This is a genomic window from Luteitalea sp., from assembly GCF_022842525.1.
Classification (GTDB): Bacteria; Acidobacteriota; Vicinamibacteria; order Vicinamibacterales; family Vicinamibacteraceae; genus Luteitalea.
On the sequence record NZ_JALHPM010000011.1, the window covers coordinates 1 to 57,543 of the forward strand.

General features: G+C 68.5%; 50 protein-coding genes and 2 tRNA genes (1 of these 52 only partly in view). 34 read left to right on the top strand and 18 right to left on the bottom strand.

From position 1 onward, the window contains the following. Positions 1-292 precede the first annotated feature (292 nt). The 4 genes from Q0C41_RS03970 to Q0C41_RS03985 all read left to right on the top strand — a co-directional run bounded on the left by Q0C41_RS03970 (position 293) and on the right by Q0C41_RS03985 (position 3,963). Positions 293-1,777, top strand: coding sequence for an aminopeptidase P N-terminal domain-containing protein (locus Q0C41_RS03970; protein WP_291981160.1), 1,485 nt, complete (start codon positions 293-295; stop codon positions 1,775-1,777). 17 nt (positions 1,778-1,794) lie between these two features. Further along, on the top strand, positions 1,795-2,184 hold the full coding sequence (locus tag Q0C41_RS03975) for a hypothetical protein (protein WP_291981161.1): 390 nt from the start codon (positions 1,795-1,797) through the stop codon (positions 2,182-2,184). 224 nt (positions 2,185-2,408) lie between these two features. Next, entirely contained in the window at positions 2,409-2,735 is a 327-nt protein-coding gene (locus tag Q0C41_RS03980) for a hypothetical protein (RefSeq protein ID WP_291981162.1), read from the top strand. Between the two features lie 145 nt (positions 2,736-2,880). Beyond that, positions 2,881-3,963: a sensor domain-containing diguanylate cyclase gene (locus Q0C41_RS03985; RefSeq protein WP_291981163.1), complete on the top strand. Its 1,083-nt coding sequence runs from the start codon at positions 2,881-2,883 to the stop codon at positions 3,961-3,963. Here the strand turns inward: Q0C41_RS03985 and Q0C41_RS03990 are convergent. Continuing rightward, positions 3,939-4,304, bottom strand: coding sequence for a hypothetical protein (locus Q0C41_RS03990; protein ID WP_291981164.1), 366 nt, complete (start codon positions 4,302-4,304; stop codon positions 3,939-3,941). The genes Q0C41_RS03985 and Q0C41_RS03990 overlap by 25 nt on opposite strands. A gap of 201 nt (positions 4,305-4,505) precedes the next feature. Between Q0C41_RS03990 and Q0C41_RS03995 the strand changes: the two genes are divergently transcribed. From Q0C41_RS03995 to Q0C41_RS04005, 3 genes are read left to right on the top strand one after another with little or no spacing between them, the layout of a single operon-like run. Then, complete coding sequence (locus Q0C41_RS03995) at positions 4,506-4,706, top strand: hypothetical protein (RefSeq protein WP_291981165.1); 201 nt, start codon at positions 4,506-4,508, stop codon at positions 4,704-4,706. Beyond that, positions 4,699-5,847 (top strand): DNA methyltransferase, encoded by a 1,149-nt coding sequence (locus Q0C41_RS04000; protein WP_291981166.1) that lies wholly within the window; start codon positions 4,699-4,701, stop codon positions 5,845-5,847. The genes Q0C41_RS03995 and Q0C41_RS04000 overlap by 8 nt, the downstream gene beginning before the upstream one ends. Further along, entirely contained in the window at positions 5,844-7,457 is a 1,614-nt protein-coding gene (locus Q0C41_RS04005; RefSeq protein WP_291981167.1) for a hypothetical protein, read from the top strand. Before Q0C41_RS04000 ends, Q0C41_RS04005 begins: the two co-directional genes overlap by 4 nt. A gap of 23 nt (positions 7,458-7,480) precedes the next feature. Here Q0C41_RS04005 and Q0C41_RS04010 read toward each other — a convergent pair whose 3' ends face one another. Beyond that, on the bottom strand, positions 7,481-8,662 hold the full coding sequence (locus tag Q0C41_RS04010; protein ID WP_291981168.1) for a phospholipase D-like domain-containing protein: 1,182 nt from the start codon (positions 8,660-8,662) through the stop codon (positions 7,481-7,483). Positions 8,663-8,992: 330 nt separating this feature from the next. Between Q0C41_RS04010 and Q0C41_RS04015 the strand changes: the two genes are divergently transcribed. From Q0C41_RS04015 to Q0C41_RS04030, 4 genes are all read left to right on the top strand, one after another. Further along, complete coding sequence (locus Q0C41_RS04015) at positions 8,993-9,862, top strand: hypothetical protein (protein ID WP_291981169.1); 870 nt, start codon at positions 8,993-8,995, stop codon at positions 9,860-9,862. Positions 9,863-9,963: 101 nt separating this feature from the next. Beyond that, entirely contained in the window at positions 9,964-11,016 is a 1,053-nt protein-coding gene (locus tag Q0C41_RS04020; RefSeq protein WP_291981170.1) for a hypothetical protein, read from the top strand. A gap of 899 nt (positions 11,017-11,915) precedes the next feature. Beyond that, entirely contained in the window at positions 11,916-12,080 is a 165-nt protein-coding gene (locus Q0C41_RS04025; RefSeq protein WP_291981171.1) for a hypothetical protein, read from the top strand. A gap of 59 nt (positions 12,081-12,139) precedes the next feature. Next, on the top strand, positions 12,140-13,666 hold the full coding sequence (locus Q0C41_RS04030) for a recombinase family protein (RefSeq protein WP_291981173.1): 1,527 nt from the start codon (positions 12,140-12,142) through the stop codon (positions 13,664-13,666). A 278-nt stretch (positions 13,667-13,944) separates the two neighbouring features. On the opposite strand, the gene Q0C41_RS04035 is transcribed toward Q0C41_RS04030, so the two are convergent. Next, positions 13,945-14,856 (bottom strand): AraC family transcriptional regulator, encoded by a 912-nt coding sequence (locus Q0C41_RS04035; protein ID WP_291981174.1) that lies wholly within the window; start codon positions 14,854-14,856, stop codon positions 13,945-13,947. A gap of 311 nt (positions 14,857-15,167) precedes the next feature. Here Q0C41_RS04035 and Q0C41_RS04040 point away from each other — a divergent pair, with 311 nt between their 5' ends. Both Q0C41_RS04040 and Q0C41_RS04045 read left to right on the top strand, forming a co-directional pair. Next, a complete protein-coding gene (locus Q0C41_RS04040) occupies positions 15,168-16,361 on the top strand; it encodes a carboxymuconolactone decarboxylase family protein (RefSeq protein ID WP_291981176.1) in 1,194 nt (397 codons plus the stop codon). Between the two features lie 58 nt (positions 16,362-16,419). Further along, entirely contained in the window at positions 16,420-17,466 is a 1,047-nt protein-coding gene (locus tag Q0C41_RS04045) for an alpha/beta fold hydrolase (RefSeq protein ID WP_367079116.1), read from the top strand. Between the two features lie 12 nt (positions 17,467-17,478). Here the strand turns inward: Q0C41_RS04045 and Q0C41_RS04050 are convergent, their stop codons facing one another. Further along, positions 17,479-18,480, bottom strand: a complete 1,002-nt coding sequence (locus Q0C41_RS04050) for an aldo/keto reductase (RefSeq protein WP_291981181.1) — start codon at positions 18,478-18,480, stop codon at positions 17,479-17,481. A 32-nt stretch (positions 18,481-18,512) separates the two neighbouring features. Further along, a complete protein-coding gene (locus tag Q0C41_RS04055) occupies positions 18,513-18,974 on the bottom strand; it encodes a nuclear transport factor 2 family protein (protein WP_291981183.1) in 462 nt (153 codons plus the stop codon). Between the two features lie 256 nt (positions 18,975-19,230). Here Q0C41_RS04055 and Q0C41_RS04060 point away from each other — a divergent pair, with 256 nt between their 5' ends. From Q0C41_RS04060 to Q0C41_RS04070, 3 genes are read left to right on the top strand one after another with little or no spacing between them, the layout of a single operon-like run. Then, positions 19,231-20,889 carry a carboxylesterase family protein gene (locus Q0C41_RS04060; RefSeq protein WP_291981185.1) on the top strand — a complete coding sequence of 553 codons (1,659 nt, stop codon included), beginning with the start codon at positions 19,231-19,233 and terminating at the stop codon, positions 20,887-20,889. A gap of 41 nt (positions 20,890-20,930) precedes the next feature. Next, positions 20,931-22,085, top strand: coding sequence for an aldo/keto reductase (locus Q0C41_RS04065; protein WP_291981187.1), 1,155 nt, complete (start codon positions 20,931-20,933; stop codon positions 22,083-22,085). A gap of 4 nt (positions 22,086-22,089) precedes the next feature. After that, a complete protein-coding gene (locus Q0C41_RS04070) occupies positions 22,090-22,743 on the top strand; it encodes a flavodoxin (RefSeq protein WP_291981189.1) in 654 nt (217 codons plus the stop codon). Positions 22,744-22,761: 18 nt separating this feature from the next. Here the strand turns inward: Q0C41_RS04070 and Q0C41_RS04075 are convergent, their stop codons facing one another. Together Q0C41_RS04075 and Q0C41_RS04080 are read right to left on the bottom strand one after the other, a co-directional pair. Continuing rightward, complete coding sequence (locus tag Q0C41_RS04075; RefSeq protein WP_291981191.1) at positions 22,762-23,679, bottom strand: hypothetical protein; 918 nt, start codon at positions 23,677-23,679, stop codon at positions 22,762-22,764. 32 nt (positions 23,680-23,711) lie between these two features. Then, a complete protein-coding gene (locus tag Q0C41_RS04080; RefSeq protein WP_291981193.1) occupies positions 23,712-24,872 on the bottom strand; it encodes a PQQ-dependent sugar dehydrogenase in 1,161 nt (386 codons plus the stop codon). Between Q0C41_RS04080 and Q0C41_RS04085 the strand changes: the two genes are divergently transcribed. After that, positions 24,871-27,027: a PQQ-dependent sugar dehydrogenase gene (locus Q0C41_RS04085; protein ID WP_291981195.1), complete on the top strand. Its 2,157-nt coding sequence runs from the start codon at positions 24,871-24,873 to the stop codon at positions 27,025-27,027. The genes Q0C41_RS04080 and Q0C41_RS04085 overlap by 2 nt on opposite strands. A gap of 95 nt (positions 27,028-27,122) precedes the next feature. Here Q0C41_RS04085 and Q0C41_RS04090 read toward each other — a convergent pair whose 3' ends face one another. The 3 genes from Q0C41_RS04090 to Q0C41_RS04100 form a co-directional block, all read right to left on the bottom strand. Then, a complete protein-coding gene (locus tag Q0C41_RS04090; RefSeq protein WP_291981197.1) occupies positions 27,123-27,476 on the bottom strand; it encodes a type II toxin-antitoxin system HicB family antitoxin in 354 nt (117 codons plus the stop codon). Continuing rightward, positions 27,473-27,658, bottom strand: coding sequence for a type II toxin-antitoxin system HicA family toxin (locus Q0C41_RS04095; RefSeq protein ID WP_291981199.1), 186 nt, complete (start codon positions 27,656-27,658; stop codon positions 27,473-27,475). The genes Q0C41_RS04090 and Q0C41_RS04095 overlap by 4 nt, the downstream gene beginning before the upstream one ends. 288 nt (positions 27,659-27,946) lie before the next feature. Beyond that, positions 27,947-28,022, bottom strand: a tRNA-Lys gene (locus Q0C41_RS04100). 307 nt (positions 28,023-28,329) lie between these two features. On the opposite strand from Q0C41_RS04100, the gene Q0C41_RS04105 reads away from it, so the two are divergent. From Q0C41_RS04105 to Q0C41_RS31345, 3 genes are all read left to right on the top strand, one after another. Continuing rightward, entirely contained in the window at positions 28,330-28,803 is a 474-nt protein-coding gene (locus Q0C41_RS04105; protein ID WP_291981201.1) for a YtxH domain-containing protein, read from the top strand. Positions 28,804-28,879: 76 nt separating this feature from the next. Next, positions 28,880-30,271 (top strand): serine hydrolase, encoded by a 1,392-nt coding sequence (locus Q0C41_RS04110; RefSeq protein ID WP_291981202.1) that lies wholly within the window; start codon positions 28,880-28,882, stop codon positions 30,269-30,271. Between the two features lie 39 nt (positions 30,272-30,310). Beyond that, entirely contained in the window at positions 30,311-30,706 is a 396-nt protein-coding gene (locus Q0C41_RS31345; RefSeq protein WP_367079114.1) for a response regulator, read from the top strand. On the opposite strand, the gene Q0C41_RS04120 is transcribed toward Q0C41_RS31345, so the two are convergent. Then, positions 30,678-30,926, bottom strand: a complete 249-nt coding sequence (locus tag Q0C41_RS04120) for a hypothetical protein (RefSeq protein ID WP_291981205.1) — start codon at positions 30,924-30,926, stop codon at positions 30,678-30,680. The two genes, Q0C41_RS31345 and Q0C41_RS04120, sit on opposite strands and share 29 nt — an antisense overlap. Before the next feature lies 1 nt (position 30,927). On the opposite strand from Q0C41_RS04120, the gene Q0C41_RS04125 reads away from it, so the two are divergent. Further along, a complete protein-coding gene (locus tag Q0C41_RS04125; RefSeq protein ID WP_291981207.1) occupies positions 30,928-31,272 on the top strand; it encodes a sensor histidine kinase in 345 nt (114 codons plus the stop codon). A 48-nt stretch (positions 31,273-31,320) separates the two neighbouring features. Here Q0C41_RS04125 and Q0C41_RS04130 read toward each other — a convergent pair whose 3' ends face one another. After that, a complete protein-coding gene (locus Q0C41_RS04130) occupies positions 31,321-31,560 on the bottom strand; it encodes a hypothetical protein (protein WP_291981210.1) in 240 nt (79 codons plus the stop codon). A 113-nt stretch (positions 31,561-31,673) separates the two neighbouring features. Here Q0C41_RS04130 and Q0C41_RS04135 point away from each other — a divergent pair, with 113 nt between their 5' ends. From Q0C41_RS04135 to Q0C41_RS04185, 11 genes are all read left to right on the top strand, one after another. Next, complete coding sequence (locus Q0C41_RS04135; RefSeq protein WP_291981212.1) at positions 31,674-33,473, top strand: NAD(P)H-dependent oxidoreductase subunit E; 1,800 nt, start codon at positions 31,674-31,676, stop codon at positions 33,471-33,473. Position 33,474: 1 nt separating this feature from the next. Beyond that, the gene (locus Q0C41_RS04140) at positions 33,475-34,188 is read left to right on the top strand and encodes a 2Fe-2S iron-sulfur cluster-binding protein (RefSeq protein WP_291981214.1); all 714 of its coding nucleotides are present in this window, start codon (positions 33,475-33,477) and stop codon (positions 34,186-34,188) included. A 110-nt stretch (positions 34,189-34,298) separates the two neighbouring features. Further along, positions 34,299-34,829, top strand: a complete 531-nt coding sequence (locus Q0C41_RS04145; RefSeq protein ID WP_367079117.1) for an NADP oxidoreductase — start codon at positions 34,299-34,301, stop codon at positions 34,827-34,829. A gap of 14 nt (positions 34,830-34,843) precedes the next feature. Further along, entirely contained in the window at positions 34,844-36,301 is a 1,458-nt protein-coding gene (locus Q0C41_RS04150; protein WP_291981217.1) for a Ni/Fe hydrogenase subunit alpha, read from the top strand. Next, positions 36,298-36,792 (top strand): hydrogenase maturation protease, encoded by a 495-nt coding sequence (locus Q0C41_RS04155; protein WP_291981219.1) that lies wholly within the window; start codon positions 36,298-36,300, stop codon positions 36,790-36,792. The genes Q0C41_RS04150 and Q0C41_RS04155 overlap by 4 nt, the downstream gene beginning before the upstream one ends. Then, a complete protein-coding gene (locus Q0C41_RS04160; protein WP_291981220.1) occupies positions 36,773-37,462 on the top strand; it encodes a DUF429 domain-containing protein in 690 nt (229 codons plus the stop codon). Before Q0C41_RS04155 ends, Q0C41_RS04160 begins: the two co-directional genes overlap by 20 nt. 69 nt (positions 37,463-37,531) lie before the next feature. Beyond that, a complete protein-coding gene (locus tag Q0C41_RS04165; protein ID WP_291981221.1) occupies positions 37,532-38,869 on the top strand; it encodes an HD domain-containing phosphohydrolase in 1,338 nt (445 codons plus the stop codon). A gap of 20 nt (positions 38,870-38,889) precedes the next feature. After that, a complete protein-coding gene (locus Q0C41_RS04170) occupies positions 38,890-40,812 on the top strand; it encodes a pyrroloquinoline quinone-dependent dehydrogenase (protein WP_291981222.1) in 1,923 nt (640 codons plus the stop codon). A gap of 437 nt (positions 40,813-41,249) precedes the next feature. Further along, entirely contained in the window at positions 41,250-44,558 is a 3,309-nt protein-coding gene (locus tag Q0C41_RS04175) for a S41 family peptidase (RefSeq protein ID WP_291981224.1), read from the top strand. 189 nt (positions 44,559-44,747) lie between these two features. Then, positions 44,748-45,053 (top strand): hypothetical protein, encoded by a 306-nt coding sequence (locus Q0C41_RS04180; RefSeq protein ID WP_291981226.1) that lies wholly within the window; start codon positions 44,748-44,750, stop codon positions 45,051-45,053. A gap of 43 nt (positions 45,054-45,096) precedes the next feature. Continuing rightward, positions 45,097-45,173 (top strand) — tRNA-Arg (locus Q0C41_RS04185). 143 nt (positions 45,174-45,316) lie between these two features. Here the strand turns inward: Q0C41_RS04185 and Q0C41_RS04190 are convergent. Continuing rightward, entirely contained in the window at positions 45,317-47,737 is a 2,421-nt protein-coding gene (locus tag Q0C41_RS04190) for an ABC transporter permease (protein ID WP_291981228.1), read from the bottom strand. A 392-nt stretch (positions 47,738-48,129) separates the two neighbouring features. Here Q0C41_RS04190 and Q0C41_RS04195 point away from each other — a divergent pair, with 392 nt between their 5' ends. After that, positions 48,130-50,898, top strand: a complete 2,769-nt coding sequence (locus tag Q0C41_RS04195) for an HAD-IC family P-type ATPase (RefSeq protein ID WP_367079118.1) — start codon at positions 48,130-48,132, stop codon at positions 50,896-50,898. A gap of 7 nt (positions 50,899-50,905) precedes the next feature. Here the strand turns inward: Q0C41_RS04195 and Q0C41_RS04200 are convergent, their stop codons facing one another. The 5 genes from Q0C41_RS04200 to Q0C41_RS04220 all read right to left on the bottom strand — a co-directional run bounded on the left by Q0C41_RS04200 (position 50,906) and on the right by Q0C41_RS04220 (position 57,126). Further along, complete coding sequence (locus tag Q0C41_RS04200; protein WP_291981233.1) at positions 50,906-51,151, bottom strand: hypothetical protein; 246 nt, start codon at positions 51,149-51,151, stop codon at positions 50,906-50,908. Between the two features lie 32 nt (positions 51,152-51,183). Further along, on the bottom strand, positions 51,184-51,495 hold the full coding sequence (locus Q0C41_RS04205) for a DUF6335 family protein (RefSeq protein WP_291981234.1): 312 nt from the start codon (positions 51,493-51,495) through the stop codon (positions 51,184-51,186). A 549-nt stretch (positions 51,496-52,044) separates the two neighbouring features. Then, entirely contained in the window at positions 52,045-53,973 is a 1,929-nt protein-coding gene (locus Q0C41_RS04210; RefSeq protein WP_291981235.1) for a hypothetical protein, read from the bottom strand. Between the two features lie 127 nt (positions 53,974-54,100). Next, positions 54,101-55,642, bottom strand: coding sequence for an alpha/beta hydrolase (locus Q0C41_RS04215; protein WP_291981236.1), 1,542 nt, complete (start codon positions 55,640-55,642; stop codon positions 54,101-54,103). A gap of 14 nt (positions 55,643-55,656) precedes the next feature. Next, positions 55,657-57,126: a sulfatase gene (locus tag Q0C41_RS04220; RefSeq protein ID WP_291981237.1), complete on the bottom strand. Its 1,470-nt coding sequence runs from the start codon at positions 57,124-57,126 to the stop codon at positions 55,657-55,659. 98 nt (positions 57,127-57,224) lie between these two features. On the opposite strand from Q0C41_RS04220, the gene Q0C41_RS04225 reads away from it, so the two are divergent. Continuing rightward, on the top strand, positions 57,225-57,543 hold the 5' portion of the coding sequence (locus Q0C41_RS04225) for a PSD1 and planctomycete cytochrome C domain-containing protein (RefSeq protein ID WP_291981238.1). 2,099 nt of this gene lie beyond the right edge of the window; only the first 319 of its 2,418 coding nucleotides appear in the window; the start codon lies at positions 57,225-57,227; its stop codon lies off the right edge, out of view.

Consider the following 57,543-nt stretch of genomic DNA (forward strand, 5'->3'; position numbering starts at 1 on the left):
ACGTTGTACGCCTGCCAGAAGTTGCTGGACTCGATGGCGAGTCCGGCGATGGCGATGCGCGGTTTCTCCGCGGCACTGCAGGAGGCGAGGGCGAGGGTTCCGAGCAGCAGCAGCGTTCTGGTCACGGCCCATTCTTTCACCGTTCGCCGTGCCGTGTCGTGGTGCCGCGCCGTTCGGCCTGTCCCGCAACCGGCGGTGTGCTATGGTGCGCGGCATCCGCCGACCGCTCGCCACGACCATCGCGCGGAGCAGGACGCGAGCCGTCTTCCGATCCCGACACGGAGCCATCTGCATGACCTGGGTGATGACGCGAGTGACCACACTGGTGACCGGCGCGGTGCTGGCGAGCGCGGCGCTGGTCAGCGCGGGGCCGCTGCAGGACGACCTCGCCGCCCGGCGCGCCCGCCTGCTGGAACAACTCGGGCCGGACACCGTGGCCATCGTGTGGAGCGCCCCCACCAGGGTGTACTCGCTGGATGTGGACTACGAGTTCCGCCAGGACAGCCACCTGCTCTACCTCACCGGCATCGCGCAGGAGGACACGACCCTCGTCCTCATCCCTGGCGCCAAAACCATGCGCGAGGTGCTGTTCGTGCGCCAGCCCGACCCGCGGCGCGAGCACCGCAACGGCCACATCCTCACCAGGGAGGAAGTGACGGCTCGAAGCGGCGTGGCCACGGTCTACTTCGTCGACGAGTTCGAACCGTTCGTGACCGCGTTGTTCAACCGGCAGGTCTATCGTGCGCGGCGTAACGAACGGTCGCCCGAGTTCGACGCCCTCTTCGAGGCGGTCGCTGGCGGACGTGCCCGGCTCGCGCTGCCGTTCGGCCCTCGCCCGGCGCCGTCGGCGCCGCTGACCGCGCCGTACGAGTTCGCCGTCCGGGCGCGGGATCGGTTTCTGGGCGTCTCGTTCGTCGACACGTTTCCGCTCATCGCCGCGCTGCGGCAGGTGAAGTCGCCTTACGAGCAGACGATCATGACCAGGAGCGGCAGCATCTCGAGCAGTGCGCACAAGGCCGGGATGCGCGCCGCCGGGCCCGGGCGCTTCGAGTACGAGGTGGAGGCTGCCATCGAACAGGTGTATCTGGCGAGCGGAGCGATGACCCCCGGGTATCCCTCCATTGTCGGCAGCGGCCCGAATGCGACGATCCTGCACTACGGTGCGTCGAGCCGGCAGATGCAGGCCGGAGAGTTGCTGCTGGTCGACGCGGCGGCCAGTTACGACGGCTACACGATCGACATCACGCGGAGCTATCCGGTGAGCGGCACGTTCAGCGAGCCGCAGAAGGCGATCTATCGACTCGTCCTCGAGGCCCAGGAGGCGGGCATGCGTGCGGCACGCGTCGGCAACCGGACCGTCGATGTGGAGAGGGCCGCCGAGGCGGTGGTCAAGGCCGGACTGCTCGAACTGGGCTTGATCACCGATGCCTCGGGTGATCAGTTCCGCACGTGGTACACGCACGGGATCTGCCACTGGATCGGCATGGACGTGCACGACGTGGGCGACTACCAGCGGCCGCTGGCGCCCGGCATGACCTTCGTCGTCGAGCCCGGCCTCTACATTCGACCGCAGGCGCTCGACGAGCTCGCGGACACGCCCGAGAACCGCGCCTTCAAGGCCGCGGTGTTGCCGGCCGTGCAGAAGTACGCGCTGATCGGCATCCGCGTCGAGGATTCGTTCCTGCTGACCGAGACCGGTCTCATCAGCCTGTCGGCCTCGGTGCCCCGCACCATCGCCGAGGTCGAGGCGTTCATGAAGGGGCGGTCGGGCCAGTAGGGACGGTGCGCAGAGCCATGCCCGATTCCCTGCTGACGGCACCGTACGTCCGTGCGCTTCTCGCCATCCCGTTCGTGCTGATGGGGTTGTCGCACATCGTGCAGCCGGCGATGTGGCGCGAGTACTTCGGCCGCCTGCACGCCGAGGGCGCCCCGGCCCTCGTGACGCGGACGTTCATGCTGGAGCTGTGGCCGGCGCTGCTGATCGTCGTGTTCCACCGGGTCTGGACGTTTCCCGCGGTCGTTCTCACGCTGTTCGGCCATCTGCTGCTGCTGAAGATCGTCGTCTCGCTGCTGGCACCGACGCTCGGTCTGCGATCGCTGGCCCAGGCCCGGCGCGGAGACATCGGCTTTCAGGTGGGCGGCGTGGTGCTCATCGCGCTCGGCGTCCTCTGCGTGATGGTCTGAGGACCAGCCGCTCCGGGGAGCAGCCTTCTCGGGGAGGGCCTCGTCTACAGCGGCGAAGACATTGTGGAGACGGTTGCACTGCACGGGCCGCTTCCTGGTCGCGCTGTACTTATGCGTGCACGGAGGCTCACGTCGCCGCTACTGTTACAGAGCCTCTACCTGAAGGCGCATCGCGCCGAGTCCTGCCGCCTGCTGCAGGACGGCGAACGCGGGGCCTGGCGCGAATGGCTCGTCTCTTCCTCCGCGGCGTCGAGGAGACGGCGATGCAGGCATTCACGACGGCGACCCGTATGGTGCAGCTCTTCGACGAAGATCGCGCCAGAAGTGCCGCGGAGAGTGAACGCGCGGGATCGGCGCTGCGTGTGCATGCCTGGCTCCAGCGGCACCCGTTCAGCACGAGCGCGCAGCTCGTCGCGGCGACGGGACCAGCACGCGCCGGCGGCGCCCTCGGCGAAGTAGCGCGCTGGCGTGGCGTTCGGGTGAGTACCCGCCGCGTACTCCTGAGCATTCGTACGGCCGTCGCCGTCGGGGTCGAGAGACGCGTCGGCTGAGTTCGACTCTGGAGACCAGCCCTGGACTTCACGCTCGGGTCACCCGGTGGATCGGACGCGCTCGGGGCTCCCGGACTGAGCGCGCGTTCGGCGCCGTGCCCCAAGACGGCTAAAGCTCGTCTGTACCCTGCCGATTCCCTCGGTCATGAAGGCCCCAGTGCCAGCCGCGGAGCAGGCGCGTCTCGACGCCTTGCGCCGCTACGACGTCCTCGACACCGACGCCGAGCAGGCCTACGACGACATCACGCAGATTGCGTCGTACATCGCCCAGACGCCCATCGCGCTCATCAGTCTGGTGGACGGCGAGCGGCAGTGGTTCAAGTCGAGAGTCGGCTTGCCGGTGAGCGAAACGTCGCGCGACTACGCGTTCTGCGCCCACGCGCTGCTCGATGCCGATCAGCCGCTCATCGTGCCGGATGCCTTGAAGGATGAACGCTTCGCCGACAATCCGCTCGTCACTGGCTACCCTGACATCCGGTTCTACGCCGGGGCCCCGCTCGTCACGCCCGACCATCACGCCCTCGGCACGCTGTGTGTGATAGACCGCACACCCCGCCAGATGACGTCCGAACAGATGCGTACCTTGACAGCGTTGTCGCGCCAGGTGGTGGCGCAGCTCGAACTACGGCGCCGGTCTGCAGAGCTCAGACGCCTGTCGGCCGAGCGCGAGGTGTATCTCTCGCAGCTCGAGGACTACCAGCAGAAACTGGAAACAGCCCACGCGCGGCTCCACGACATCAGCCTCACGGACGCGCTCACGGGCGTGGGCAATCGCGTTGCCTTCGACGAGCGCCTTCGCGATGAGCTCTACCGTGCCACCCGCGACGACACGCCCTTGTCGCTGCTGATGGTGGACGTCGATGGCTTCAAGGCCTTCAACGATACCTTCGGGCACCAAGCCGGCGATGTCGCGCTTCAGACCGTCGCCACGGCTCTTCGGTGTGTGCGGCCCAGCGATTTTCTGGCGCGCTACGGCGGCGAGGAGTTCGCGGTGATTCTGCCCGCGACCTCGCGCGAAGGCGCGGGCATACTCGCAGAGCGGATCCGCAAGGCCGTGGCCGGCACGACGTGTCCGCACCGTGCGGTCACCGTCAGCATCGGGTCCAGCACGCTGACGCCTGGGAGCGCCGACGGGGCGTTGCTCGTGGCGGCCGCGGACCGGGCGCTCTACGCCGCGAAGCAATCCGGACGCAATCGGGTTGCTCACGCCGCCTGCTTCGCCGCGTAGCCATCTGGCTGATTCGACCCCGCCGTCCGTTCGACAGGACCGTCGAGTTCGTCTCTAGATGATTGAAGCGAAGGGAGTTGTGGTGGTGAGCCTAAATTTCGCCAGTTGGAATCAGGCGGACGCCTTGTTGCGGCAGCTGGACGGACTACGTACAGCGGCTTGAGCTGGACATCGAGCGCCACCGCATCCACGGATCCGACATCTCCAGCGGTCTTGTCGAGCCGCACGTTTGACAGAAATCCGTCGACTATTTCAGTCGCAACCGGCTGCGCGGATTCGGGCGGCCCTTCGCCTTCGCCATTGAAATCCGAATGGATCGGGCGTAGGCTCTCCAGCAGCACCGCTCCACGTAAGCGCGCTCGGTTCTTCCGAGCGAGACTGGGCATCCTCCTCTCGTCCCACCACGCCTCAGTCAGGCTCTCCGACTAGCACCCGGTGCCTGCCGCCCTCCAGTGCATCTCTGTGCAGGTGGAGGCTCTGCCGTAGGCTTGACGGAGGGATCATGTCATGTTACATAAGGCACATAACATAGGTGATGCCGAATGCCCCAAGGAGCCAGTGGTCGAATCGTCCTCGAGGTCGATCCCGAAACCAAGCGCGAGCTGTACTCCTCCCTTGCCCGAGAGGGGCTCACCCTCAAGGCATGGTTTCTTGAAGCCGCTCGGCTCTACATCGAGCGCAGTACCCAGCCTCAGCTCAAGTTCTCCAGCGACGTCGAGCGAGCCGGTGTTCCGCATGACTAGCGTCGTTTCTGCCGAGCCGCCAGTTGCGGTGGCCGAGAAGATTTCCTCCGTCGATTGGCATTTCGCTGACGCGAAGACGCAGGTGGGGGTGCACTCGATTCATCCCTACCCGGCGAAGTTCATTCCTCAGTTACCGCGCCAGTTGCTGCGTCTGCTTGCACCTCGCCGAGAGGCAGTGGTCTTTGACCCCTTCTGCGGGTCCGGGACGACGTTGGTAGAAGCGCAGGCCGCCGGCCTCGCGTCGGTAGGTGTTGACCTGAATCCCATCGCGACGCTCATTGCGCGTGCAAAGACGAAGGGAGCTGGGCCTGCGGTTCACCCGGCCGCTAAAGCCGTCATTGCTGAGGCGCAAGCGATGGGCGGCACAGTTCCGGACATCCCCAGAGTCGATCATTGGTTTTCAAAGGACGTCCAGGCAGCCCTTGCAGGAATCGTTGCTGCGATCGCACGGGTGGCAGAACCGGCCGTTAAGGACGACCTCCGCGTTGCTCTCTCAAGCATCATCGTCCGCGTCTCTTACCAGGATGGCGACACTCGATACGCCGCCGTTCAGAAGAACGTGGACGGCGCATTGGTGTTTGAGTTGTTCGAGCGGGCGGCGCTTGAACTCGACCGAGCGCGGGGATCACACTTCGGTACGTTGTTTCGAGGTGAACACGCACCGTCGAAGGTCTTGACCGGCGATATCCTGACCGTTTCGCCCGACGCGATTGGGCCAGTGGACCTCGTCATCACGTCGCCGCCATATCCGAACGCGTACGAGTACTGGCTCTACCACAAGTACAGGATGTACTGGCTTGGACTCGATCCCATTGCCGTACGAGAGGCGGAGATCGGAGCACGTCCGCACTTCTTCAAGAAGAATGCGCACACTGCCGAGGACTTTGAGCGGCAGATGAAGGTCGTGTTTCGACTGCTGCATCAAGTGCTTGCGGCAACTGGTTACGCCTGCTTCGTCGTGGGGGATTCACGGATCCATGGTCGGATCGTCGACAACGTGACTCTGCTGAAACGAGCAGCCTCGGAGGAAGGTTTCCGGCTAGAGGCAGTCACGGAACGCGGGGTGCCGAGCACACGAAAAGCATTCAATCCGGCGAATTCGAGGGCCACGTCCGAATTCATCACGGTGTTTTCGCGATGAATGATCTGGTCCTTGACTGGCCCTCGTACCGCTCGTTGCCCTACGAACGTAGACTGGCAATCCGTGAATTGGAAAGCCTGCTCGGGGCGACGCCTGTCGTCGCTCCTGATCAGGTCCGGATCTCAAACGCTGCACCGGATGAGGAACTGCTTAGTCGCCTGACCTATTTTCACCTGGTGCGATTCAATGGCTCTGGAAGGCTGGTGCCCACCCAAGCCAAGCTGGAGGCCAGCGCCTCAGCGACATCAGCCAATCTGTTCCGAGAGCTTTCTGATGGCGTGGTGCTTCGGCGTCAGAGTACGCGCTACTCAGCGCACGGGCTCCATGAATACAAAGGCAAGTTCAATCCCCAAATCGTAAGGTCCGTCGTCAATGTGCTCGGAGTAGGCCTCCAAGGAGAAAAGCCGCGGGTCCTTGATCCGTTCTGCGGCAGCGGGACCTCTCTCGTGGAGTCGGCTCACATGGGTTGGGATGCCTTGGGGATTGACGCTAACCCCTTGGCCGTTCTGATCTCAACGGCGAAGCTGGACTGCCTGAGAGTGCCCGTGACCACTCTGCAGTCGACCGCCCGGCGTGTCACAGACCGTCTCTTGCAGGCGATCGGTCGGTACGACTGCAAGGACGAGTTCAGCCGGACCGAGCTGAAAGACCTCGCGAAGGCCGCCCCGATAGCGCTGCCAAACGAACAGTACTTGGAGAAATGGTTCTCAGCGTCCGTGCTGGCTCAGCTCAGGCTCGTATGGTTCGAGATCTCGTCGATTGAGAACACCGGAGCTCGTCGAATCGCTTCCGTAGTTCTGAGCGACATCCTGCGGGACGTCTCCCTCCAGGATCCCGGAGACCTTCGGATCCGTCGGAGAGCGGACGCCAAGGCGAACTATCCAGCGGTTCGAATGTTCGCGGAACTGCTGCCGCAGCGGCTAGAGTCGGTTGCGCGAGCCCGTACTGTCCTCGGCAAGGTCCGCGGTCGGCAGCGGTCTGTATTGGGTGATTCGCGCGTCTCGATTCCCACGGTCAGGGGCGAGGCTTCCGCCCCGTTCGATGTAGTGGTCACCAGCCCGCCCTACGCCACAGCTTTGCCCTACATCGACACGCAGCGCTTGAGCTTGGCTTTCCTTGGGCTACTGCCACCCTCTCAGCTGCGTGACGCTGAAGCGCGACTCATCGGCAACCGTGAAATAACTGCGAAAGAACGCGACACGGAAGAGCGTCGTCTGCGCGAAGCGGTGCGCACGTTTCCGAAGGACGTGGCCAAGCTGCTTCTGACAACTAGTGACCGAGCCGCGGGTGAGGGCAACGGCTTCCGTAGGCGAAATGTTCCGGCCCTGCTCCTTCGATACTTCGACGACATGAGGCGCGTCTTTAGAAACGTTCGCTCGCATGTCGCGCCAGGCGGAGCTTTCGCCATGGTTGTAGGCCCCAACCGGACGACGCTTAGCGGCGAAGAGATCAATATCGATACGCCCCGCCTGCTTGCAAGCGTCGCGGCCGAAGCGGGCTGGGATGTCGATGAACTCGTCGCACTGGACGCCTACCAGCGCTTCTCTGTACATCAGGAGAACTCGATCAAGGAGGAGATGCTGGTGGTTCTCAGGGCGAAAGGCGACTGAGAGTCGCGCAATCGCGCGCGTAGCTAGAACAAGCCGAACTGTTTCACTCCGGCTCGCCCACGAGCCTGCACCGTTCGGTTACATCGCGCAAGCAGTGGTGCGTGCTCAGGGTCTCCGGCTCTCACGATCCACACCTCATAGGCGGGATCTGACCCGTCGGGCAGGCGCTCAACCAGAAGTATGTCGCCCCCCGCGCCGGTCTGATCAATCGTGTCGTGGCCGACGTTGATGCGCCAGTCGGCGTGGCCCGCCTCTGTTCCGGGGGGACGCTGCCAAATTCGGTAGTGGGCTGGACGTGCTCCGCCAGTTCTTTCGTTCAGGAGCACGTCGAAGTAGGCGTCCGGATAGCGGCGCCCCTGCATCTGTACCGTAGGAAAGAAGGCGACGCATTCCTCCGGTAGGCTGACCTCTGGCGTTCCAGGAACACCGCGTCTATGCGAAACATCGAAGTCGGAGAGCGTCATCCCGAAGAACCGCGACTGTATTGCACTTGCGGTCGCTGGGGTCGCCGCCGGGGGAGCCGCCGCGGCCCTGGGGCGCCGCACAGTGCCCAAGTCCGGATGCGGAGGCGGCGCAGCAGGCACCTGAATGCGTTGATTGGCGCCACCTTGGCGCGCTACACCGGGCTTGAGCTTGATCCGTTGCGGTACAGGCGTGACAGTCTCGTCGATCAGGCTTCCCGTCGTCACCAGCCGCTGGAGATCGGTCAACTGTAGGCGGCTGGAGTGTCCCTGCATGCCGCGAAGATTGAGAAGAACCTGACTCAGCTCTGCGATTGCGGCAACGTCGTCCGGTGCTCCGATCGAGACGCTGATGCTGTTTGCCTCGAAGTTCCGATACAGCCCGTCCGCCGTCAAGTTCGAACTGCCGACCGAGATCCAGGTTTGGCCCGGACTTCGGAGAATGTATGCCTTCGGGTGAAACAGGACGCTACCACCCGTCTCGAAGCCAAAGACCTCCACCCCGGCCTGGATCAGCTGTTCGACCGCTTGTGCGGACGTAATCCCGTTCGAAAGCCCCACGTGCGCCGTAGCGGCGGCTCCCCGAGCGCTCAGCGCCCTCAGGGCGCCGTAGATCCGGCTCGTGCCACTGCTGGTAGCGAAGGCAACGGCCATCTCCAGCTCGGTGTAGACCGGGGAGCCAATCTCCGTCGTCAACGCATGGCCGAGCGTGACGAGTTCTCCGTTCGGCCCAAAGGGCTGCAATAGGTATCGGGTTCGCAACTGGGATCACCGCCGAGCGCGCTGATCCTAGCACTGCAGCCACGCCCGCACGTACCTTGGGTTGCCAGACCGGCCGGAGCGAGCTATAAGTAGCCGAGGCAAGTCTGCTCGGGCGCCGCCCACCGCGCGCCCACCGGACAGTGAGGCCGGATAGCCATTACGGCACCGCCCCCTGTCGAAGACGGCCCTACGCCCTGACCGCCGCGCGGCATAACGCCCCCGACGCTCAGCGCCTTCCTGAATCGCCCCGCGCGTCAACCGCCCGGGTGCCTTCACGAACAACCCAACGCAACGCCATGTCGGAGGACAGCCATGTTCGATCCGCGAGATGACGCGCGCGACCGTGAGGGCGGCGATGGCCGTGCGCGAGTGTACGAGGACCGTGACCGGGACGACCTTGACCCACGCGATGCCCTGATGCGCGACCTCGACCTGCCGCGGGGCGACGAGCGCGAGCTGGTCCTGAACCGCGACCGCAGGTACGACCTGAACGGCGAGGACAGCCGCACCCTGGCCGCTGTTGGCGTCTTTCGTGTCGTGCGGGAGCACGACCTCGACACCGACCCCGAAACCGTGGAACACCTCCGCGGCGAGCGCCTCGTCGAAACTGTAGACCTCGGCGATGGCGAGCGTGGCCTGACGCTGACGCGCGAGGGTCGAGACCTACTCGATGCCCACTCGCTCAACCGGGACGGCGAACCGTCACAAGCGTTCTACGCGGGCGTCAGCCGGGAACGCGAACTGAATCACGACTCGCACCTGTACTCGACCTACCGGCAGGAGGAAGCGCGCCTCCGCGACGAGCACGGCGGGCTCGAGGTGCGGCGCGTGGTGCTGGAGCAGGACCTGAAGCGCGAGTACCAGGAGTTCCTGCAGGAACACAATCGCGGACGCGCCGACAGCGACGGCCGCCCCGACCGGGACGAGCACGAGATTCGGGCGTGGGCGCGCGACCACGACCTGCCGTACTTCGACGGGCAGGTGCACTTCCCGGACTACCGCATCGAATACGAGGTCGACGGGCGCGAACTGCACCAGGACGTCGAGCTGTTCACACCGCACTACCGCGGGGCACACGCCTCCGGCCACAGCAAGGCCGGATTCCAGATCTACGTCGTTGGGTCCCGTGGTGGCGGTGGCCGGTCGGTGCCTCGGCCGCGGGGTGCGGAGGAGTTCCTGTGACGCTCCAATATCCGGCCAATGGCACCCTGGACAGCGTCACTGAGGAGCGGGTGAAGGCACTCGCGAGCTTTGCCTTCACCGAGCGGCAGTGCCAGTTCCTGGTGGCCGTCATGGTCCACGCCGGCTGCTTCCTGGAACGGCAGTACTGCGCGTTCACCGGCACCGTGCGCGGCCAGAACAGCCGCGACTTCGTCGGCCGGCTCGTGTTGCGCGGGTTCGCTCGTGCCATCGAGCCCGGACCGGTGCGCCGCGGGCGGCTCTACCACGTTCACCACCGGCCGCTCTACGAGGCCATTGGCCAGGCCGACAACCGGAATCGACGGCTGCTGACCGTCGGCCGGATGGTCGAGCGCGTGATGATTCTGGACGCGGTGCTCGGTGACCGCCACTGCTGGTGGCTCAGCGCCGAGCCGGACAAGCGGCGGCTCTTCGCGCTCATGCGCGACAACTACCTGCGCCCCGAGGACTACCCGCACATCGCGTTCGGCATCGGACGCCAGCGCGTCATCCGGTGCTTCCCGGACAAGCTGCCGATCGGGGTCGAGAAGGGTCGCTCCGACCATCTGGTCTTCCCGTATCTCGTGAACCGCAGCATCCCGATCGACTTTCGCCAGTTCCTGATTCGCCACGCGGGGCTGCTGCGGTTCGTGCGCACATGGACGCTCCGGCTGCTCGTCCCGCGTCGCTTCCGGAAGGCTGTGTCCCTTTACAAGGCGGCCGTCCGGGAGGAGCTCTGGACCCCGATGGATCCGAGTGTGACGAAGGCGCTGGAGGCGTACTTTCCCGAATGCCAATCTACAGGCGCGCACGTCGGTGACCCGGCCGATCCTTACATTCGGCGCGAGTTCCGGCGGCAGGGGAACGCGAGGGTGCAGGCCCTGTATCGGGCGTGGCGGCGACAGGGTGATCGGGTGCTCTGGGACGCGAACTCGTCGGCTCTGGCGGATGACCGCGCGCGAGGTTGTTCGACGGTGGAAGTGGAGTTGCTGAACCGCCAGTACCTGCAACTGTCGGGGACGATGGACCGTGACGCCTGGGCCAAGAGGGGAGCCAAGCGAAAACCGCGTCAGGTTGGCCCCCCTGTTTCGGAGCCCTCACCGAGTGGTCTCTCCCCCTTGGTCGGTCATGAGCCTGAAGCCCACGCAAACGCTTGATGTCGCGAGAGTTGGCGCGGATATCGAGGCGAGGCGGCGCTGTCTGCCGCCTCGTGAATCCCTGCTGCTGCCGTGGTCGCAACAGAGACGATGGCGTGAACGACCCCACCACTGTGCCCAGCGGCTGACCCCAGGGCGTCGGGAGGGGGTCGTTCACGCCATCGGGTGCCGGTGTCCCGCGCCGCTTCAAGTGCGTGCGGATCGTGTAGGAGAATGGCGCCGCCTGAGTGCCCAGCGTGAGACCCAGGTGTTGCCGCACAATGGCGTCGCGACTGGGAACGTCATCGCGTCTGTCGACCATCGCGCCACTGATGCTGGCGCCGTGCTCGCCGTCGTCAATGCTCTCCGCTTCGCGTCGACCCGGCCGGCGGCCGGGCCAAGGGCATTGACGACGCCTGCGCGCGGCACGGGTGGCCGTTACGCGATGGTCGCCGAGTTGACGAAGTCTCTGAAGGGGATTGACGTGACGCACCGACAGGCGTAAGTTGACTTCCTCTCGCCAGTGCCTCAGGCACTCCTCCGGTTCGCCACCACGGCATCCGGAGCGCGCAGTCGGCCGATGCTCAAAGGGCACGGTTCGAGCGCAACCTTCGAACGATACAGCCGAAGCCAGAGCCTCGCGCTGCGCCGTGTCTTCAGGAACACGGGCAGCAGCGAGAACGCGTTCGCCAGAGCCACCGTGTGGTTCTGGGAACCGCCGAACGCGTGAGAGACGGTCACATCGAGCAAGTGACCGTCGCCGTGCGGACTCACCGTCCCGCGGATGATGCCGGCGCAACGCCGCATCCGCGCTCCTGAACCACGGCGCGTCGACCGCCACATCGACGCGCCGGAGCGCGCCACCCACTCAACACGAACGCTCGTGCATCTGGGGGACCGCGATGGATGTGTCTGAATGTGTGGACGCTGCGCCCGAAACGATCTCAATCCAGCGATGCCGTGACCTGCTTGGCGACGAGGCTGACGCGTTGTCGGACGACGACGTGCGCGCGATCGTGCGGCACGCGGACGCGATGGCGCGCATCCTGCTCGTTCTGGCGGCGCCGGACGGCGGCATTCACTGACGCCGATGCCGGGACAACACCGCTTGCCGGCACACAGCGACAGGGCTAAGCTGGCGGACATGGTCGGCGCGGTCATCTACGTACGCGTCAGTACGAAGGAGCAGACGGAGAACCTGAGTCTCCCGACGCAGCTTCGCGCCTGCGAGGACTATTGCCGCCGGCAGGGCTACGAGGTGCTCGAACGCTTCCACGAGGAAGGCGAGAGCGCCAAGACTACCGACCGCAGCCAGCTCCAGGCGCTGCTGAAGTTCTGCCGCACCCACAAGGGCAAGGTCCACTTCCTCGTCGTGTACAACCTCACGCGCTTCGCGCGCGAGAAGTACGATCACTTTGCGCTCCGCGCACACCTGCAATCGCTCGGCATCTCGCTGCGATCGGTGACCGAGCCGATCGACGACACGTCCACCGGCAAGCTGATGGAAGGTGTGCTGGCGGCGTTCGCGCAGTTCGACAACGACGTGCGCTCGGAACGGACGCGCGCCGGCATGCGTGCGGCGCTCGAACTTGGCCGCTGGACGTTCCCGGCGCCACTCGGATACCTGAACGCACCGAAGTGGTCGAGCACGAGCCTGGTTCACGACCCAGAGCGCGGTCCGCTGGTGCGACGGGCGTTCGAGGAACTGGCGACCGGGCGCTACACCAAGCAGGAAGTGATCGCGCGCGCGACGGAGGCAGGGCTTCGTAGCAGGAAGGGGCTTCGGATTTCGCCCCAGAGTTTCGGCCAGATGATGCGGAACCCGATCTACGTCGGGAAGGTCGAGAGCCCAGACTGCGGCGTGTCTACTCGCGGCGACTTCGAGCCGCTTGTAGACGAGGCTACGTTCTACCGCGCGCAAGCCGTACTCGATGGCCGGGTGGTCGTGGCCGGCCCGCGCCAGCGCAGCCACCCCGACTTCCCGCTACGCGGCTTCGTGCGGTGCGACACCTGTGGGCGACCGCTGACCGGCAGCTGGTCCAAGGGCAGGAACGGCTACTACGCCTACTACCACTGCCAGCGTCAGTGCCGGGCGGTCAACGTCACCAAGGCCGCGCTCGAAGGCGCGTTCGCGGACGAACTCGCGCTCTTGCAGCCGTCTGCCGGCTACATGCGCCTGGTCAAGGACCGGATTCTCTTCGTGTGGGAGCAGCGACGGGCCGAGGCGAAAACCCGCACGGTCGACCAGGACCGGCGGGTGAAAGCGATCCAGCAGAAACTCGATCGGCTCGACGATGCGTTCCTGTTCGCGCAGTCGATCGACCGCACCAGCTACGAGCGGCAGCGCGACCGCCTGCGCGAGGAGCTGACGCTGGCCCAGATCGACCACCACGCCGACGCCACCGACGAACTCGACGTACAGGGCATCCTGGAGTTCGCAGAGCGCATTCTGCCGCGCGCGTCAGACCTGTGGGTGCAGGCGTCGCTCGACTACAAGCAGCGGCTGCAGGCGCTGTTCTTTCCGGAGGGGATCGCGTACGACGGAAATCGATTCAATCGAACCGCCGTAACTGCGCCGCTTTTCAACTACTTGGCGCCATCTGCGAGTGCAGATGAAAGAGTGGTGAGCCGGGAAGGAATCGAACCGGATCCGGCCACTTCGCGCAACTGATTGACGGTGTGGGGGTTCTGGCGTTAACCCCTTGATGGTGAGCCAGTTGGCGATGCGACCCGAGTCGACAGACGTGGACCCGGATCACCCGAAATCGTCCCGAGTTGTGGAGACATTGTGGAGACGGATGACCGCTCGCCGTCGGTAAAAGCGTTTGCCTGGCTCGCTCGCTAATTAAAGGATCGTCGCTTGCTTCATTAGTGGCGGCTCCCGCAGTGGTCTGGCAGGACTCATCAGAAGCCCAGTAACGAGCCGTGCGTCGAGGCTCGCCTTTCGAGCTACGAGGGCTTGCGCACCGGGGGCGCGACCGTCGCCGACTCGGCACGAAGGAGCGCCACATCACGCATGGGCGCCTGCCCGAAGAAGCGGGCGTACTCGCGGCTGAACTGCGACGCGCTCAGGTAGCCGACCATGCGAGCCGCATCGGCGGCCTCGCGGTCGTGAAACAGCATCAGGCGGCGCGCCTCATGCAGGCGCATCACCTTCTGATACTGCACGGGACTCATCGACGTCACGGTCTTGAAGTGCTGGTGGAACGACGACACGCTCATGTGGACCAGGCGGGCGAGCTCGTCGACGCTCGTCGGCTGCGCATAGTGCTCACGCAGCCAGTTGATCGCGGTGGCGATGCGGTGCAGCCGCGACTCGGCATTGCCGATCTGCGCCACCCGGCCGCCGACCGGACTGCGCAGCAGCCGAATCAGGATCTCGTCGATGATCAGTGGCGCGTACAGGTCGGTGTCCGACTCCTGGCCCATCGCGAGGAGCAGGCGGGTGACGGCGTCGACCATCGCCTCTGACGTGTGCCCGACGTACATTCCGCGCGTCGACGCGGGAATCGGCGATCGATCGGGGGGCACCCGCGTGGCGAGTTCCGCCACCCGCCGCGGATCGAACTCCAGCTTGAAACCGAGGTACGGAGCTTTCGGACTTGCCGTGGTGACCTGCGCCGTCACGGGCAGGTCGACCGAGAACACCAGCATGCGCGCCGCGTCGTAGGCGAACATCTCGTTGCCCAGCATCATCAGCTTGCCGCCCTGGGCCACCAGGCACAGCGCGGGCCGCTGCGTGACATGGACGGGCGCATGGCTCGGACGCGACCAGCGCAGCGCGAACACGCCGGGGCGACGCAGCTCGAACCGTCCGTCATGAGGGGCGTAGCGCTCCAGGACCTGGGCAAGCCTCCGCACCGACGCACTCTCAGGGGTGACCAGGCGCTCGTCGGCCGGGCGCTCTGGCGCCTCGGCGGCAGCGGCCGTCGACGGTACGACACGGACAGACTTCGTGACGGCAAGCTGAGCGTCTGGCATCGCCATGACCTCCGGGATGCTGCCATCCTACCGTGCCCCGCCCGGTCCGCTTGTCTGATCCTCCAATGTCAGGCCCACCCCAGCGTTTGGAAACACGCCGACGTGCAGGATCAGGCAAGGCGGCACAGAGCCCGGCTGCTACCGTGGCACCCAAAGGAACATCGATGGAGACACACACATCTTGCGGGGCCGTGAGCCCGTTCCGTGTGGCCGCGTTGGCGGCGACGTTGGCGCTGGCCGGGTCGGCCTCCGCGCAGCCACTCGAGATCTCCCGGGCAGAGAGCCGCGTCTCGAGCCCCGCCCCGGCCCAGACCTTCACCGGGGTGGCACGCATCGACCGCCTGTTCGAGCAGCTGCACGGCACGGACGCGAGCGGCGGTCTGGTCGCGTTCGAGCCGGGGGCGCGTACGGCCTGGCACGTGCATCCGGGTGGGCAGACGCTCGTCATCACGGCAGGGACCGGCCATGTGCAGCGCTGGGGTGAGGCCGTCCAGGAGGTGCGCGTCGGCGATGTCGTCCGGATTCCGCCAGGGCAGAAGCACTGGCACGGCGCCGCACCCCGGAGTGCCATGACGCATCTGGCGATCACGGAGCCGCGCGACGGCTCGGTCGTGCAATGGCTGGAGCAGGTGAGCGAGGAACAGTATCACTCGACGCCATCGCCGCAGGTCGCCACGCCGGCCGCGAGTCAGCCGCCGCCTGCGGCCAGGCGTCCGTCAGGCGAGCTTCAGCAGCGGCTCGCCCCAGGGCTCGCGAGCCTCACCGACGATGTGCTCTATGGCGATGTCTGGCAGCGAACGGCGCTGTCGCCGCGAGACCGCAGCCTGGTCACCATCGCCTCCCTCATCGCCACGGGCCGCACCGCGCAGCTGGCCGGTCACCTGACGCGCGGCCTCGAGAACGGACTCCTGCCGCGAGAGACGTCCGGCACGCTGGCGCACCTGGCCATCTACAGCGGATGGCCGAACGCGGTCTCGGCGCTGGCGGTGTACGAGCAGGTGTACGCCGCACGCAAGGTGGATGTCAGCGGCCTGGTCGCAGCGCCTTCAGCCCAACCGGCCTCGCGCGATGCCGCACGGGCGCCTGCCGTCGACGCCGCGGTCGCGGCTGCCGCGCCCAAGTTCGCGCAGCTGACCAACGACGTGGTGCTCGGTGATCTCTGGCAGCGCACCGATCTCGCGCCGCGGGACCGGAGCCTCGTAACGATCGCGGCGCTCGCCTCACAGGGCGATCACGAGCAACTCGCGCCGTATGTCCGACGCGCGCTCGACCGCGGTCTCACGCGCGACCAGATCGCCGAAGCGTTGACACACCTGGCGTTCTACGCCGGATGGGGCAAGGCCGGACAGGCGCTCACCATCCTGTCGAAGACGGCAGACCGGTAGCACCGCACCTCGAGGAGTTCCGATGAGGACCCAGGCATCACGCGCGTTGCGCACGACGATGGTCCTGCTGACGGTGGCGGCCGCCGCCGGCTGCGCGCCGCGCAGCGGCGGGCTCGTCATTCAGGAGCAGGGCAGCTTCGCCGCCGGAGGGACGGTCGTTACCAGTCCGGGGACGTTCGACGCCACGGCGCAGCCGGCCTCGCCGGCGGGGCAGACGCTGCATGGCGATCATGCCTACGTCTTCTACCAGGTACCGACGCAGGCCCGTCGTCTGCCACTGGTGATGTGGCACGGCATCGGTCAGTTCTCCAAGACGTGGGAGACGACGCCGGATGGGCGGGAGGGCTACCAGAACATCTTCCTGCGACGCCGATTCGGTGTGTACGTGGTCGACCAGCCGCGACGGGGACGTGCGGCACGCAGCACCGTGGATGGCACCATCGCCGCCACGCCCGACGAGCAGGGATGGTTTGCGACCTTCAGGCTCGGCGTCTGGCCCGACTTCTTCCCCGGGGTCCAGTTCTCCAAGGATCCGGAAGCCCTGAACCAGTACTTCCGTCAGATGGTGCCCAACGTCGGCCCCATCGACATCGAGGTGAACGCCAACGCCATCGCCACCCTGTTCACGAAGATCGGACCGGCCATCCTGGTGACGCACTCCCACAGCGGGGGCATGGGCTGGCGGACCGCCATCAAGAGACCGAACGTGCGGGCCATCGTCTCGTACGAGCCGGGCAGCAACTTCGTCTTTCCGGAAGGCGCCGTCCCTCCGCCCATCCCGAGTTCAGGAGGCACGCTGACCGCGGTGGCGATCCCGGAGGCCGAGTTCCTGGCACTGACGAAGATCCCCATCGTGATCTACTACGGGGACTTCATTCCAGAGACGCCCATCGCGAACGGCGGACAGGACGGCTGGCGGGCCCGGCTTCAGATGGCGCGGCTCTGGCGAGATGCCGTCAACGCGCGAGGCGGCGATGTGACCGTGGTTCACTTGCCCGAGATCGGGATCCGCGGCAACACGCACTTCCCGTTCTCCGACCTCAACAACGTGCAGGTCGCCGACGCGATGTCCGCATGGCTGAAGAGCAAGGGGCTCGACCGATGAACGCGCACGCGCTCATCGGTACGACAACGTGAGCACCGCTTCCGGGAGGCGTGCCCCGTGGACGCTGATGCGCGAGGCGGCCTCGGTCATGTCGTCCAGCTCTGTCGCCGTCAGCTCGAGGTTCGCGGCACCGATGTTCTCTTCGAGACGATGCAGTTTGGTGGTGCCTGGAATCGGCACGATGAATGGCTTCTGCGCCAGCAGCCAGCCCAGCGCAACCTGTGCCGGCGTCGCGCCCTTGCCGGCCGCGACGCGCTTCACCAGGTCCACCATCGCGGTATTGGCCGCGCGGGCGTCGGCGGTGAAGCGCGGCGCCGCCGCGCGGAAGTCGCTGGCGTCGAAGGTCGAGGTCGCGTCGATCGTGCCGGTGAGGAAGCCCGCGCCGAGAGGACTCCACGGCACGAAGCCGATGCCGAGCGCTTCACAGGTGTCGAGCACGCCGTTGTCCTCGACGTCGCGCGTCCAGAGGCTGTACTCGCTCTGAACCGCGGTCACCGGCTGCACCGCATGCGCGCGGCGGATCGTCTCCGGGGCGGCCTCCGAGAGTCCGAAGCGCCGGACCTTACCTGCCTCGATCAGGGTCTTCACCGTGCCGGCGACGTCCTCGATGGGCACGTCGGGGTCGACGCGGTGCTGGTAGAGCAGGTCGAGCGTCTCGACGTTCAGCCGGGTCAGCATGGCATCGACGACCTCGCGGATGTGTGAGGGCCGACTGTTCAGGCCGCCGCGGCGCGCGCCGCTCTGCGGGTCGATGTCGAAGCCGAACTTCGTGGCAATCGACACCTGCTGCCGGATCGGGGCGAGCGCCTCACCGACGACGAGTTCGTTGGTGAAGGGGCCATACGTTTCCGCGGTGTCGAAGTGCGTCACGCCACGATCGAACGCCGCGCGAATGAGCTGGACGGCTGCGCGCCGGTCGGTGGCTGGGCCATAGATGTTCTCCAGGCCCATGCAGCCATAGCCGATGGCGGAGACGACGAGCCCGTTGCGGCTCCCCAGGGTCCTGGTCTTCATGGCGACTCACTCCTGCAAGACGCGTGTCGAACCTATTTCCTGATCTGGTGGGTGTCGCGCACGCTGCTGAAGGTCAGGTCGAGCAGCTGCCACGCGGTGCCCTGCCTCTGGAAGACCTCGGTCACGGTGAACTCGGTCACGACGTCGGCACCCCTGACCACCGCCTGGAGCGTGATGCGACTCCAGACCACCGCCGTGCTGTCGAACACCTCGACCGCGACATCGTGCACGTCAGCCTTCTTGTACCAGATGCTGCCGCTGCGGATGATCTCGAGCTCCTCGTCCTTCTTCCAGGTGCCGCTCATGTGCACGAACTTGGCGCGGTCGTGGAACAGCGGTGCGAGCTTGTCGACGGCCTTGTCGGCCATCCATTGCCACTTGTCCTTCGACAGCTGAGTGACTTCCTGTTCGGCCGTCGCTGTCTGGGCGCCGGCGCCAGAGGCTCCGCAGAGGACGAGGGCGAGTGCGAGCACGGGTAGCGTCCGGATGATCATCGATATCTCCCGAAGAGGATGGTCAGACCGCGATGCGTTTCTGAGCAGGTGAGCGGCACCCGTGGGCCTGGCATCTCTGCCGGCGCACGGCGAGCGCCGCACGAGCGGTGGGGCCGCCTCACGGTCAGCGTACGGATCATCGGGCGTCGGTCCTTGCCTGATCCTCTGAACTCGGCGCGCCACGGGCGGTGACCCTCGTGCGATCGAGCAAGGCACGCCCAGGCGCAGGGAGTACGCTTCGCCGATGGGAGCACTCATGCCTACTGAACATGACGCCATCAGCACGACGAGGTGGCGGCGAGTGCGGACGCTCCTGTGCGCGCTCACGATGGTGACGAGCGCAGCCCTCTTCGGCACGGACGTACGCGCGCAGGCACCAGCGACGGTGAAGGTCGATGGTGGCGACGTGCAGGGTGTGGTCGCCGACGGGGTCGAGTCGTTCAAGGGCATCCCGTTCGCTGCTCCGCCGATGGGCGAGTTTCGGTGGCGACCGCCGCAGCCGGTGGTCCCGTGGACGGGCGTGCGTCAGGCCGCGGAGTTCGGCGCCGACTGCATGCAGGGACGCTTCGGCCCGCCTCCCGCGCCGGCGCCGCGGGTGCCGTCGGAAGACTGCCTCTTCTTGAACGTCTGGCGCCCCGCTGGTGGCACTGCTCGCCGCTTGCCCGTGATGGTGTGGATCTACGGCGGCGGTTTCGTCGGCGGCTCCGGCGCGTCGTCGTTCACCTCGGGCACGCACTTCGCCAAGCAGGGCGTCGTCCTGGTCAGCCTCAACTACCGCGTCGGCCGCTTCGGCTTTTTCGCGTTCCCGGCGCTGAGCCGTGAACGCCCCGGCGAGCCGAAGGGCAACTACGCGTACATGGACCAGATCGCGGCCCTGCAGTGGGTGAAGCGGAACATCGCGGCCTTCGGGGGCGACCCGGGGAACGTCACGATCTTCGGCTTCTCCGCCGGTGGCGTCTCCGTCCACAGCCTGCTGGCCTCGCCGATGGCGCGCGGCCTGTTTCACAAGGCGATCGCCGAGTCTGGCGGGTCGCGCGACAGCGTGCTGACGGCGCGGCCACTGCGCGAAGACAACGTCGATCCGAACTATCCGCTGTCGGCCGAGACGATCGGCGCCACCTTCGCCAAGTCGATGGGGATTGAGGGCACCGATCCGGCCGCGCTGGCCAGTCTGCGCGCCCTCAGCGCCGAGCAGGTGCTGCGAGGCGCACAGGCGCCAGCGGGACCTCCCATGCCGCAGGTCGAGACGACGCCGGTGCTCGACGGCAGGTTGATCACCGAGACGGCCGAGACTGCTTACAAGGCGCGACGGCAGCCGCGCGTGCCGCTCCTGCTCGGCAGCAACAGCGCCGACACGGCAGGCAATCGCATCAAGGCGACGACCAAGGAGCAGTTCTTCGCCCGATTCGGCCAGTGGAGTGCGCAGGCCAAGGCGGCCTACGACCCCGATGGCACCGCGGACCTGGCGGCGATGGTCGCGCGCGCCAACGACGACTTCGGCCAGGCCGAGCCGGCGCGCTTTGCCGCCAATGCCTTCGCGGCCAATGGATCGCCGGTCTATCTCTATCGATTCGGGTACGTCCAGGCAGCCATGCGCGAGCAGATGCGCAACGGCGCGCCGCACGGGGGAGAGATCGGCTACGTGTTCGGCACGATCGCGGCGCGTCCAGGCACGACGCTGACGGCCGAGGACCTGGCCGTCTCCCGCATGGCGCAAGCGTACTGGGTCAACTTCGCCCGGACAGGCGATCCGAACGGCAGCGGCCTGCCCGCGTGGCCGCGCCACGACCCGAAGACGGATGTGATCTTCGACTTCCGGCCCGACGGCACGGCAGGCGCTGGCCCGGATTCGCGGAAGGCGCGCCTCGACGTGACGCAGTTGGCGACCGACTCAGGCAAGCGCGCCGACCCGTAGGTATCCGTGCACTCCAGCTGCCCTACGAAAAGGAGTCGACAATGACGCACGACCACACCTCACGAACGGGACGTCGCCGCTTCCTCGGCGTGGCTGGGAGTGTCGCGGCGCTATCAGTGGCCGCCGGTGTCGACACACCGGCCGGTGCGCAGCCGGTGACCGCTGCGCGCAACGGGTCGCACGTGTCCGGACGACGCAAGCTCGGGCGCCTCGAGGTGTCCAGCATCGGCCTCGGCGTGCAGAACGTCACGCGCAGGTACGACACGACCGTGCCGCACCGCGCCGAGATGATCGCCATCATCCGTGCCGCGTTCGATCGCGGGGTCACGTTCTTCGACACGGCGGAAGCGTACGGACCACACGGCGCCGAGCGCATCCTCGGCGAGGCCATTGCGCCCTTCCGCGACAAGGTCGTGATCACGTCGAAGTTCGGGTGGAACATCGATCAGGAGACCGGGCAACGCCGCCCGGGCCTCAACAGTCAGCCCGACCACGTCAAACGGGTCGTGAACGGCATGCTGACGCGGCTGCGCACCGACCGCATCGATCTGCTCTATCAGCACCGTGTGGATCCGGCCGTCCCAATCGAAGACGTTGCTGGTGCCATCACGGATCTGATGGCGGCCGGCAAGGTGCGGCATTGGGGCCTCTCGGAAATGGGCCTGAACACGCTGCGCCGCGCCCATGCGGTGCTGCCGGTGACCGCGGTCCAGAGCGAGTACTCGATGCTGTGGCGCGGTCCCGAAGCGTCGGTCCTCCCCACCTGCGAGGAACTCGGTATCGGCTTCGTGCCGTGGAGCCCGCTCGGTGTCCAGTTCCTCACCGGCGCGATCGACGCCAACACGCGGTTCGCGCCAGGCGACATCCGCGGGATGGAGTCGCGCTTCTCGCCGGAGCACCTGCCACACAACCTTGCGCTTGTCGAGGTGGTCAAGCGCTGGGCCGAGCAGAAGAAGGCCGCACCCGCTCAGATCGCGCTGGCCTGGCTGCTGGCGCAGAAGCCCTGGATCGTGCCGATCCCGGGAACGACGCAGATGGCGCACTTGATTCAGAACAGCGGGGCCGATGCCGTGCGGTTCACGTCGTCCGAACTCGCCGAGCTGAATGCCGCGGTGGCGGCGGTCGAGATCCGGGGCGCGCGGCTGCCCGAGCAGGTGCTCGCGTTCTCCGGGGTCGAGGCGCCGGCGAAGAAGTGATCCGATGATCGCGCACGCCAGGGCCGTCCTCATATGGAGCCTGCTCATCGCGGCAGGCCTGTGTGGGGCCTCCGGCCTGGCCAGCGCGCAGCGCCCCACGACGGGTCCGTCGACGCTGCCGCCGAGCGAGCGGATTCTCGTTGTCTATCTCTCGCGGACCAACAACACCAGGGCGGTTGCCGAGTTCATCCGCGAGAGGACCGGCGGCACGCTGGTGGCGCTCGAGCTGGTGACGCCGTATCCGAGCGACTACAGGGCCCACGTGCGTCAGGTGGTGCGCGAGAACGAGACGGGCTACTTGCCGCCGCTCGCGACGACGATCGACCGCCTGGACCGGTACGACGTCATCTTCATTGGCTTTCCCACGTGGGGCATGCAACTCCCGCCGCCGATCAAGAGCTTCCTGCGCCAGTACGACCTGCAGGGCAAGACGGTGGTCCCCTTCAACACCAACGCCGGCTATGGCGTGGGGAGCAGCTTCGAGACCGTCAAGGCGCTCTGTCCCCGGAGCCGGGTACTCGAAGGCTACACCACGCGCGGTGGCGTGGAACGGGACGGTGTGAACCTCGCCATCACGGGCGCTCGGGCGCAGGCCGTCAAGCAGGACGTCGAGGCCTGGCTCCAGTCGCTCGACCTGCCGGTGGTCCCGCGGCGCTGAGGAACCACCGCGAGGGGATCACCGTCTGTCAGCGCGCGCGTAGGGCACGACGACCGCCTTGGCGCGTTCAACAAGGACGAACGCGCGGTCGCCGACCAGCGTGACGCCGGCCGCCGCGGTGAGACCTTCTCGAAGCACACGAACCTCCGCACGGCTCCCCGTCACGGTGATCTCCGTGAGCCGCCCCTGGCCCTCTGCCTGCAGGAGCGTCTGCGCACCCACGGCCCTCAGCCCGTCGGGCCGCGTGAACGTGAGCGACGTCTCGATCGGCGTGAGTGCGCCGGCGCTGCCGTCGCCGTTCACCGGAATGCGGAAGAGTCGTCCACTGAAGAACGTGTTGACGTAGACGGCGCCGTCGGCCAGCAGGGCGACTCCGTCGACGGCCGCCAGCTGCGCGTCCTCGATCCACACGTCGAGCGCGGTTGCACCCGGGCGCAGGCGATGAATGCGATTGGCGAAGGACTCGGTGGCGTAGACCGTCCCGTCGGTGGCGACGGCGATGTCGTTGCAGACGCCGCCGTTAGAGGGGAAGTTGTACGTCCCCTTCGGTGCGCCGCTCTGCAAGTCCAAGGCGCGGAGCGCCGTCTGGCCCACGACCGGCGCGCCGCCACGCCCGCCGGTGTTGTTCTGGCACACCCACAACGTGTTCCGGGCATCGTCAGCCAGCACGCCGAGTACGTTGGTGAGCCCGGCGGTGGATGCCTGAATCCACGGTTCGGCCTGCGCCGCGCCTGGCGCGGCACGGTAGATGGTGCCCTTGGCCGTGCTTCCGAAATACACGGTGCCATCGCGGCCCGACGTGAGGTTCTCGGCCTGCACGCCGGTGTCGTTGATGGTCACCTCGACGCGCTCCTGCGCTGCCAGGGAAGACGCCAGAAGCGCGGTCGAGACGACGCCGGTGAGAACACGAAGGATGAAGACGTGAGACATGTGCATGGTCGACTCGTGGAGCAAAGGATGTGCGTCGGCTACGACTTGTAGCTGATTCGGATCAGGCGATTGGCGTGGTCGTCGCTGACGAGCAAGGACCCATCGGGCAGCTGCAGCACGTCGGCCGGTCGACCCGTCGCCGCCTTGCCCGCGCCCCAGCCGCCCGGAGCGGTGCCTTCCTTCATGCCCGGCAGGAAGCCCTCGATGAGCGGTTCGTAACTCGTCACACGGCGGCCGTCGGTACGCGCCACCATCACGCGGTACCCGCTCGGCGTGCCGCGGTTCCACGAGCCGTGCTCGGCGATGATCGCGGCGTTCCGATAGCTGCTGGGGAACATCGTCCCGGTGTAGAACGTCAGCCCGATGGCGGCAACGTGCGCGCCGAGCTTTTGGGCCGGGGGCTCCGTCGTCGAGCACGCCCGCCTGGTGCCGAACTCCGGGTCGGTGACGTCGCCCTGATGACAGTACGGGAAGCCGAAGTGCAGTCCTGCCTTGGCGGCCACGTTCAACTCGTCGGCCGGTACGTCGTCGCCGAGCATGTCGCGGCCGTTGTCGGTGAACCAGAACTCGCCGGTCACGGGATGCCAGTCGAAGCCGACGCTGTTGCGCACGCCCTCGGCGAACGTCTCCATGGCCGTTCCGTCCGGCTTCATGCGCACGATGGCCGCGACCATGGTCGGTGCCTCGCAGACGTTGCAGGGCGCACCTACCGACATGTACAGCAGGTCGTCAGGGCCGAACGCGATGAACTTCCACGTGTGGCCAGCCTTCGGGTTGGGCAGGTCCTGCCGCACCGTCACCGGCGTCGGCGGCGCGTCGAGGTGTTTCTCGATGTCGTCGAATCGCAGGAGGCGACTCGCCGTCGCGACGTAGAGCGCGCCCTGCCGCATCGCCAGACCGTTCGGCTGGTCGAGGCCGCTCGCGATGACGGTCACCTGCTCGGCCGTGTGATCGCCATTGCGGTCGACCACGGCGTAGACCTTGCCACCCGTCCGGGACCCGACGAAGACCGTCCCTTGTGGCCCCAGCACCATCGTCCGGGCGTTCTCCACCTTCTCTGCGAAAACCGCGGCCTGAAAGCCGGTCGGCATCACCAACGACGCCACTTGGGAAGGCGCCTGCCTGGCCGATCCGATCAGGCCGCACCCGAGCAGGGCGGTGGTAATGGCGAGAACGCTGCGATGAGCATTGGGGTGCATGCCTCGCATCGTAGCGACCGCGACGCCGCATCCCTTGCCTCTTCCTCCACGTTGTCAGGTACCGCATCGCGTGTCTTCGGAGCATCGAGCAATCGCGCTTACGCTCGAGCGCCTAGCATCGGATGTCAGTGGAGGAGGATGCCCCGTGGAGAGGCGAACGCTGAAGGCGGTCTGGCTGGCCGTGATGACCCTGGGACTCGTGCGCGTGGTCGCACAGCCCGCGCCGACGAGCCTGACGCTGCAACTCGACGACGTGGCGGCGCTCCCAATCACCGGGGAACTGGCGGGCGAGAACACGCGCGGTCAGCTCGCCCGCATCAACTACCTGCGCGACGAACCCGGCGGCCGCCGGTTCTTCGTCAACGACCTCAATGGCCCGCTCTACATCGTCAACAAGACAACCAAGGCAATCACGACCTACCTCGACTTCAACGGACTGGCCGGCCGGCCTGGCTTGTTCCCCCGGTTCACGTTCGAGCGGAACTTCGCCACGGGGCTGACCAGCTTCGTGTTCGATCCGGACTACCGCCGTAACGGCGTGTTCTACACGCTGCACATGGAGGATCCGTCCCTTGGCGCGCCGAAGCCAGGGGCGGAGGCGGGGACGCCGGCACCCGCAGCCGCGAGGCCGGGTGTGGTGCCTGGGCTGGACCTCTCACGGTACGAGGTGTCGACGGCCATCACCGTGCCGACCGACGATGGCCGCATTGCGCGGGAAGTGGTGCTGCTCGAGTGGACCGACCGCAACACGGCGAACGCGACGTTCGAAGGCACCGTCCGCGAAGTGCTGCGGTTGCAGCATCCGTTGCCGCAGCATCCGCTCGGCGAGATGACGTTCAATCCGGCGGCGCGGCCCGGCGATGCCGACTGGCGCGTCATGTATCTGGGTGTAGGCGACTCGGGCGCCGGCGATCAGAAGGCCGGGGTTCGCCGGCTCACGCCGCAGCGGCTCGACACGCTGTCCGGGAAGATCCTGCGCATCGTTCCGGACCTCGGAGCGCACAGGCAGACCAGCACCGTCAGCGCGAACGGGCGCTACCGTATCCCTCGCGACAACCCGTTCACCACGGTCGAGGGCGCACGCGGTGAGATCTGGGCGTACGGACTCCGCAATCCTCATCGCCTGATCTGGGATGTCGACCCCGCGCGTCCCGCGTCGCCTCGGTTGCTGGCCTTCCATATCGGCCTGGTCACCGCAGAGACGGTCGTCGTCGTGCACAGGGGCGCGAACTACGGCTGGCCGCTCCGCGAAGGGACCCGCGCGATGTCGCCAGCGGGGGCCGGACCGCTGCCGGAGCCTGACGTCATTCCCATGCAGATCTCGGACGTGCTGTCGCGTGGCACGGTGACGCCCACGTACCCGGTGGTGGAGTACCCGCACGGGGCTGCGGGCGGCGACGCCATCGCCAATGGGTTCGTGTACACCGGCCGAGCGGTGCCTGCCCTGACGGGCAAGCTCCTGTTCGCCGACATCACGACGGGGCGCATGTGGTCTGCCGACATCGCTGGCGTCCGAGCCGCCGATGATGGTGTCGCGTCTACCGTCGCGGCGATCCACCCGGTGGTCACCGACCTTCGTGCGCGCGTGGAGGCGGCCTACCGCGCGCGGGGCGGCAAGGGCGAGGCCCTTCCCGGCTTCGCCGCGGTCGCAGGTCGTGGCCGGGTCGATCTCCGCTTCGCGGCAGACGAGCAGGGCGAGCTCTACGTGCTGACCAAGAGCGACGGGATGATTCGCAAGATCGTCGGCGCGTCGTCGAGTGCGGCCGTGATGCCGACGTCGGCCACTGCCCGCACGTCTTCACGAGGGCCGACGACCAACCCGGTGGTCATGACGAACCCCGTGGCGTCGACCCCGGCGTCGATCGCCGCCGGAAAGGCGATGTACGACGTCCATTGCGCGGCCTGCCATGGGCCGCGCGCCGAAGGCGCGGTCAGGGCCGGCATCTCGATCTCGATCATCGAGGAGAGCGGCGCCCGCCAGCCACCAGACCTCACAGATGCGCGCTGGGATCACGGCGCGTCCGATGGCGAGGTCCTCGGTGCCATCAAGCGTGGCATCCCGTCGACGATGATGGCGGGGTACGACGGTCGACTGTCGGACGTTGAGATCTGGCAGATCGTCAGCTACCTGCGCTCGCGCACGACGATGCCCTAGCAGCCTGCACAATGCCAGGGATGCGGCTTATGGATTTCTGGTCCGGCACACTTGAGTGCGGCGTCGTGAGCCTCCCACCGGACCGCCCCTCGGCCTCAGGCCTTCTTCGGAGCCGCCAACGCGCCGGCGACCTTACGCGGTCGTCCGCCGAGACGGCCATTGGCTCGCGCGGCCTTCGCTTTCGCGGCTGTGCGCCTGGCACCGACCAGGGCGGCCACGCCGACGATCTCGACGCGCCCCGCGCCGACGTCTGAACGACGAGCCACACGCACGCGGGCTTCGGGCTTGGTCGACGGGTGCTCCTGAAGGTAGGCCTCGAGCACGACACGAATCGCGCGCTCCGCCTTGGCGTGCGTATCGGCGGCCGCATACACGGGCAGTCCCGGGACATAGGCACTGACAGCGCCGTCGTCTTCGGTCTCGAGCACGATCGGGTAGAGCATGGTCATGGAACACCTGCCTCGCGCAGGATGCGTGCGCCAAGGCGACCGGCATCCTTTTTCGTGTGCACCGCCACCCACACCTCTTTGCCTGTGACTGGGTGCTTGAGCAGCAGGTGGCTGCCCTTGCCGGACCGGACCTCGACGAAGCCAACCGCCTTCAACTTGCGGATCACCTCGGCCCACGTCACCCTGAAAGCATAAACCTATCGGTGGGTTTCGTAAAGCGCATCACGTGGGTCGACCTCGTGCGCGCCGCTGGCTGTGCCGGCCGTTCGGTTGGCGAGGCCTGGACGACCGAGGCCGGGAAGGGAAGGTTCCTTCCTGGAGCCGCAGACATGCCGAGAATGCGAGGAAGACGACGCCTCGCCATCCATGGGACGCGCTACAGCGCGCTTACACGTGGAGACATAGTGGAAACGACAGCCGACAGGCCAGTCGAGTTCGTTCCTAAGTTGTTGATCAGGAAAGAGTTGTGGTGGTGAGCCGGGAAGGAATCGAACCTTCAACCCGCAGATTAAGAGTCTGCTGCTCTGCCAATTGAGCTACCGGCCCACATGCCGCTCGCCGGGAGGCGACAGCGACCCCGAAAGATACCACACGCGCGGCGCGCCGCCAACCCACCGCCCAGCTGCTCGCCCCGACCCGATGTGTCCGCTGAGAGGACACATCGGCAGCCTCGACACACCTCCGCGCGCCGCTTCACCGCCAGTGCTCGGCGTCATCGGCCAATTCAGGCCGGATTTCGCGCAGAACGGCGCGACCCCGTCGGCGCGTCGTTGGCAACCCCTTTGCTCCTTCTGAAGTGTCCTGATTCCCTCGGCCCCGGTTCCGGCCGCGGCCTTCACCGAGGAGCACCGCCATGAGCAACTACTACGACTACCGCTACGCCGACCGTTCGAACGCCACCTCGTCCTCGAGCGCGACGCCGAGCTGGGTGCTCGGCATGCTCGCCGGCGCCGCCGTCGGCGGTGGCCTGGCCCTGCTGTTCGCCCCGCGCCAGGGGGCAGACACCCGTCACCAGCTGGCCTCCCGTGGTCAGGCGGCCGGCCGCCAGATCAAGCAGGCCTACGACAGCGCCGCCGGCACCGCCCGTCGCAGCGCCCAGCGCCTCACCGATCAGGCCAAGCACCTCACCGACCAGGCCAAGACGTGGCGCGGTGAACATGCCACCGCGTCGGGTGCCCACGGCGACCCCCTGACCGGCAGCACCGTGCAGGCCGTGCCCGGCGCCATCGACTCCGGCATCTCTGACGCCGCGCGCGCCTTCCGCGACGCCGTCGGCGACGTGGACTACCCGACCGGCACCACCGGCACCCGCTCGCCGCTGGCCTAGCGGCGGGCCCCCCGGGACGGTGTGACCGTTCGCCGGCTTGACAGTTCCTTGACAGGCGATTCGAACGATGGCCGGCATGCCCACCGGTCATCGACGTATCGCCTTGCTGCTCGCACTCCTCCTCGCATCGCTCGCGCCCCTCGCATCGGCGGCGGCCCAGCCAACGCCAGCCGCCGCGGACCACCGCGCGCGCGTCGACGCCTTCTTCGCTGCGCTCGCCTCCGGTCGCCCCGACACGTTCGAGGCGATGGCGCGCGAGCATTTCACCCCCGCGTCCCTCGCCCGTCGGACCTCAGAGGAACGCGCCGAGCTGCTGCGCCGCCTGCGCGAGGACGTCGGGACGATGACGCTCGAGGCCGTGAGACCCACGGGCACCGGGGTCGAACTCGAGATCAGCGGCAGCACCGGGATGCGCGGCCTCGGCGCCCTGGACTTCGAGCCGGGCGGCTCGCGGCGCGTCGATCGCTTCGGCATTCGAGTCGAAGCCGGCCGCGGCGAGGAGGGGCCGGCCCTGCCACCACCACCTGTCGCCAGTGACAGCAGGGACGCCGAGTTCGATGCGGCGTTGACCGCGTATCTGGCAGCACGCGCGAGCGCCGGCGAGTTCTCCGGCGCGGTGCTCGTGGCTCGCGCCGGCCGTGCGACCGTGGCCCGCGCCGTCGGCGACGCCGATCGCGCCACGCATGTCGCCAACACGCCCGCCACCCGCTTCAACATCGGGTCGATCAACAAGTCGTTCACGCCGCTGGCCGTGGCCCAGTTGATGGCGGCGGGCCGCCTTGCCCCGACGGACACGATCGGCACGCTGCTGCCGGACTACCCGAACGCCGGCGCCCGCAGCGCCACCATCCAGCACCTGCTCGACCATCGCGGTGGCATCGCCGACATCTTCGGCCCCGCCTTCGCCGCGACGCCCAAGGCGACGCTGCGCGCCAACGCCGACTACTACCGCCTCGTCGCGCCGCAGCCCCTCACGTTCGCGCGAGGAACGAACCGCGCCTACTGCAACGGCTGCTACGTCGTCCTCGGCGAGATCATCGCGCGCGTGACCGGCCAGTCCTACGAGTCGTACATCGCCGAGCACATCTTCGCGCCGGCACGCATGTCACGGACCACCTTCGTGGTGCCTGATGCCAGCCCGGGCGACATGGCGTACGGCTACACGACGCGCGGCGGCAGCGACCCGACACCACGCCGCAACAGCGACATGGTCGGCGCGGGCGGCAGTGCCGCCGGTGGTACCTGGTCGACGGTGGCCGACCTGCTGGCCTATGTCGAGGCGCTCCGTGCCCATCGCCTGCTCGGCAAGGAGCCGTCGCTGCGACTGCTGGGGCGCCTCGGGCACCGCCGATTGCCTGACACTCGCCGGAGGCGCTCCGGGACTCAACGCCGTCATCCACGCCTCGGGCGACATGGTCGTGGTGGTGCTCGCCAATCTCGATCCGCCCCATGCCGAACGACTCGGTGAGGCGCTGGCCCGGCAACTGACGCGCTAACATCGGCGCCCATGTCCGCACGCATCCTGGTCGTCGAGGACGATCTCGTCGTGGCCGAGACGCTCGAGGTGTACCTCGAGCGTGCAGGCTACGGCGTGCGATTGACTAGGGACGGGCGTGACGGCCTCGCGCTTGCGCAGTCGGGGGACTTCGCGCTGGTGGTGCTCGATCTGATGAGTCCCGGGCTGTCCGGACTCGACGTGTGCCGCGAACTCCGGCGCACGTCCCGTGTGGACGGACGGCAGGCTGCTCGCGACGGCGGGCGCGCCGCTGACGAACCTCATCGATCTGACCGCGAGGGTCGGCGAGGGCCTGCTCTCAATCGAGGCGACCCGCGTGGTAGACGAGGGACGCCAGCGGATTCCGCTTCGGGTCGGGTCACCTGGCCAGGCCGTGCGGCTGGCTGACGGGCGCCTCGGCGGATGGCACGTCCTCGTGGTGCCCGACGCGACACGCGAGGCCCGCGTCGCGGCGCTGTTCGGCGGTCTCGACCAGGGGCTGCTCCTGCTGACGCTGGCCATCGGTGCCGCCGGTCTCGTGCTCACCTGGGTGATTGCCAGCACTGCGCTGAGGCCGCTCGCCGACCTGCGCGCCGCAGCTGCCGCGTTCGGCGAGGGCGCCCTCCACGATGCGGCTCGGCCAGGTGCTGGCCAACCTCGTCGACAACGCGCGGCGCCACGCGTCGCCGGACGCCAGTATCGCCATCACCGCCCGCCGGACAGAGGCTGAGATCGTCGTGGAGGTCGAGAACACCGGCAGCCACATCGCGCCGGCGGACCTCCCGCGGGTGTTCGAACGATTCTGGCGCGTCGACACCGCCCGCGACCGCCGCACCGGCGGCTCCGGCCTCGGCCTCGCCATCGTCACGCACCTGGTCGAAGCCCACGGCGGCCGCGTCCAGGCCACCAGCACCGCCGACATGGTCACGGTGACGTTTACGCTTCCACACGCTCCGACCCTTGATGAGCCCTGAGCCCCGAGCCTTCCTTCTGAGCCCGAAGCCCTGAGCCCTGAGCCGGCTCTATCGTTTTCTGTCCGGCAGAAGGTCCCCCCGCATCGACTCGTAGAGCATCTTGCCGGCACCCACCACCGGCGTCGCGTCCAGCGCGCTGTCGGCCACGCCACGCGCGAAGCCCTTGCGCCGAATCGCCGCCCGCAGCGTGAAGAGCGCGATCGCTGCACCGAGCAGCGGAATCGAACGACTGAAGCGCCGGGCGAGCCGCGCCCGGCTGTACTGGGCCACCTGTTTTCCGATCGTCATGGCGCCTCCCGATGCGACGGTCGTGCCAGATCGGACAGGACCCGCGAATGCAGCCAGCGACTGATGCAAACGCAGCAGTGCAGACCCTCTCCGCGAGGCGTACCATCTAGCCCATGCGCGGGGTCCTCCGTGCCATCGTCCAGAAGTACAACGGCGAGCGTCGCCAGTTGCTGGCGATGCTGCGCGACGTGCAGGTCACCTACCGCTGCGTGCCCGATGAGGCGATCACCCTCCTGGCCGAGGAGGTGGACGTCCCCCGCATCCAGGTCGAAGGCACCGCGACCTTCTACCACTTCCTCTCGCACGAGCATCGCGGCAACGTCACGGTGTACCTCAACACCAGCGTCGGCGCCGAGATGGCCGGCGGCGCCGAGGTCGCGGCCGCCTTCGAGCACGAGGTCGGCACACCGTTCGGCACCACCTCGGCCGACCGCGCCATCGGGCTCTACACGACGTCCTGCATCGGCATGTCCGACCAGGAACCCGCCGCGCTGATCAACGACATCCCCTTCACGCGCCTCACCCCCGCCCGGGTCCGCGCCATCGTCGCCGGCATCCGCGCCGCCACGCCGCTGCCGGAGATGCTCGGCCCGCTCGGCGATGGCCGCAACGCCTCCCCGGCCATCAACGCCGAGGTGTGCAACAACATCCGTCACCCCGGACCGGTGTTCTTCGCGCCGTACACCCAGGGCGTCGCGCTCGCGCGTGCCCTCGAGTCGTCGTCGCTGGACATCATCGAGAGCGTGAAGCAGTCGGGGCTACGCGGGCGCGGCGGCGCAGGGTTCTCGACGGGGCAGAAGTGGGCCTCGTGCCGCGCCACCGACGGCGAGTCCCGCTACGTGATCTGCAACGCCGACGAGGGCGAGCCCGGCACGTTCAAGGACCGCGTGATCCTCACCGAGTGCGCCGAGCTGATGTTCGAAGGCATGGTCATCGCCGGCTATGCGGTGGAGGCGCGCCGCGGGTTGCTGTACCTGCGCGGCGAGTACGCCTACCTCGTGCCGCATCTCGAACAGGTGCTGCAGGACATGCGGGCCAAGCATCTGCTCGGGCGCCGCATCCTCGGCACGCCGTTCAGCTTCGACATCGGCCTGCGCGTCGGTGCGGGGGCCTACATCTGCGGCGAGGAGTCGGCGCTGATCGAGTCCGCGGAGGGCAAGCGCGGCACCCCGCGCAACCGCCCGCCGTTCCCGACCGTCTCCGGCTATCGTCACCGCCCGACCATCGTCAACAACTGCGAGACGTTCGGTTGTGCCGCGCGCATCGCCGAGCACGGATGGGAGTGGTTCCGACAGCACGGGACGGCCGGGTCGGCAGGCGTGAAGCTGCTCAGCGTGTCGGGCGATTGCGAACGCCCCGGGGTCTACGAAGTGCCCTGGGGGACGTCGGTGCGCGAGGTGCTCGCGCTGTGCGGGGCAGGCGAGACGATGGCGGTGCAGGTGGGTGGGCCGTCACGCGCATACGTGCCGCCCGACCGGTTCGATCGACGGCTCTGCTACGAGGATCTCGACACCGGCGGCGCCGTGACGGTGATCGGCGCGCATCGCGACCTGCTGGCGATCGTCGAGAACCACATGCAGTTCTTCGCCAACGAGAGCTGCGGCTTCTGCGTGCCCTGCCGCGCCGGCAACACGATCCTGCTCCACGCCATCCAGAAGATCCGCGCCGGCCTCGGCACCACCGCCGACCTGGCGGCCATCCAGCAGCTCGGGGCGATGGTGAAGGCGACGTCGCGCTGCGGACTGGGCCAGACCTCGCCCAATCCGCTGCTGAGCACGATCGAACATTTCCGCGACGTCTATCTGGCGCGCGTACGCGCCGACGTGGACTACGTTTCTGCGTTCGATCTGGAAGCGGCGACCGCTCCGTCGCTCGTCGTCACCGGATCCGCGCCGCTCGCGGGGCGAGGCTGACATGGAACAGGGTGCCATCCAGATCACGCTCAACGGCGTCGTCATCCACGCCAAGGACGGACAGACGATCGTCGAGGCGGCGCGCGAGAACGGGACGTACATCCCGACGCTGTGCGACTTCAAGAGCCTGCCGCCGGCCGGCACGTGCCGCATGTGCACGGTCCAGGTCGGCGGCCGCACGGTGTCGGGGTGCACCACGCCGGTGACCAACGGCATGGTGGTCGAGAGCGAGAGCCCCGAACTGGCCGACCTGCGACGCGGCATCATCGAGATGCTGTTCGTCGAAGGCAACCACATGTGCCCGAGCTGCGAGAAGAGCGGCGACTGCGAACTCCAGGCCCTGGCGTACCGCTATCGCATGGACGTGCCGCGGTTTCCGTTCTCGTTCACCGACCGCAGCATCGACGCCTCGCTGCCGCACCTGATCCTCGAGCACAACCGCTGCATCCAGTGCCTGCGCTGCGTGCGTGGCGTCAAGGCGCGCGGCGGACAGGACATCTTCGGCTTCCGCAACCGTGGTCGAGAGATTCGCATCACCGTGGACACGACCGTGCCGGACGCGCTCTCGGACGACACGGCGATCAGGGCTGAAGCCATCTGTCCCGTCGGCGCCCTCATCCGCAAGGGCCCGCACTACCTGACGCCGATCGGGCAGCGTCGCTTCGACCTCACGCCCATCGGTGCCGACGTCGATCGGAAGGGCGGGGGACAGTGAGCGCCGCACCGGACACCGGGAACCGGGAACCGGAAACCGGGAGGGGTCAGCCGGAGACCCGGAGTCGGGAGTCGGGAGTCGGGAGTCGGGCATCGGGACAGCGCCCCAAGCTGACGCTGGCGACGACGTCGCTGGCGGGGTGCTTCGGCTGCCACATGTCGTTTCTGGACATCGACGAGCGGATTCTCGAGCTCGTGCAGCTGTACGACCTGCGCAAGTCGCCGCTGGACGACCTCAAGACCTTCACCGGGATGTGCGACGTCGGGCTGGTCGAGGGCGGCTGCTGCAACACGCACAACGTCCACGTGCTGCGCGAGTTCCGCACCCACTGCCGCCTTCTCGTCTCGGTGGGGCAGTGCGCCATCACGGGCGGCCTGCCGGCCATGCGCAACGGCATCCCGCTCGCCGAGTTGTTCGCCGAGTCGTACCAGAAGGGGCCGACGCTCGACACGGCGCTGATTCCGAGCGACGAGGACCTGCCGATGATCCTCGACCGCATCTACCCGTGCCACGAGGTGGTCAAGGTGGATGCGTTCCTGCCCGGGTGCCCGCCGTCGGCCGAGATCATCTGGGAGGCGCTCAGCGCCATCGCCGAGGGACGTCCGCTCGACATCCCGTACCGTCACTTCAAGTTCGACTGAGAAAGGCGCGCTCGATGGTCCGCAAGCTCGTGATCGACCCGCTCACGCGCGTCGAGGGACACGGCAAGGTCACCATCCGGATGGACGATGACCATCGCGTCCTCGACACGCGCCTCCACATCGTCGAGTTCCGGGGCTTCGAGCGCTTCGTGCAGGGGCGTCCGCTGTGGGAAGTGGTGGTGCTGGTGCAGCGGCTCTGCGGCATCTGCCCGGTGAGTCATCACCTGTGCGCCGCCAAGGCGATGGATGTGGTCAGTGGCGTGCGGTCCGACGCGCTGACGCCGACCGCCGACAAGATGCGACGCCTGATGCACTACGGGCAGATCTTCCAGTCGCACGTGCTGCACTTCTTCCACCTCGCCTCGCCGGATCTGCTGTTCGGCATGACGTCCGATCCGGCGCACCGCAACGTCGTGGGCGTCATCGAGTCGTTCCCGGAGATTGCCCGCAAGGCCGTCCTGATGCGCAAGTTCGGTCAGGAAGTGATCCGGGTGACGGCGGGCAAGAAGATCCACGGCACGGGCGCCATCCCGGGCGGCATCAACAAGCACCTCTCTTTGGAGGAGCGTGACGCGCTGTTGACGGGCACGCCCGACTTCAACGCTGACGTGATGGTGGCCTGGGCGCAGGAGGGCCTCGATCTCTTCAAGCACTACCAGCGGGACCACGCGCCACTGATCGACGGCTTTGCCGCCTTTCCGTCCAACTACCTGAGTCTGGTGCGTGCCGACGGCGCCATGGACCTCTATCACGGCGCCCTGCGCGCGGTGGATCACGGCGGCGCGACCATCTTCGACCACGTCGACTACCAGCACTACGCGGAGTACATCGCCGAGGAGACGCGCAGCTGGACGTACATGAAGTTCCCCTTCATCCGCAGCCTCGGACGCGAGAAGGGCTGGTATCGCGTCGGCCCGCTGGCGCGGCTGAACACCTGCGACTTCATCCCGACGCCGCTGGCACAGGCCGAGTACGAGACCTACAAGGCCTACACGCATGGTCGACCCAACGGCATGTCGATGCACATGCACTGGGCGCGGTTGATCGAGGCGCTGCACGCCGCCGAAGTCGTGCGCGACCTGCTGCGCGATCCGGATCTGCTGACCGGCGATCTCGTCACCACCGGCGCGCGCCGCGGCGAGGGCGTCGGCGTGATCGAGGCGCCGCGCGGCACGCTGTTCCACCACTACCGCGTCGACGACAACGACCTCGTCACGATGTGCAACCTGATGGTGTCCACCACCAGCAACAACGAGGCGATGAATCGGGCCGTTGGGTGGGTCGCCGACCACGTGATCAGCGGCCATGCCGAGGTCACTGAAGCGATGCTGAACCAGGTGGAAGTGGCCGTGCGCGCCTACGACCCCTGCCTGAGCTGCGCAACGCACGCGCTCGGCCGCATGCCCCTGCACCTGCGCATCGAGAGCGCAGACGGCGAACTGCGGCACGAGATCATGCGGGCGGGGTCGTGACGCTGCCACGTCTCGACCCCGGCGAGCGTCTGCTCATCTACGGCATCGGCAACCCCGGCCGGCAGGACGATGCGCTCGGCGTGCGGCTGGTGGAGTGCCTCGCCACGATGGGACTGACCGGGAACGTGACCCTCGACGCCAACTACCAGCTCGCACCCGAGGATGCGCTGCTGTTCTCCGAACACGACGTCGCCATCGTCGCCGATGCGACAGTGGCGGCGGAGGCGGCCGCACCCTACGACGTGCATCCGGTGGAGCCGCGGGCCACCACGGCCTTCACGTCGCATGCGCTCGGCATCGGCACGGTGCTGGAGCTGTCCGCACGGCTCTACGGACGGACGCCCCGTACCTACGCCCTCGCGATGCCCGCGTACGCCTTCGACGTCAACGCCGACCTCTCGCCGGTGGCCGCGCGCAACCTCGCGAGCACCGTCGACGCCGTCGTCGCCATGCTGGTCGACCGGAGCCCCGATGACGCTGGCCGGGATTGACGGCTGCCGCGGCGGCTGGCTGTGTGTGGTCCAGCGCGGCGGCGTGCTGACGGCCACCATCACGGCGACGCTGGCGCCCTGGCTGGAGGCCGAGCGGCCCGACCTCGCGGTGATCGACATCCCGATCGGTCTCACGGCGGCCGGTCCGCGCGAGTGCGACGTGCTGGCCCGCCGGGCCCTGCCTGGCCGGGCGAGCAGCATCTTCCCGGCGCCGGTCCGTGGCGCCCTCGGCCACGACAGCTACGCGGCGGCGTGTGCCGCGCATCGTGCGTGCGATGGCCGCGCCATGAGCAAGCAGTCCTGGTTCATCCTGCCGAAGATCGCCGAAGTCGATGCGCTGTTGCAGGCCGGCCCGCAGTGGCGCGCGGTGCTTTACGAAGGCCACCCCGAGCTGTCGTTCGCCACCTGGAACGGCGGCAGGCCGATGGTCGCGGCCAAGCGGACCCTGCTGGGCCGCCTCGACCGGCGGTCACTGATCGAGGGGCGATGGCCGGGCCGGCTGGACGTCCTGGCCGAGTCGCTGCCGCGGGCGGCCTACCAGCACGACGATCTCCTCGACGCCTGCGCCGTGCTGTGGACGGCGGACCGTCTGTCCAAGGGCACGGCGGAGGCGCGTCCGGCCATCCCGGCGTACGACGAGACGGGCCTACGGATGAGCATCGTGGCATAACGACTCAAGCCGTCGAGGTGGCCTGCCGACTTCTCCTGTATGCCCGTACCCGCCCTGCCCCCCCCGTCGATGAGCCTCACCACGATTCTGGCCGGCATGTCGCACGCCCTCGACCTGACCGAGGGGCATCCGCGCGGGCATGCCGAGCGGGCCTGTCGGATCGGCCAGGCCCTGGCGCGCGTGATTGGTCTCGACGTCCAGAGCCAGTACGACCTGGTGCACGCCACGCTCCTGAAGGACGCCGGCTGCTCCAGCAACGCCCTCAAGGTCTATCAGACCTTCGGCGGCCCGGAGCATGGCGTCAAGCGGGCCGTCTGGGAGCGCGACTGGCGCAAGTTCGGCGAGCAGCTGCGCTATGCGCTGCAGTGGACGGAGAAGGGTGGCTCCCCGGTGCGCCGCTTCCGCAAGCTGGCGTCGCTGGCGGCGGCCGGCCCGCACGGCGCCCGTGAGATCTTCCAGATCCGGTGTGCGCGCGGCGCGGAGATTGCCCGTCGTATCGGCTGCGAGCCGCACGTGGCGCAGGCGATCCACGACATGGACGAGCACTGGGATGGCGGCGGCCACCCCCGCGGCCTGCGCGGCGAGGAGATCCCGCTGCTGGCCCGCATCATGGGGCTCTCGCAGGTGATGGAGATCTTCTGGGGGATGGGCGGCCCCGCGGGCGCGATCGGCGTGGCCCGCACGCGCGCCACCACCTGGTTCTCCCCCGATCTGGTGCGTGCCGCGGAGTCGCTCGCCACCGACACCAGCCTGTGGGAGGACCTGTTCGCGCCGGACCTCGTCAGCCGCATCCTGGCGCAGATGCCCGACGCGCGTGATGTCCCGATCGACGACGCGCGGCTCGACCAGGTGGCATCGGCCTTCGCGCTCATCATCGATGGCAAGTCGCCGTACACCTTCGACCATTCGACGCGCGTGGCCGACTACGCCGTGTCCATCGGCACCAAGCTGTCCATGGACGCCGAGCAGCTGCGCCGCCTTCGCCGCGCCGGGCTTGTGCACGACCTCGGCAAGCTGACGGTGCCCAACAGCATCCTCGAGCACCCCGGCAAGCTGGACGACGAGCAGTGGCGCATCGTCCGCGACCACCCGAGCTTCACCTACGACGTCCTGGCCCGTGTGCCCGTGCTCGAGGAACTGGCGCTGGACGCGGCCAGTCATCACGAGCGCATGGACGGCCGCGGCTATCATCGCGGCCTCCCGGGCGGTCAGTTGAGCGTGACGGCGCGGATCCTCGCGGTCGCCGACGTGATGGATGCCCTCGCGGCCGACCGTCCGTATCGCGGCGGGATGTCGCCCGACAAGGTCCTCGGCATCCTGACCGCCGACTCTGGGACGCACTTCTGCCCGAGCTGCGTCGACGCGTGTTCGACCGACCTGATCGCCTCGGCCTCCGCCGCGGCGTAGGTGTGATCCATACTCGTCGCGTGCGCGCCATCCTCTGGCAGTCCCTCACCGCGGCCTGCGTGCTTGCAGGCGTGTCCGCCACCGTGTCGTCGCAGGGCCCCGCCACCGCCCACGAGAGTGCGCGGTACGGGCCGCTCGACGACATCACGCGGGCCAACGTCACGACGCTCGAGCCCGCGTGGACCTTCCACAGCGGCGACTTCAGCGGCGGCCAGGGACCGAATCCGAAGGGGGCGGTCCCCGGGCTGCAGACCCGCCCGGTGGTCTCCCGCGGCTCGCTGTATCTCACGACGCCGTCCAGCATGGTCATCGCCGTCGATGCCGAGACCGGCAAGGAGCAGTGGCGACACGACCCGCAGGCCGGCGTGGCGAAGCGTTGCTACGACGCGCATCGCGGCGCGTCGATCTGGCCCGCGCTGGATCACGACCGCGCGACGATGCGGACGATCTTCTCGGGGACGTGTGATGGCCGCCTGATCGCGATCGATGCGGCCACGGGGCAGCGGCGCCGCAGTTTCGGCGTCAACGGCGCCATCGACCTGCGCCCCGGCGTGGACGCGCGCGCCGGTGAGGCATATGCCGTGACGTCGGCCCCCGCGGTGTTCGGCGACCTCGTCATCACCGGCGCCATGGTGCCCGAGGGCGTGCCGCGCGGACCGGCCGGCGACGTCCGTGCCTTCGACGTGCGCACCGGCAAGGAGGTGTGGCGCTTCCACACCGTGCCGCGGCCCGGCGAGGACGGCCACGAGACCTGGCCCCGCGACGGCTGGCAGCGCCGCACCGGCGCCAACGTCTGGTCGTCGATGACGGTCGATCACGAGCGCGGCCTCGTCTTCCTGCCCGTCGGATCGGCGTCGTACGACTTCTACGGCGGCGACCGCAAGGGCCGCAACCTGTTTGCGAACTCGCTCGTGGCGCTGGACGCCGCGACCGGCACGCGACGCTGGCACCAGCAACTCGTCCACCACGACATCTGGGACTACGACCCGCCGTCACAGCCCATCCTGGCGGACATCCCTCGCAACGGGCGCACCGTGCCCGTCGTCATCCAGCTCACGAAGATGGGCCTCGTGTTCGTCTTCGAGCGGGCGACCGGGTTGCCGGTGTTCGGCGTCGAGGAGCGCGCCGTGCCGCGCAGCGAAGTGCCCGGCGAGGAGACCTCGCCGACGCAGCCGTTCCCCATCGCGCCAGCGCCGCTCGCGCGCACGCGTCCCGTGACGCGTGACGACCTGACCACGGTGACGCCGCAGTCGCGCGCCGAATGCGAGCGCCTCTTCGCCCAGGTCACCAGCGGCGGGCTCTACACGCCGCCCGGACTCACGCCGACGCTGTTGTTCCCGGGCACGATGGGCGGCGCCACGTGGTCGGGGGGCGCGGTCGATCCCGTGTCGGGGTATCTCGTCGTCAACAGCAATGAAGTCGGGGCCATCGCGCAGATGGTGCCGGCCCGGGAGGGCAGCCCCGTGCCGTACGTGCGGGGCGGCAGCCTTGGCGCCTACGGGCGCTTCTGGGACAGCCAGCAGCTGCCCTGCCAGGCGCCACCCTGGGGCAAGCTCAACGCGATCGACCTGAAGACGGGCGCGATCGCGTGGCAGGTGCCGCTCGGCAACATGCCCGCGCTCGAGGCACAGGGCATCACCGGCACCGGCACGCCCAACCTCGGCGGACCGCTGGTCACCGCCGGCGGGCTGGTCTTCATCGGCGGCGCGATCGACAGCCGCCTGCGGGCGTTCGATCTGAAGACGGGGCAGGAGGTCTGGCGCACGTCGCTGCCGGCGAGCGGCCACGGGGCGCCCGTGACCTATCGCGGCGCGAAGAGCGGCCGCCAGTTCGTCGTCATTGCCGCCGGTGGCGGCGGCAAGTTCTCGAAGGGGATCTCGGACGCGGTCGTCGCGTATGCCCTGCCGGCGAGTCCGCCGATGTCAGCCGGCGCGCGGCAGTAGGTGAGATGGTTGGGTGCCCGCCGATTCCTGACCGTGGACCTCCCCCGAAGCCACGACACACGAGACGGCAAGCACCACCAGCCGCGACATCCACCTGCGGTGACGCGACCCAACCATCCCGGCCCTACGATCCGCCAAGGACGACGGGACTGTACAGCTAGACCATGGGCTGGCGCGGGGCGCGTCGGCGGCCAGCCGCGATCCGATCCATCGACACACTTGTCGGTCCTCCGCCAGTGCTGGCGATGCCCCACTCGAGAGGAGGCCGTGACGCGCCACCTCGGCCATGAGGGGCGCCTCGCACAGAATCCGTGACTTCTCGAGGAAAAACGAAGGCGCCCGTGTGATCGTGGGCCGGCAATCCGGCTGCTCCGCGACCCTGGATGGGCCTCCCCATCGTTGTGCCCGACCTTGCAGTGCAGATCCGCGAGAGCGTCATGCGCCGCGCGATCGTGGGCCTCATCGTCGTTGGATTCCTGTTGCTGGCGGGCGTCGCACGGGCGGACGAGCGTGCGTCGGCGGTGGGCTACTTCCGCTTCCCGGCGCTGTCCGACGATGGTGTGGTGTTCACGGCGCAGGGCGACCTCTGGCGCGTGGGGCTGCGGGGCGGACCCGCCACGCGGCTCACCCGCTCGTCTGGGGAGGAGGCGCATGCGGCCGTGTCTCCCGACGGCACGCACGTGGCCTTCTCCGCGGCGGTCGATGGCCCGATCGAGGTCTACGTCCAGCGTCTGGGTGACACCGCCACGCCCGAGCGTCTCACCTTCGGCGCCGATGGTGCGGTGGTCGTCGGCTGGACCCCGACCGGCGAGGTGCTATTCGCCACAAGGCAGCACGGCGATCTCCCCGGCGTCCACCTCGCCCGGGTTCACCCCGTCACCCGCGCGGTCGTCGTCGTCCCGGTCGCGCTGGCGAGCGACGGGCAGTACGACGAGACGGGCACCCTCTTCTTCACGCGGTTCGCCTTCCAGGGCAGCTTCACGAAGCGCTACCAGGGGGGAGGCGCCCAGTCGATCTGGCGACTCCGGCCCGGTGCGGCGGAGGCCGAGCCCCTGACCGCCGGCGTGCCCGGCACCAACCGGACGCCGATGCTGTGGCGGGGCCGCGTCTACTTCGAGAGCGACCGCGATGGGTCGATGAACCTCTGGTCGATGACCACGGAGGGCGGCGACCTGCGGCAGCACACCCACCACCTCGAGTTCGACGTCCAGAGCCCCTCGATGCGGAACGGTCGCGTCGTCTATCAGCTGGGCGCGGATCTGCGCGTGCTCGACGTCACCAACGGCGAGGACGTGCGCGTGCCCATCACGCTCGGTCCGAGCGTCACGACGGGGCAGCCACGCGATGTGCCGTCGCCGGCCGACTGGCTGACGTCTGCGCATCTGTCGCCGTCGGGGGACCGGCTCGTGCTCACGGCGCGCGGGCAGGTCTTCACCGTCCCGGTCTCGCAGGGGGCCGTCACGCAGGGGACGGCCAAGGGGGCCCCGGTCACGCTGGCCGCACGGGCGGCAGGCGTGCGCTATCGCGAGGCGCGATTCCTGCCCGACGGACGGTCGATCATCGCGCTGGGCGATCACACCGGCGAGTTCGAGTTCTGGACGTTCCCGGCCGACGCGAGCACTCCGGCACGGGCGGTCACCACGGGATCCACCGTGACGCGCCGCGACGGCGTCGTGTCGCCCGACGGGCGACTCGTGGCCCATCAGGATCAGGATCAGCGCCTGTGGGTGCACGACGTCAGGACCGGGACCGGGCGGGTCATCGCGACGAGTGACGTCGCCGCCTTCCGCGATCTGCGGTGGTCGGCCGACTCGCAGTGGCTGGCCTACGTGCAGGTGGGGGCCAACGCCTTCAGCCGCATCTGGCTGCATGCCGTGGCCGATGGCACGACGCGGCCGATCACCACCGATCGCTTCGACAGCTACAGCCCGACGTGGAGTCCGGATGGGGCGTGGCTCTACTTCCTGTCCGACCGCACCTTCGAGAGCGTGGTGCCCTCGCCATGGGGCGTGCGTCAGCCCGAGCCGTTCTTCGATCGCCAGACCCGGGTCTACCAGATCGCGCTGCGGAAGGATGCGCGATCACGGTTCGCGACGAAGGAGGAGCGGGCCACGCCGCTGCGGGATCCGCTGGCGAGGAGCGGCGTGAGCGTTGGCGCCGCGGGACGGACGACGATCGATCTCGACGGGCTGGCGGCGCGGGTGTCCGACGTGCCGCTCGTGCCCGGCAACTACGGGGCGCTGGACACCGATGGGCAGCGGCTGTACTTCCTCTCGTGGGAGGCGGGCGGCACGGCCCGCAAGGCTCTCCGCATGCTGCCGATCGACGACAGTCGCCAGCTCGAGACCGTGGCCGTCAACGTCGATCGCTTCGAGCTGTCGCACGATCGGTCGACGCTGCTGATCGCGCGGGGGGACGACCACTTCGTGTTGCCGGCCGATGGGACGGTGCCGTCGGACCTGGCCCGCGCGAAGGTACTCGTCGGCGAGTGGACGCTGACGGTGCAGCCGCGCGAGGAGTGGCGCCAGATCTTCGTCGACGCCTGGCGACAGCAGCGGGACGGCTTCTACGACCGGGCGATGCACGGCGTCGACTGGGCCGCCATGCGGGCGCGCTACGAGCCGCTGGTCGCGCGCGTGACCGACCGCGCCGAGCTCGGCGATCTCATCGCGCAGATGCTGGGGGAACTGTCGGCGCTGCACATGTTCGTGCGCGGCGGGGACGTGCCCGCGCCCGACACGGTGGCCTTCGGTGCGCTCGGCGCGACGCTGGAGCGTGACGAGCGCCGTGGTGGCTATCGGGTGACCCGCGTGCTGATGGGCGATCCGGATTTGCCCGGCGACCGGAGTCCGCTCGCGGCGGCGCACGCCGACATCCGGGAGGGGGACGTCATCGCGGCCGTCGATGGCGTCGGCACGCTCGGGCCGGCGCACCTGCAGTTGCTGTTGCGCGATGCCGTGGACAAGGACGTCCGCCTGCGCGTGCTCGCCGCCGACACGGGGCGGGTACGCGACGTGGTCGTGCGACCGATCTCGGCCAGGCGCGACGCGGATCTGCGCTATCGCGCGTGGGAACTCGAGCGACGGCGCCGGGTGGACGAGGCCTCAGCCGAGACCATCGGCTACGTCCACCTGCGGGCGATGAACGCGGCGGACATGGCCGAGTGGCAGCGCGCCTTCCATCCCGTGCAGGGACGGCAGGGACTGGTCATCGATCTGCGCCGCAACACGGGCGGCAACATCGACAGCTGGCTGCTCAGCCGCCTGCTGCGGCAGGCGTGGTTCTACTGGCAGCCGCGCAACGGCCCGCCGTCACCGAACATGCCGTCGACGTACCGGGGGCACATCGCCGTGCTGGTCGATCAGGAGACGGCGTCCGACGGCGAGGCGTTCGCGGAAGGCATTCGCCGGCTCGGCCTCGGCATCGTGATCGGCACCCGCACGTGGGGCGGCGAGATCTGGGGCAGCGGTGGCACCGCCCTGCTGGACCGCGGCACGGCGTCGGTGCCGGACACCGGCGTCTTCACGCCGGACGGCGCGTGGCTCATCGAAGGCCACGGCGTCGACCCCGACGTCGTCGTCGACAACTTGCCAGTGGCGACGTTTGCCGGCGCGGACGCGCAGCTCGACGCAGCGATCGCCTACCTGCAGCAGCGCATCCGTGAAGCGCCCATCCCGGCCGTGACCACGCCGCAGTATCCCAACAAGCGCGCGCCGATGATCACCAGCACCGCGTCGCTGCCCTGACCTCCAGCGATGCCCGAGATGGGAGGCACGCCCACGCGCCCCTCATCGTTGCGGTCGTGTTCGATCTCGGTGCACCCGTCCGCATCTTTCCATGTCGTCGGCCTGCGCGCGGGCGAAAACCGGCCGTGATTGCCGCCTGCGTGTGTGATCGATCCTTGCAACGTCTCCGAGGCAAGGAGAGACATCACCATGGCTGATCTTTGGGACGACCACGACAGTTACTGGCGCAACACCTACAGCACGCGGCCGTATGCCTCCGGCCGCTCGTACGACGACCTGCGCGGCGGCTACCGCTACGGTTACGAATCGGCCAGTCGCTACCAGGGGCGCGACTGGGACGATGTCGAAGCGGACCTCTCGCGTGACTGGGACCGCTACGAACACCGCGGTCAAACCACCTGGGAATCCATCAAGGACGCGGTCCGCGATGGATGGAATCGGATGACGGGGAACACCACATCCGACCAGACCCGGTCGCCGAAGCTGACCTACTGACGAGTGCCCCCGTCCTGCGTGCTACGATGGGCGCCTTCCGCGTGCGCCTGTAGCTCAGCTGGATAGAGCGTCGGCCTTCGAAGCCGCAGGTCGGGGGTTCGAGTCCCTCCGGGCGCACCACCCGCGCAAGGCGCGGGTGGTCGCGCCCGCCAGGCCTCAGGCCCGCGGCTCCGCCTTCGGCTCGCCGCCGGGCTCGAGTCCCTCCGGGCGCCGCTCAGTTGTTCGAAGTCCACCAATCTCCAGTGGGACCGTGTGGCACCCGGTTACTCCGACCGCAACGTCTGCGCCGGGTTCACCCTCACGGCATGACGCAGGGGGGCGAGGCTGGCAAGCATCGCGGTCAGCCCAATCGCGCCCATGACGGCGGCGATCGTCCAGGGGTCTCCGGGCTCGATCCCGAACAGGAGGCCTGACATCAACGACCCGAGGCCGAGGCCCATCGCCGTGCCGATGCCGAGCCCCACAGCCGCGAGAGCGGCGACCCGGGCGAGCACCAGCGCGCCGACGTGCGCGCGCGGCGCCCCGAGCGCGAGGCGGATGCCGAACTCACGTGTGCGCTGCGCGACGGCGTAGCCGGTGACCCCGAAGATGCCGACGCCGGCGAGCAGCAGCGCCAGCGAGGAGAACGCGCTGACGAGGCCCGCGGTGAAGCGAGGCAGCGCGATCGCAGCGTCGTAGCGTGCGGCGACGGTCTCGGCGAAGTACATCGGCACCGACGGGTCGACCGCCGCGAGAGCAGCTCTCGCGGCCGGCACCAGGACCTGCGGTGTACTCGTCGTTCGCATCACGGTGTACATCCCGCGCTGGTAGACCTGCGACTGCGGCGCGTAGGCCATCGGCAACGAGGGCGTCCCGGGCTCGACATGACTGACATGGCGGACGACGCCGACGACGGTCCGCGTCTCGCTGCTGGGGCCGGATCCGAAGCGAACGCGCTGGCCGACGGCCTCGGCTGCGGTCGGCCACAGACGACGCGCCAGCACATCGTCCACGATCGCGACCGGCGGCGACGTCGGCCGATCGTCGGTGGAGAAGAGGCGCCCGCTGACCAGCGCGACGTCCATCGTCTCGAAGTAGCGTCCTCGGACGATCCCCCACCCGACCGCGATGTCTGAGGACGCCCCCGAACCGACGACGTCCGCCGGGGCCGCGACGGTCGACTGCCCTTCGCCGCTGAGCGGGAGATAGGAGATGGCGCCGATCGACTCGGTGCCTGGCAGGGCCGCAAGCCTCCCGGTCAGCTGTTCGTAGAACAGATCGACGCGCGCCTGGTCCGGGTAGGCGGCCTCGGTGAGGTTGGTCTTGAAGCTGAAGCGACGCTCGGTCGCGAACCCGAGATCGACGCTGACCAGCGCGTGCAGGCTGCGTACGGTCAAGCCCGCACAGATCAGCAGCGAGGCGGCCAGCGCGATCTCGGTCACCGTCAAGGCGTCACGCACGCGAGCGGTCGCTCGACTGTCGGACGAGCGGTTGGAGGGAAAGGCGCCTGCGAAGGCCTTCATGCGCAGCGCCACCAGTGCCGGTGCGAGACCGACCATGAGCGCGACCAGCACCAGCGCCGTCGTCGCGAACAGTGCCGTCGGCACATCGATGCCGACCGCCTGCAGGCGCGGAATGCCGGGCGGTGCCATGACCTTCACCAGGGTGATCGCGCTCTGCGCGATCACGATGCCGGCGATGGCGGCAAGCGTGGACAGGACCAGGGCTTCGGTCATCAGCTGGCGGATCAGGTCACGGCGCCTGGCGCCGACGGCCAGCCTGATCGAGATCTCGCGGCGGCGGGCGAGTGCGCGCAACAGGGCCATGACGGCGACATTCACGCACGCGATCAGCAGCACCGCAGCCGCGGCGGCCATCAGCAGTCCGAGCGGCAGCCGCATGTGGCCGTAGTGACTCTCGCGTAGGGTCTCGGCGCCGAGAGACCAGGCGGAATCTGCCGGATACGAGTCGGGCGCCTCCTGTTGGAGTTCGCGTGCCACTCGCTGGAGATCGAGGCGCGCCGAATCGGCGCTCGTGCCAGGCGCCAGGCGCCCAATCGCGGCGAGATAGTGATCGGTCTGGTCAGACGCGTCGCGGGGGCGCAGATCCATCGGTGTCCAGGCGCCCATGTCGGGCTCGGGATACCCGAAGCCGGTCGGCATGACGCCGACGATCGCGTGCTCCGCGCCGTTGAGGCGGACCGAACGGGAGAGGATGTCGTCGACGCCGCCGAAATGCGTGCGCCACAACTGGTCACTGATGATCGCCATCGCGCCGGCGCTGTCGTCACCGGACTGAAAGGCGCGCCCGCGAGCCGGTTGGACACCAAGCAGCGGGAAGAGATTGGGTGTGACGCGCGAGACCTTGACACGCTCTGCGAGCGCGTGACCGTCGCCCGTCGACGTCAGTGTCATGCGACCCAGGTCGGAGGCGGCCATGCCCGCGAAGGCGCGCTGGCGGCCTTCGTAGTCGCGAAACTCCGCTCGGGAGAGCCGTCCACCGCTTGCGATGTCGCCGGCCGAGAGGTTGTGGATGGTGAGGAGTCGCTCGGCGTCGGGATAAGGTGGCTGCCGCAGGACCACGCCATGGAAGACGCTGAACAGCGCCGCGTTGACGCCCATGCCCAGGGCCAGGGTCAGCAGCGCCACCACCGTGAACCCCGGCGACCTGAGGAGTTGCCTGAACGCGTAACGCAGGTCGAGCATGGACGGTCCAGTCGCAGGTTGCGTGCCACCAGGTGCCTGCCTGGCGAGCGGCGGAAACGGCATCGTACAGCGCTCGCGGCGCGGCCATGACGCACTCCACTGGTCGAACGCGGAACCCGGCGTCCCGGAAACGAACGGTCAGAGTGTGACCATCGGCTGCCGCATCGCCGGGGACGATGCAGGAGCCAACCCGCGGTCTGCTCTCCTTGGCCACGATCCCCCCGACGCCTTCAGGAGGGCAAGCGCCGCCTCGGCCCCGTCGTCGGCGCCGCCCGCCGGGGCCGTGCGATCGGATTCGAACGCGCGCTGGAATAGGCGAGAATGGCCGTGTCTGGCCGATCATCCGCCCAAGCCCTGGGGCCGAGGTGGCGGCAAAGGTGCCCGTAGAGCCGATGGCCGTGACCCCCTTGGACGAACTCGACAGCATCCCCACGAACGCCCCCCGCGCCGCCGCCGACACGGCCTGGCACGCCCAGACGCCCGACGCGGTGCTCGCCGCGCTCGGCACCGTCCGGCAGGGCCTGTCCACCAGCGACGCCAAGGCCAGGCGCGAACGCTACGGCCCGAACCTGCTGGCCCAGGGCAAGGCCGACACGGCCTGGGCGCTGTTGTGGCGGCAGGTCAACAACCCGCTGATCTGGGTCCTGCTGGCCTCGGCCGCGCTGGCGATCGTGCTCGGCAAGCCCCTCGACGGATCGGTCGTCCTGGGCGTGGTCGTGCTCAACACGATCATCGGTTACATCCAGGAGTACCGCGCCGGCCAGGCCATCCAGGCCCTGAGCGCGATGGTTCCGAACAACGCCATCGTCCTCCGCGACGGCGGCAAGCACGCCCTCCCGGCCGCCGAACTGGTCCCCGGCGACGTCGTCATGCTGGCATCAGGCGACAAGGTCCCCGCCGATCTGCGGCTGCTCGAGCACAAGAGCCTGCGGATCGACGAGGCCGCCCTGACCGGCGAGTCGGTCCCGACCGAGAAGCACATCGCCGCCGTCGCGCCCGACGCGTCGCTCGGCGACCGCCTCGGCATGGCATACGGCGGCACGCTCGTCTCCTACGGCACCGCGACCGGCGTCGTCGTCGCGACGGCCCTGCAGACCGAGCTCGGACGCATCTCGTCCATGCTCGACACCGCCGACGAACTCCAGACTCCGCTAACCCGATCGATGGCCAGCGTCGGCAAGACGCTGACCGTCGCCATCCTGATCGTCGCCGCCGTCATGGCCGCGATCGGCCTCTTGCGCGGGTATCAGTTCATCGATGCCGCGCTCGCCGCGATCACCCTCGCCGTGGCCGCGATTCCCGAGGGGCTCCCGGCGATTATCACGATCGCCCTCGCGATCGGCGTCCGCCGCATGGCCCGCCGGCGGGCGGTCATCCGCAAGCTCCCGGCCGTCGAGACGCTTGGGAGCACGACGGTCATCTGCTCCGACAAGACCGGCACCCTGACCCGCAACGAGATGACCGTGCAGGCCCTGTGGACCTGCCACGGCAACATCGACGTGTCGGGCATCGGCTATGAGCCCGAGGGCACCCTCTCGCCCACGCCGACCGGCGCCGCCTCCGACGCCGTCCACGAGTTGCTGCTGGCCGGCACGCTCTGCAACGACGCCACGCTCGGTAAAGTTGGCGAGCACTGGAAGATCACCGGCGATCCCACCGAGGCGGCGCTGGTCGTCGCGGGCCACAAGCTGGGCATCTCCGAAACCGACGCCCGCCGCCGGGTCGCGCGGATCGACGCGATCCCGTTCGAGTCCGAACTGCAGTACATGGCGACGCTCCACCGCGACGACCGCGGGAGCGTGATCTACCTCAAGGGCGCTCCCGAGGTGGTCATCGGCCGCTGTGGCGTCAACCCCGATGGGTCGCCCGTCACGAAGGTCCTGGTGCTCGAGCAGGTCGACGCGATGGCGTCCCGCGGCATGCGGGTGCTGGCCGTGGCCGGGAGGCGCCCCGAGGCGTCGATGACGGCGATCCACGAGCCAGACGCCGGCGCCGGGTTCACGTTGCTCGGCCTCGTCGGCATGATCGACCCGCCGCGTGGCGAGGCGATCGAGGCCGTCAAGACCTGCCACGCCGCCGGGATCATCGTCAAGATGATCACCGGCGACCACGCCGGCACCGCCCAGGCGATTGGCACGCAGCTCGGCCTGCTCGCTGCGTCGGACAGGGCCGTCATCGGCAGCGAACTGGCGGCGATGAGCGACGAGCAGCTGCGCACCGCGGCGACGAAGGCCAACGTCTTCGCCCGCGTCGCCCCCGAGCACAAGCTTCGGCTGGTCAAGGCGCTTCAGGCCGAGGGGCACATCGTGGCGATGACCGGCGACGGGGTGAACGATGCCCCGGCCCTCAAGCAGGCCAACATCGGCGTGGCGATGGGGATCACCGGCACCGCCGTGAGCAAGGAGGCGGCCGACATCGTCCTGACCGACGACAACTTCGCCTCGATTGCCGCCGCCGTCGAGGAAGGCCGGCGGGTCTACGACAACCTGATCAAGAGCCTGGCGTTCGTGCTTCCCACCAACCTCGGGCTGGCGCTCATCCTCATCACCGCGGTCGTCTTCTTCCCGAAGATCGACGGCATGCCGATGCTGCCGATGGAGCCGGTGCAGACTCTCTGGATCAACCTGGTGGCAACGGTGGCGCTGGCGCTGCCGCTGGCGTTCGAGGCGATGGAGCCCAACGTGATGCGCCGCCCGCCCCGCAAGCCCGGAGCGCCGGTGCTCGGCCGGTTCGTCCTGACCCGCACTCTCGTCGCGGGGGTGCTGATGGCCACTGGCGGCGTCGGGCTCTTCCTTTACGAGTATCACCACGAAACCGGCCAGGGCGTCTCGCACGCGGTCGCCCTCGCCGAGGCGCAGACGATGGCGGTGACGACCGTCATCCTCTTCCAGATCTTCTACCTGCTCAACTGCCGGAGCCTCAAGGACTCGCTGCTGAAGATCGGGCTGTTCAGCAACCCGTCGGTCTACATGGGCATCGGGGCGCTGCTGCTGCTGCAGCTGGTCTTCGTCTACGCGCCGTTCATGAACGGGCTGTTCGGGTCGCACGCCCTGAACCTCGACGCGTGGACCAAGTCGGTGCTCGTCGCGGCCGTCATCCTGCCGGTGATCGGCATCGAGAAATGGCACCGCAACCGCCAACCATCGACCGACGACGCGTAGCGGCCGATCAGGCGGTCTCGCGGCGGCGTGCGAGGAGATGGGCCACCCCGGCGAGCGCGAGTCCAGTCACCGCGCCCACCAGTGTGTCGCCGAGCAGGCCCAGCGCCCAGTGAGGGTAGGCCAGATGGACCAGGTGCGTGAAGATGCCGCCGGCCACGGCCAGCATGAGCCCTCGCCCGCCTGGCAACCTACTGTAGTGCCACGAGACGACCGCATGGGTCACCGCCATGACGCCATGTCGCGGTGGACTCATGCGCAGGGCGTCGATGGCGCAACCGCATCCCTCTACTCCTCGGGCGTCGTCCGCTCGGCGTAGTCCTCCGATGAGGCCGGGTCGAGTTCCCATCGATGGGCGTCGCGCTCGGCCTCCTTCTGACCAGGGTCGAGCGGTTCGCTGTCGGCATACGTGACGCCGAGCGCCTTGCCCATCGCCTCGACGTCGTTCTGTCCAGGCGTGGCCGTGCTGCCGCCAACCGTCTCGTCACCGCCGGACTCGGCATCCTCCCAGCGAGCATCGACGTCGCCGCCCGACAGCGTCGGGTCGGTCCCGTGATGCTGTTCGAGCCGATCGGCAAGCTGTCGTATGCCAGCTGTCACGTCGGCCACAGGTGGCTCGATCTCGTCGTCTATCCCGTTTGCGTTTGCGTCGCGCTTCGCATCGTTCGCCATATGAACCCCCAGCGCTCATCATGCGCCTGTTGGCGCCAGATGCGTTGCGTAACCCGACGCTGACTCGGCGACACCACTCCTGAGTTTGTCGTCAGCGCGCAGAGTCGCCGGCGTCGATCGCGCGCGTGCGGGATAGAAGGGCCGCTCGCATCACCGTTCATGGTGGGCACGCCAAGCTCGGCGATTGCGGCATGGCTCCTGGCGGCCGACCGGCACGACGTCGTCTGGGGGGCTGGCGTACGCACCAGTCCAAGCCGCGTCATCCAGACCTACGCGTACGCCGACTTCCTGCCGCGCGAGCACACGCTCAACCTGTTCAGCGTCTTCGCGCAGGACACGGTCTCCCTCGTGCCGCGGCGACTCGCGGTCACCGGTGGCGTCAAGCTGGAACACAACAGCTACACGGGCATGGAGGTGCATCGGCGTGCGCCTGCCGCGGGGAGTCGAGGTGTCGCTCGTCGGGCAGAACCTGCTCGCTCATCGCCCCGGCGCAACGACCGGGCGAGGGGCCACGAGGGCCTCGATCTGCGGCAGGTCGAACTCGGCCAGCAGCCCGAACGCGAACATCTCCGGCATCTGCTGGGCGCTGATGTTGCGGTCGAGCACCTCGCGCAGCGTCTTCCAGCTGTCGTGCAGCTGCACGCCGCTGATCGCCTCCGGCTCGAGCGCGGCGGCGACCAGCGCGATCAGGCTCGTGCGAGGGCCGCGTGCGACCACCTGCACGGGCGCGCCGTGGCGGGACTTCAGCCAGCGTGCGGTGGCCGCGACCTGTCCGGCCTCGAGGCCGAGCGGACGTTCGCCGAGGGCCGCGACCAGCAGGCCGAAGAGGAAGTCCTGCTTGCCGAGGGCGGACTCGCCGAAGTACCACGGGTCGACCGCCGCCACCCGATGTCCCTCGCCCAGCCATCGTCGGGCATCGTCGCCGGCTCTGGCGCGCCCGGCGTCGTTGAGGAGGAGGGTCGTGGCCTTGGCGGCGCCCGTCGTCGGGGCGAGCTCGGTGACCGGCACGGTCCAGCGATCGAGGTGGAGCTTCCAGAAGATCGCGCCGGACGCGGAGCCGGCGTCGACGGCGCGGGCCGTGAACGTCGGCGCCTTGACGAGGGCCTGCAGGCGGGCGCGGGTCGGCGCGGCCGGGGCCGGCAGCGACGCGAGGATGCCGCGCGCGAGGGTCGGGAAGTCCGCGTTGTCGGCCGGGACGGGAATCGTCAGCGTGGCCAGGTCGCGGAGGTCCTTCGTCACGTCGATCTCGCGCGGGTCGAAGCCGGGCCGGTTGTCGAGCAGGTGCTCGTGCACGAAGCGGTAGAAGGCCTCGCGGTTGTCCTGTTCGTAGTTGTGGCCGTTGTCGTAGTTGACGTGGTAGCCGAGTTTCGCGCTCGCGCCGAGCAGGTCGAACACCGGACGCGCCTGCTGCACCAGGTTGCCAACGGCGTAGTCGCCGCGATAGCAGCACGTGTCCTTCGCGTTGTAGGTCAGCTGCAGCGCGCGCGGCGCCATCAGCGCGTTGAGGTGCGTGTAGTCGGCGATCGAGGCCAGGTCGGACGGCGTCTGTTCCGAGTCGCCGAGGTCCTTCTCGGGCCACTGCGTGCGGGTGACGAAGCTCGAGAAGCCCGCGACCGGATTGGCCAGCGTCACGCGCGTGTCGAGCGCGCTGAGGATGATCGTCTGCCAGCCCCCGCCGGAGAGTCCCGTCACCGCGACTTTGCTGGCATCGGCATCGGGGAGCGCCAGACCGATGTCCAGCGTGCGGCGCAGCGACTCGTAGAACACCGCGAGCCCCGGTGTGCCCACGAGGTCGAGCATGTTCATCTTGTAGTGCTGCAGGCCCGTCGTGGCCAGCTGCGTCTGGCCAATCCACTCGACGTTGATGGCGTAGAGGCCCTTCTTCGCGAGGTTGATGGCACGCGCCTGATGGTACGCGTTGGCCATCCCCGTCCCCTCGTGCCCATTGAAGTTCAGCACCACGGGAATCTTCTGGGACGCCCCCGCCGGGTAGGGACCGCTCTCCGAGCGGTCCGTCCGCGTCAGGACCGGCTCGTACACGAGCGCCGGCACGTGCAGCCCGGGCACGGCCTCGAAGCGGATCTTGCGCACACGATAGCCGTCGGCCTCGATCACGCCGAACTCCTCGACCTTCACCGTCTGCGTGCGCCAGTCCCGGGCCGTGCCGCGGTACACGACCTCGTCGAGCAGGCGCTGCCGCAGCGTGCGGGCCTGCGCTTCCCACGCGCCCCGCGTCGCGGGGACCTGCAGCACCGGCACCTGGGTCGCGGTCCACACCTGCGTGTCGATCTTCGTCTGGTCGGGCGCGAGAATCGGCCGCGACAGCGCCTCGTCCACTCCGGGCGGCTGGGCCGCGAGCGGGAGGGTCGACAGGACGAGCAGGAGGGGGATCAGCGGGAGCCTCATATGGAGGCCCACTGTAATTCGAAACTGGAAATTCGAAACGCTCGGCGGCTCGGCCTGCTGGCCGTCGCCGCGCGTGGCCGAAGGCCCGCGCGCGTGAATTTCAAATGTCACATGTCAAATTGCCACGTCAACGCGCCGTATCCGTCGCCGCCAGCCGCTCCACCTGCTGCGTGAGCCCGGTCCCGAACGGTGTCGCACGGACGCGGCCGAGCGCGCCGAGCGGCAGCACGATCGCGCCCTCCTCGCCGCGGACCGTCCACGCGCCGATGGACGGCACGCCGTTGGCGCCGCTGCCGGGCTCGTAGCCGTACATCGGGTCGTTGGGCGGGAACGGCACCGAGACGTGGCCGACCGACACGAGTTGCGGGGGCCACCGGAGTCCGGGTGTCGTCACCGACGGCGAGGCGGCGCCTGGGGTGTACTCGCGGACCTCGACCTCGTCGGTGTCTCGTGCGCGGTTGGTCACCAGGACCAGCGCGTGCTGGCGGGTGCCGGTCGCGAAGCCGCCAGTCACCTGTGTCACGAGCGCGCCGGAGGCGGGACGACGGACCAGGTCGTAGCGCGCGTGGCGGTTGACGTCGAACAGGACGAGCCGGTGCTGCGGCCCGCGCAGGCGTCCGAATACCGTGACCGCAACGCCATGCGGGCCCGTCGTCGAATCCACCGCGGACTGGAAGCCGACGATCGACGGCAGCTGCGACAGGCGGCCGGCCTGTTCGGCCTCGAGCAACTGGCGCTGCAGCCGTCTCGTGGCGTGGTAGACCTGCCGCGAGGCGTTGATGGGGAACGACACGAACTTGTAGGGGTCGTACTCGGGGCCGATCGACTGCCAGTTCACCTTCTCGAAGGCGTCGAAGGGCAGGCGGGCGAAGAGGTCGAGGATCGGCGTCAGCGCCGCGGCGGGCGTCAGTTCGACGGCGGCCGACACCAGCAGCACGCGGGTCGGCGTGCGCAGCGTCGGGTCGGCGCCCGGGGTGATCCGGTCGAGGGCATACGACAGCGCGAGCGAACCGCCGGTGGAGTAGCCCGCGATGTAGAACGGCAGGTCCGTCGGCAGGCGCGCGCTGATGTCGCGCGCGGCGACGTGGACGGCCGCGACCCAGTCGTCGTAGTGCATCCCCATCATCCCGGACGGCAGCGTGCCGTGGCCGGGGAGTCGGAGGATCGTGACCTCGAAGCCCTGGGCGAGGAGCACGTCGCCGAGGTTCTGCATCGAGTAGGGTCCGTCGGACAGCCCGTGGATCAGCAGGGCGGCGCCCGTGACCTGCGGCGGCGTGCGGCGTGTGCTGCGGTTGTACGGCTGCCCGGGGGCCAGGCGCAGCGCCGGACCGGTGGGATCGTAGCGGCTGCCGACGTAGTAGTGCGCGTCGGTCGGCATGGCGCTGATCGCCTGGCGTTCCTCGTCGAACAACGCCGCTTCGATGGCCTGGTAGCCCGCAAAGTCGAGCCCCTGCGCATCGCCGGCCGTGAACTCGCCGCGCAGGCGCACCGTGTGCCACGGGTCGACGTTGGGCAGCATCAGCACCGCGTAGGCCGCGAAGCCGGCCGACACTGCGACCACCACGAGCGCCGCCAGCACCGCGGCGCGCACGACCCAGCGCCACGTGAAGCGGGAGAGTCCGAACAGCAGGCGCGTGGCGACGTGGGGCTGCGGGGACGGTGGGGGCATCGGCTGTCGCAAGACTACTCCGGCGGGGTCCCACGGCCCACTGGCGCGGCCGCGCCGCGGCCGGTGAGTTGACTGGCCGCCGGCGCGACGTCCGTCCGCTGTGTCTCGGCCAGCCCGGTGAGGGCGCGCACGATCTCGGGTCGTGTCGTGACGAGATCGAACTGCTCGGACGGATCCTCGTCCAGGTTGTAGAGCGCCGACTGCGGCTCGGTCGCGCTCGAGCCTGGAATACGCAGGTGCAGCTTGTAGGCGCCGCGCCGCACCGCGACGAGCGGCGCCGGGTCGCCCGCGCCAGACGCGTAGTAGAACACCGTGGTACGGGGGCTTGGCGCGCCACTCCTGAGCGTGTTCGAGAGGTCGACGCCGTCGAGCGGGCGATCCATCGGCGCCTGCGCACCGGCGATGCTGGCGAGCGTTGGCAGCAGGTCCAGTTGTGACCCCACACCGGTCACCACGGCTGGCTGAATCGTCCCCGGCCACCAGAAGATCGCCGGCACCCGCACCCCGCCTTCCCACGTGCTGGCCTTCGCGCCACGCAGCAGACCTGCCGATCCGCCTTGTTCGAGGTACGGCGCCCACGGCCCATTGTCGGTCGTGAAGACGACGAGTGTGTTGCGATCGAGCTGCAGGTCGCGCAGGGCCTCGACCAGTCGACCGACGTTGGCATCGAGTTCCTCGATGACGTCGCCGTAGATGCCCCGTGGACTGCGTCCCTCGAAGGCCTTCGATCTGAACAACGGCATGTGCGGCATGTTGTGCGCGAGGTACAGGAAGAAGGGCCGGTGCCGATTCGCCGTCACGAAGCGGATCGCCTCGCTGGTGTACCGCTCGGTGAGCGTGGTCTGGTCAGCGGGCCGCTCGATGATGCGGTCGTCGCGCATCAGCGGGACGTTGAAGTAGCCGCGCTTGGGCTCCATGTACTGCGCGAAGCGCCGGCCGCGCCCACCGTACGCGTCGGCGGGAATCGTCGGGTCGACCACGCCGTCCATGTCGTTCGAATACGGGATGCCGAAATACGAGTCGAAGCCCTGGCCCATGGGCATCCGATCGGCACTCAGTCCAAGGTGCCACTTGCCGATGGCGGTCGTCGCATATCCTCGCGTCTTCAGGACTTCGGCGATGGTGATCTCGCTCGATGCGAGGCCGCCCGGCGAGTCGGGGAACAGCACACCCGCCGCGAGCCCGGTTCGAACGGCCAGCCGTCCGGTCAGGAGCTGCGCCCGGCTCGGCGTGCAGACCGGCGCGGCGTAGAAACTGGTCCAGCGCTGGCCTTCGGCGGCCAGGCGGTCGATGGCCGGCGTGCGAATCGTGGGATGTCCGTAGCTGCCGAGGTCGCCGTAGCCCTGATCGTCGGTGAAGATCACCACGATGTTCGGTGGCCGGCCCGCCGGTTGGGTCTGGGCGCGGACGGCTTGCCTGACGCCTGCCCCTGACGTGAGGGCGGCGACCAGGAGAACAGGGCCGACTAGGACAGGGAGTCGCATGGCAGGTCCTCGCGCCTTCGGGTAGTGGTGAGCGTGGAGCACCGGGAGTGTAAGGGACTTTCGTCTCCCTCGGCCACCAGCTATCCTCTCCCATGCTTGTGCGGTGGTTCGCTGTCCCCCTGCTCCTTGCCGGCACGGCCTCCCTTGCCTCGGCGCAGGTGGATTACGTCCGCGACGTGAAGCCGATCCTCGCGAAACACTGCTACCGCTGCCACGGCGCCTCGCAGCAGAAGGGCGGCCTGCGCGCCGACACCGTGGCCTTCATGAAGGAGGGCGGCGATACGGGCGCCTCCCTCACCCCCGGCGACTCGAAGGCGAGCATCCTCGTGCAGGTCCTCCTCGGCACGCACGAGGACATCTCGCAGATGCCCTACAAGAAGCCGGCGCTCGCTGACGCCGACATCGCGGCGATCCGCG

Excerpts from the sequence above, each read along its gene's own strand:
- Q0C41_RS03970 (WP_291981160.1), top strand. The coding sequence starts at position 293 with ATGACCTGGGTGATGACGCGAGTGACCACACTGGTGACCGGCGCGGTG.
- Q0C41_RS03975 (WP_291981161.1), top strand. The coding sequence starts at position 1,795 with ATGCCCGATTCCCTGCTGACGGCACCGTACGTCCGTGCGCTTCTCGCC.
- Q0C41_RS03980 (WP_291981162.1), top strand. The coding sequence starts at position 2,409 with ATGGCTCGTCTCTTCCTCCGCGGCGTCGAGGAGACGGCGATGCAGGCA.
- Q0C41_RS03985 (WP_291981163.1), top strand. The coding sequence starts at position 2,881 with ATGAAGGCCCCAGTGCCAGCCGCGGAGCAGGCGCGTCTCGACGCCTTG.
- Q0C41_RS03995 (WP_291981165.1), top strand. The coding sequence starts at position 4,506 with ATGCCCCAAGGAGCCAGTGGTCGAATCGTCCTCGAGGTCGATCCCGAA.
- Q0C41_RS04000 (WP_291981166.1), top strand. The coding sequence starts at position 4,699 with ATGACTAGCGTCGTTTCTGCCGAGCCGCCAGTTGCGGTGGCCGAGAAG.
- Q0C41_RS04005 (WP_291981167.1), top strand. The coding sequence starts at position 5,844 with ATGAATGATCTGGTCCTTGACTGGCCCTCGTACCGCTCGTTGCCCTAC.
- Q0C41_RS04015 (WP_291981169.1), top strand. The coding sequence starts at position 8,993 with ATGTTCGATCCGCGAGATGACGCGCGCGACCGTGAGGGCGGCGATGGC.
- Q0C41_RS04030 (WP_291981173.1), top strand. The coding sequence starts at position 12,140 with ATGGTCGGCGCGGTCATCTACGTACGCGTCAGTACGAAGGAGCAGACG.
- Q0C41_RS04045 (WP_367079116.1), top strand. The coding sequence starts at position 16,420 with ATGGTCCTGCTGACGGTGGCGGCCGCCGCCGGCTGCGCGCCGCGCAGC.
- Q0C41_RS04050 (WP_291981181.1), bottom strand. The coding sequence starts at position 18,480 with ATGAAGACCAGGACCCTGGGGAGCCGCAACGGGCTCGTCGTCTCCGCC.
- Q0C41_RS04055 (WP_291981183.1), bottom strand. The coding sequence starts at position 18,974 with ATGATCATCCGGACGCTACCCGTGCTCGCACTCGCCCTCGTCCTCTGC.
- Q0C41_RS04060 (WP_291981185.1), top strand. The coding sequence starts at position 19,231 with ATGCCTACTGAACATGACGCCATCAGCACGACGAGGTGGCGGCGAGTG.
- Q0C41_RS04065 (WP_291981187.1), top strand. The coding sequence starts at position 20,931 with ATGACGCACGACCACACCTCACGAACGGGACGTCGCCGCTTCCTCGGC.
- Q0C41_RS04070 (WP_291981189.1), top strand. The coding sequence starts at position 22,090 with ATGATCGCGCACGCCAGGGCCGTCCTCATATGGAGCCTGCTCATCGCG.
- Q0C41_RS04075 (WP_291981191.1), bottom strand. The coding sequence starts at position 23,679 with ATGCACATGTCTCACGTCTTCATCCTTCGTGTTCTCACCGGCGTCGTC.
- Q0C41_RS04085 (WP_291981195.1), top strand. The coding sequence starts at position 24,871 with ATGCCTCGCATCGTAGCGACCGCGACGCCGCATCCCTTGCCTCTTCCT.
- Q0C41_RS04080 (WP_291981193.1), bottom strand. The coding sequence starts at position 24,872 with ATGCACCCCAATGCTCATCGCAGCGTTCTCGCCATTACCACCGCCCTG.
- Q0C41_RS04090 (WP_291981197.1), bottom strand. The coding sequence starts at position 27,476 with ATGACCATGCTCTACCCGATCGTGCTCGAGACCGAAGACGACGGCGCT.
- Q0C41_RS04105 (WP_291981201.1), top strand. The coding sequence starts at position 28,330 with ATGAGCAACTACTACGACTACCGCTACGCCGACCGTTCGAACGCCACC.
- Q0C41_RS04110 (WP_291981202.1), top strand. The coding sequence starts at position 28,880 with ATGCCCACCGGTCATCGACGTATCGCCTTGCTGCTCGCACTCCTCCTC.
- Q0C41_RS31345 (WP_367079114.1), top strand. The coding sequence starts at position 30,311 with ATGTCCGCACGCATCCTGGTCGTCGAGGACGATCTCGTCGTGGCCGAG.
- Q0C41_RS04125 (WP_291981207.1), top strand. The coding sequence starts at position 30,928 with ATGCGGCTCGGCCAGGTGCTGGCCAACCTCGTCGACAACGCGCGGCGC.
- Q0C41_RS04130 (WP_291981210.1), bottom strand. The coding sequence starts at position 31,560 with ATGACGATCGGAAAACAGGTGGCCCAGTACAGCCGGGCGCGGCTCGCC.
- Q0C41_RS04135 (WP_291981212.1), top strand. The coding sequence starts at position 31,674 with ATGCGCGGGGTCCTCCGTGCCATCGTCCAGAAGTACAACGGCGAGCGT.
- Q0C41_RS04140 (WP_291981214.1), top strand. The coding sequence starts at position 33,475 with ATGGAACAGGGTGCCATCCAGATCACGCTCAACGGCGTCGTCATCCAC.
- Q0C41_RS04150 (WP_291981217.1), top strand. The coding sequence starts at position 34,844 with ATGGTCCGCAAGCTCGTGATCGACCCGCTCACGCGCGTCGAGGGACAC.
- Q0C41_RS04160 (WP_291981220.1), top strand. The coding sequence starts at position 36,773 with ATGACGCTGGCCGGGATTGACGGCTGCCGCGGCGGCTGGCTGTGTGTG.
- Q0C41_RS04165 (WP_291981221.1), top strand. The coding sequence starts at position 37,532 with ATGAGCCTCACCACGATTCTGGCCGGCATGTCGCACGCCCTCGACCTG.
- Q0C41_RS04175 (WP_291981224.1), top strand. The coding sequence starts at position 41,250 with ATGCGCCGCGCGATCGTGGGCCTCATCGTCGTTGGATTCCTGTTGCTG.
- Q0C41_RS04180 (WP_291981226.1), top strand. The coding sequence starts at position 44,748 with ATGGCTGATCTTTGGGACGACCACGACAGTTACTGGCGCAACACCTAC.
- Q0C41_RS04190 (WP_291981228.1), bottom strand. The coding sequence starts at position 47,737 with ATGCTCGACCTGCGTTACGCGTTCAGGCAACTCCTCAGGTCGCCGGGG.
- Q0C41_RS04195 (WP_367079118.1), top strand. The coding sequence starts at position 48,130 with ATGGCCGTGACCCCCTTGGACGAACTCGACAGCATCCCCACGAACGCC.
- Q0C41_RS04200 (WP_291981233.1), bottom strand. The coding sequence starts at position 51,151 with ATGAGTCCACCGCGACATGGCGTCATGGCGGTGACCCATGCGGTCGTC.
- Q0C41_RS04210 (WP_291981235.1), bottom strand. The coding sequence starts at position 53,973 with ATGAGGCTCCCGCTGATCCCCCTCCTGCTCGTCCTGTCGACCCTCCCG.
- Q0C41_RS04215 (WP_291981236.1), bottom strand. The coding sequence starts at position 55,642 with ATGCCCCCACCGTCCCCGCAGCCCCACGTCGCCACGCGCCTGCTGTTC.
- Q0C41_RS04220 (WP_291981237.1), bottom strand. The coding sequence starts at position 57,126 with ATGCGACTCCCTGTCCTAGTCGGCCCTGTTCTCCTGGTCGCCGCCCTC.